Below are 57,671 nucleotides of genomic sequence, written 5' to 3'. Positions count from 1 at the left end.
GTCCTAAACTTGTAACTGACATTACAATTGCTCCTGAGCCAAGATTAAACACAAAATCCGTTGAACTAAACCGTGTTCTTGGCGGAGGTCTGGTTCCAGGTTCGGTAATATTAATAGGCGGTGAACCAGGCATTGGAAAATCAACACTAATGTTACAATTTTCACTTAGAGTCAGTTCATATAAAATAATGTATGTTTCGGGCGAAGAAAGTGAACAGCAGCTTAAATTACGTGCCGACAGAATTGGAGGTAAAGGTGAAAATTGTTATATTTATTGCGAAAGCATATTAGAAAATATTCTTCTTCAGTTTGACAAAGTAAATCCTGATATAATAATAATAGATTCCATTCAGACAATTCAATCAGAAAGAATAGAATCTTCACCTGGTACTGTTGTTCAGGTTCGCGAATGCACTGCCTCGTTACTCAAATACGCAAAGGAAAACAACAAACCTATATTTTTAATCGGACATATAAATAAAGAAGGAAATATTGCAGGTCCAAAAGTTTTAGAACATATGGTTGATACAGTTCTTGCTTTTGAAGGTGATTTAAATAATTTATACCGAATTCTTCGTTCAACCAAAAACCGTTTCGGTTCAACAAGCGAAATCGGAATTTTTGAAATGCAAAGTACAGGTTTAAAAGAAGTTCCTAATCCTTCTGATATTTTATTATCACATACTGACGAAATTTTAAGTGGAACCGTTGTTGCTGCTACTATTGAAGGAATAAGACCAATATTAATTGAAGTTCAGGCTTTGGTTAGCTCAGCCGCATATGGTAACCCGCAACGATCTTCAATGGGTTTTGACCTAAGAAGACTAGGCATGTTGTTAGCTGTTCTAGAAAAAAGAGCAGGTTTCCGACTTTCTGCAAAAGATGTATTTTTAAATATTGCTGGTGGATTAAAAGTAAGCGACCCTGCAATTGATTTAGCAGTTATTGCAGCAGTTCTTTCTTCTGATTTAGACAGACCGGTTTCAAAAGATATTTGTATTGCAGGCGAAATTGGCTTAACAGGTGAAGTACGTCCAGTATCTCGTGTTGAACAGCGAATAGGAGAAGCAGAAAAATTAGGATTTAAAAAAATGCTTATCTCAAAATATGGTTTAAAAGGAATAGACCTTTCAAAATACAAAATTCAAATTTTTACCGTTGCTAAAGTTGAAGAAGCATTTAAAATTCTTTTTCATTAAAAAATAAATCAGATGAAAACATTTTTCATATTTTTTGTAATGTTATTTAATTTTGCAGGTTATAGCCAGCTAATTGAAAAAAACCTATATGCTAAATCCTATATTGATAAAAAAGCACCTGAATTTCACGTAACAAAATGGTTAACAAATCAACCAGAAATGAAAGGTAAATTTTTATTAATTGATTTTTGGGCAACATGGTGTGGACCATGCCGTAAGGCAATTCCGGAATTAAATAAGTATAGTAAAACCTTTAAAAAAGATTTAATAGTAATTGGCATTTCTGGCGAAAAAGAAGAAGTAATTAAAAGAATGAAAACTCCTGAAATTGAATATTACTCGGCAATTGACTCAACGCGACAAATGGAAAGGACTTTGGAAGTAAAAGGTATTCCTCATGTAATTTTAGTTGACCCCGACGGGATTGTACGCTGGCAGGGCTTTCCATTACTAGAAGGGTTTGAATTAACAGAAAAAGTAATCGAAGATATTATTAATAAGTATGGTAAAAAATAAATCTTCGTAATTAATTTACATAAAAAATAAAACTTTTTAATTACCATCCACCCTAACTGCTAAAGCTTCCTAAAAACTTAATAACCCAAGAACTTTAAACTTTTTAACTTAAAGGTCCACCCCTTCTAAAATATCACCTCCGGGCTGTTCCTCGTCTTTTGATTTACTACAATCAGCGTTTACTTTCATGCTTTTAGGTTTTTCAAATTTATCGGAAGTAGAATAACCTAGTTTTTTATCAGCATAAACTTTTTCCATATAATATGCCCAAATAGGTAAAGACATACTTGCACCCTGTCCGTTCTCAGTACTGGCAAAGTGAATCCCCCTATCCTCGCCACCTGCCCAAACACCTGTTGCCAAACGAGGAGTTAAACCAATATACCAACCATCAGAGTTATTTTGTGTAGTACCGGTTTTTGCTGCTATATCACCTTCAACTTTATATTTTCCTTTTACGCGCCAACTGGTACCAAATGAAACAACTCCTCTTAATAATTCTATCATCAAATAAGAAGTTTCTTCACTAAAAGATTCGGTTCTTGTAGGTTTAAAAGTTGATAACACATTACCGTTTTTATCTGTAATTCTTGTCACAAATATTGGCTGAGTATAAATTCCTTTATTTGAAAAAGTAGTGAATGCGCCGACCATTTCTGCTAAACTAAGTTCGGGGGTACCAAGACAAATAGATGGAACTGCATCAATTCTACTTCTAACTCCCATTTTTCTTGCCACATTAATTACTGCATCTGGGCTATAACGTTTCATTAGCCATGCAGAAATCCAATTTACAGAATTTGCTAAAGCCCATTTTAAAGTTACCATTTGTCCATCGCGTTTTGTTTTTCCGCTATTTTTAGGCACCCAGATATTTCCATCTGGTAATTCAAAAGTTACCGGAATAAGAGGAACTTCATAGCAAGGAGAATAACCTTCCTGCATAGCCAATGCATAAAGAAATGGTTTAAAAGTTGAGCCAACCTGACGTTTACCGGATTCAACCATGTCATATTGAAAATGCTTATAATTAAAACCTCCAACATATGCTCTTACAAAACCAGTTTGTGGCTCCATTGACATTAAACTTGCACGTAAGTAATATTTATAATACTTTATTGAATCCCATGGAGTTAAAACTGTATCAATATCTCCTTTCCATGAAAAGACTGACATTTGTGTAGGCTCATGAAATGTTTTTTCAATTTCAGTTGAAGACAACCCTTGTGATTTTAAAACTCTATATCTCTCACTTCGCCTCATTGATAGGTTCATTGTTTCTTCAATCTGATCTTTACTCATATTCCATGCATATGGTGCTTTATCTCTCCCTTTTTGTTCTTTAAAAAACTTTGGTTGCATTTCGTCTTTTAAATGTCTTGCTACAGCATATTCAGCATATTTCTGCATTCTGGAATTTAATGTTGAATAAATTTTTAAACCATCTTTATAAATATCATAAGGAGTTCCATCAGGCTTTAAATTTTTATTGCACCAACCGTAAAGTGGATTAGTTTCCCAATTCAACGAATCTTCATAATATTTTTGTTTGTCAATATAATTTTCTTCGATAGGCTCTTTTGCATCCATAATGGTTCGTAAATATTCTCGGAAATAGGTTGCAATACCTTCCTTATGATCAGCTCTTTGAAAGTGAATATCCAATGGTAAAAGTTTAAGCGAATCAAACTGTGCTTCAGTAATGTAATCGTACTTCTTCATCTGACTTAAAACTACATTTCGTCTTTCTTTAGTTAAATCGGGGCGACGAATTGGGTTATATAAAGAAGGATTTTTTGCCATTCCAACAAGCATAGCTGCCTGTTCTAATCTAAGTGAGTCGGGATCTGAATTAAAATATATTTTTGATGCTGATTTTACTCCAACTGCTAAGTTTAAAAAATCGAACTTATTGAAATACATTGTTATAATTTCTTCTTTAGTATATCTTTTCTCAAGTTTAACTGCCATTACCCACTCACGTAGCTTTCTTATTATTTTTGAAAAGAAATTCGAGAAATTCTCGCGTGGAAAAAGCATTTTTGCTAACTGCTGAGAAATTGTACTCCCACCACCCTTGCTGCCTATTCCCGTTACAGCTCTTACAATTGCCTTTAAATCAACTCCTGAATGAGAGTAAAACCTGGCATCCTCAGTAGCTACCAATGCTTTAACTAAATATGGAGATAGATTTTCAAATTTTACACTCGATCTGTTTTCTAAAAAATAATTTCCCAAAACAACTCCATCACTCGAAATAACTTCTGAAGCCTGATTGTTTTTCGGATTTTCCATCTCAGGGAAGCTCGGCATATAGCCAAAATAACCTTCAGAAATAAAGAAGAATAATAAAAAAATAGAGATAATTGGAAAAATAAAAATAAACCATAAAATTTTTATATATTTCTTAAAAGCCTTCTGATCAGTATTATTGACTGTTTTTTTTTCCATGATTTAGTCCAATATTATATATATATTATTATTAAAAAAAGGATAAAAGTAATCCTAAAAAGAAAATATTTAAATTGCACCCCAAAATTACAAAAAATAGATGGAAGAAAATTTAGTCATCGTAGAATCTCCTGCAAAGGCCAAAACTATTGAGAAATTTCTAGGAAAAGGATACCTCGTTAAATCAAGTTTTGGACACATTCGCGACTTAGCAAAAAAAAATCTTGGCGTTGACATCGACGATAACTTTAAGCCAAATTATGAAGTTCCGGAAGATAAAGTTAAAACAGTTAATGAACTTAAGAAACTTGCAAAAGGCGCAAAATTCGTATGGCTTGCATCTGATGAAGACCGTGAAGGAGAAGCAATTTCGTGGCATCTTTTTGAAACATTAGATTTAAAAGAAGCTAATACAAAAAGAATAGTTTTTCATGAAATTACTAAAGAGGCTATAAATAATGCTATTAAAAATCCAAGAGGTATTGATTATAATTTAGTTAACGCACAACAAGCACGCAGAATTCTTGACAGATTAGTAGGTTTTGAACTCTCACCATTGTTATGGAAAAAAATTCGTCCAAGTTTATCAGCAGGTAGAGTTCAGTCAGTTGCAGTAAGATTAATAGTAGAAAGAGAGCGTGAAATATTTGCATTTACAGCTGTTTCACAGTATAAAGTTTCGGGAATATTTATTATTACTGATAAAGACGGAAAAAAATATGAATTAAAAGCAGACATTCAAAAAGGTTTTAATACTAAAAAGGAAGCTCATGCATTTCTTGAAAAATGTAAAAACTCAACCTTTACAATTACAGATATTCAAACAAAACCTTCAACAAAATCTCCTGCTCCACCATTTACTACTTCTACACTTCAACAGGAAGCAAGCAGAAAACTTAGTTTTTCAGTTGCCCAAACAATGACTTTAGCTCAAAAATTATATGAGGCAGGACATATTACATATATGAGAACCGACTCGGTTCATTTGTCAAACCTTGCAATAGCTGCATCAAAAAAAGAAATTGACGAAAAATACGGTAAAGAATATTCAAAAACCCGCCAATTTAATACAAAATCAAAAGGTGCTCAGGAAGCTCACGAAGCAATCAGACCTACATACTTTAATAATAGCACTATAGCTGTTGCTGGTAACGAAAAAAGATTGTATGAACTAATCTGGAAAAGGGCTATTGCTTCACAAATGAGTGAGGCTCAAATTGAAAAAACTATAGTAACGATCAATTCATCAAATGCATCAGAAAGCTTTATTGCAACAGGTGAAGTAATAAAATTTGACGGTTTTCTAACAGTTTATATGGAATCGACTGATGATGAAACTGAAGATGAAGTTGGGTCATTATTACCTCCTATGCAGAAGAATCAAAAAATTGAAATGAAAAACATTTCTGCTTTTGAGAAATTTAATCATCATCCTCCAAGATATTCTGAAGCCAGCTTAGTTAGAAAATTAGAAGAACTTGGAATAGGCCGTCCTTCTACATATGCCCCAACAATTTCTACAGTTCAAAACCGTGGATATGTTATTAAAGAAGACAGAGCAGGTAGTGAAAGAGAAGTTGTGGTTATTACATTAAGCAACAATAACATTTCAGAACAAATTAAAAAAGAGAACTTTAACTACGAAAAATCAAAATTATTTCCAACCGATACTGGTATAATTGTTAATGATTTTCTTTTAGAGAATTTTTCAGACATACTCGACTTTAATTTTACTGCTTCAGTAGAACTTCAGTTTGACGAAATTGCCGAAGGAAATAAAGATTGGGCAAAAATGATTAAAACTTTCTACAAAACTTTCCATAGTAAGATTGTTGAAAGTACAGGAAAAAATCAAAAAAATATAAGCGAAAGATTATTAGGTACAGATCCAGTTTCAGGAAAGCCTGTTTATGTTAAATTTGGCAAATACGGACCACTTGCTCAGCTAGGTGACAATAACGAAGACGATAAACCTCGTTTCTCAAGTTTACAAAAAAGCCAGTATTTAGAAACTATAACACTTGAAGAAGCTCTTTCATTGTTTATACTACCAAGAAAATTAGGATTATATAATGGAAAGGAAATTTCAGTAAATATTGGAAGATTTGGCCCTTACGTTTTACATGACAGTAAATTCTGCTCATTAAAAAAAGGTATTGATGACCCTTATACAATTAATTTAGAAAGAGCAATTGAAGTAATTATTGAAAAACAAAATCAGGCTGCAGCAGCTGCTTTACGCGATTTTAAAGAAGATCCTGATTTACATATTATAAAAGGTAGATACGGTGCATATATTAAATATAAGGATGAAAACTATAGAATTCCTTCAAAAACTGACTGGAATACTCTGACCTACAATGATTTTATCGAAATAATTAAACAAAGTCCCGAGAAAAAGCCAAAGCCCCAGAAAAAAGCAGCTGTGGTTAAAAAATCAACACCAATAAAGAAAACAGAAAAGACAAAAAAAGTTGCACCTGCAAAAAAGGCTAGCTCAAAAAAGAAAACAACAGTAAAAAAGAAAGCAAAGTAGAAAATAATGTATCAACTACAAGATTTTTTTAATCCTGTAAATATCTCAAATATCACTAACGAAAGTTTTAGCGAAAAATCGAGATTTGAAAATAAAATATTAATTAATTCTACTAAAAAACCTTTATCTGATTTAGGTAAAACTAAAGTTGCGATTTTTGGAGTCTGGTCAGATAAAAATCAGGAATCAAATGCAAGCAATCTGATCAGAAAATTTTTATATTCATTTTTCACACCTTATAATATAAGTGCAGCTGACTTAGGAAATCTAAAAATAGGGAAAACTAAAAATGATATTATTTATGGTGTTAGGGAAGTTATAAGTTATCTACATACAAAAAAGATAACATCCATTATTATTGGTGATAACAATAATCTACCTTTTGCTAATTATTTGTCTTTTGAGGAAACAAAAAATCCTGTGAACATTGTTTCAATCGATTCTGCAATTTCGTTAAAACAAAAAGAAACTAAAGATCAGGAAACACATTATCTGCCTAAAATTGTTATGAGAAATAACAATTGTCTGTTTAATTTTTCATTAATAGGGTATCAATCCTACTTTGTTTCTCCTGAAGATATTAATACTCTTAACAAATTATACTTTGATACTATCAGATTAGGAATTGTAAAATCAAACATTTCTGAGATTGAGCCATTAATAAGAGATGCAGATATTTTTGCTTTGCACTTAAATTCTATTCAAGGTTATTATAACTATAAAGAAAATATTAATTCACCCAACGGTTTAGATGGTCGTGAAGTATGTCAGTTATCCAGATATGCAGGTTCAGGTGATAGAACTTCTTCATTTGGAATATATGGGTTAAGTAATAATAATAATGAAGCAATGCTTGCAGCACAGGCAATATGGTATTTTTTAGAAGGATTTTCACAAAGAATACATGAATCTCCTTCAAAAAAAGTCAAATCACTATTAAAATTTCATGTTGAAGTTGGAAAAGATACCTCAATTACATTTTTTAAAAGTTCTAAAACCGAAAGATGGTGGATGGAAGTACCATATCCTAAATCTGGTTTTTCAAAAAGCTTAATAATATCATGCTCTTATTCAGACTATAACAAAGCTTGTAATGGTGAAGTTCCTGACAGATGGTGGAAATATTTTCAAAAAATATGTTGAAAAACAATACATAACACAACAATTTAAAACAATCCATCGTTAATAATTCTGAAAATATATTAAAGTTCTAAAAAAATAATATCAACAAGTAAAATAAAAATATAAAAAAAAATATCAGATAAATGCCAACAAATTAAAACCTTTCTAAAGTCTTATCGTACAAAGTTGAAAATTTTAGAGAGTTATTAACCGAAAAGTGTTGGTAATATTTGGATGTAAAGAATATTTTTATTTACTTTACCAAGTGATAAAGTGATGTTTAAACATAACAAACCGAGAAGTAAATATTTGAATATGAGGAAATTAATTTCTCTTTTTATCTTAGTTTTTGTGGGTTTTAGCCTGTTAGCACAGCAAGATCCTCAATTAAGTTTAAATAAATACAATATTTTACCAGTTAATCCTGGATTTGCTGGTAGTAATGAAGCTATTTGTGCTTCATTACTTTATCGTCAACAATGGATGGGTTTTGACGGAGCGCCTAAAACGATGATATTTAGTGGCGACATGTCAATTCCAAGCATTAGCAGTGGAGTTGGAATAAATGTAATGAGTGATAAACTTGGATTTGAGAAGAATACATTTCTTAATCTGAATTATGCTTATAAATTAAAAATAGGCGACGGCTCATTAGGAATAGGTTTAGGTTTTGGATTCTTAAATAAATCATTAGATGGAGAATGGAAAACTCCTGATCAGTTAAATAACCCAGGTACAAATCCATACCTAGACCCTTTGATTCCTCATTCAGAAAACAAATTCGTTTTTGATGCAAATCTTGGAGTTTTCTATAGAGCAAAAGGCGATAAAATTTATTGTGGAATATCGTCAACTCACTTAACTCAACCAGATTTGAAGTATGAAGCAGGAAAAATGCCTTTCGTTGCAAGACATTATTATGTTATAGTTGGATCTTTTATTCAGTTACCAGATAAAAACTGGGGTTTAATTCCTTCTGCATTTATTAAATCAGATGGTAAAACAAATCAATATGATTTAAATGCTATGATAGAATACCGCAAACAATTCAGAGGTGGAATTTCTTACAGATTTGGTGATGCAATTGTCGCAATGGTAGGATTCACAACTCAATCAAATATAACCTTTGCTTTAGCATATGATTTTACGATCTCAAAACTTAAATCATATGAAAGTGGCTCTGTTGAGTTTATGGCAAAATATTGCTTTAATCTTAAGAAAGCTGGTCCAAGAGGTACATCACGTAGTGTTAGATTTTTATAATTAATAATGAAAATTGGAAGTTCTCATATAAATAAATGTCCTATGAAAACTTTAGTGTTAATTTTGTTTCTTTTCCTTGCAATAGTTGGTCTAAACAGCTGCTCTAATACCGGTAACGGCGAATTAGTAGGAGTTCCCAATCGCGAGGCATGGTTTGAACCGCAACCTTATGGTATGCTTTTCTGCCAAGCAGGTAGTTACAATATGGGTCCTGATGATCAGGATGTTCCATGGGCTATGACTGCTGAAACCAAAACAGTTTCTATTGCTCCATTTTGGATGGACGAAACAGAAATTACAAACAACGAATATCGTCAGTTTGTGAACTGGGTTCGCGACTCCATAGCTTCAAAGCTACTTGGTGCGCAATTAGAACAGTTTCTAAGAACTGAAAATGATTTTGGTGAAGAAGTAAATCCTCCATTTATTAATTGGGAAGAACAAATTAAATGGAATGATCCTGAACAAAGAGAAATTCTTAACGAAATGTTCTTACCTGAACATGAACGTTTCTATCGCCGTAAGGAGTTAGATACAAGAAAGTTAAATTTCGAGTATTTCTGGCTAGACTTAAGACAGGCTGCAAAAAAATATGATTTCAATAATGAAGCACGCCGTGCTTGGAATGCAGACGAAAACAAATATGATGGTGAAGTTACTGACTATAATTATAAAAGTGCTACCAAAGGTCAGAGAATTGCAGTAAAAGATCGTTCATCATATATTGTTCGTGATGTTGTAAATATTTATCCTGATACACTTTGCTGGATTAGTGACTTTACATATTCATTTAACGAACCAATGGCAAGTTATTTCTGGCATCCTGCTTTTGATAATTACCCTGTTGTTGGTGTTTCATGGAGACAGGCACGTGCTTTCTGTGTATGGAGAACACAATTATTAAATAGCTACTTCCTTGAATCAATGGGTGAAACTTTTGTTCAGGATTACAGACTTCCTACAGAATCAGAATGGGAATATGCATCAAGAGGTGGGCTAAAAGGTTCAATGTATCCTTGGGGAGGTTACTATACTCAAAATTATAAAGGTTGTTATATTGCAAACTTTAAACCTATGCGTGGTAATTACACAGCTGATGGTGGAATATATCCATTAGTTGTTGCTAGTAACGATCCTAACGAATGGGGTTTATATGATATGGGAGGGAATGTATCAGAATGGACAAATAATGCATTTGATGAATCTGCATATAGTTGGACAGATGATTTAAACCCAGATTATCAATATGAAGCTTTACCTGATGACCCACCAGTACGTAAACGTAAAATTATTCGTGGTGGATCATGGAAAGATATTTCATATTATATGCAATGTGGTACACGTTCATTTGAATATCAGGATTCTGCAAAATCATATATCGGTTTCCGTTGCGTACGTCAGTACTTAGGACGCGACTTTAGCGATGGTGGTTCAGGATCACAAGTATATTAATTCATTATTGGCTGTAAAATAAATAATTAATTATTGTCTAAACTTTAAAAACTTTAACACAATGGGATTTAATTTTGGCGAACTTGTTCAAACTAGAGGTTGGAAAAACTTCATGTCAAAAGTATATGGCATTGGAGCAGCAGTAGTGCTCGTAGGTGCTATGTTTAAAATTATGCACTGGCCTGGTTCAGGTATTATGCTTGTAATTGGTCTTTCTGTGGAAGCATTTATCTTTTTCACATCTGCTTTTGAGCCCCTTCACCAAGAATGGGATTGGAGTTTAGCTTATCCAGAATTAGCAGGTATGCATGACGAAATTGAAGACCATGATGTAAAGAAAAAAGAAATTGATACAAAGAAAACCGCTCTTGAAAAATTTGATGCATTAATTAATAATGCAGAAATAACACCTGAGCTTTTTGAAAAATTAGGCAATGGTTTACGTTCTTTAAATGAAACTACTGAAAAACTTTCAGATGTTTCTGAGGCTTCTGTTGCAACAAATAACTATGTTGCAAGTTTTGAAAAAGCTTCAAATAAAGTAAATGAATTTGCTGATTTATATGGTAAATCAGCACAGGAATTAAATAATTCAGCAAGCGGACTAGCTAAATCATATGAAAAATCTGCTGAAATTGTAGCCGGATCAGTTGGAACATTTGCTGATACTATGTCACAAAGCGGAACAAAAGTAGCTGTGATGGTTACTGAATCAGGTCAAAAATTATCAGAATCTTATGGAAGATTGGCTGAAGCAATGAATGCAGAATTTGAAAACACAAAAACTGGTTCAAAAGGTTATGCAGAACAACTTCACCTTATGTCTAAAAACTTAACTGCATTAAATTCAGTATATGAACTACAACTTCAAGGTACAAACGAACATCTAGAATCCGCAAAAACATTATTTAGCGGTATGGAAGAAATTATGGTAAATATGAAAGAGTCTGCCGGCGATGTTAAAAAATATCGTGAGGAAATCTCTAAGTTAGGACAAAACCTAACAGCAATGAATACAATTTATGGCAATATGCTTTCTGCTATGAATTTTTCAAAATAATTTTTTCAAAACAGAGTTGTAATTGATATAAAAAGAATATTAGAATATGGGTGCAACCAATTGTCCCGAAACCCCGAGGCAGAAAATGATCGGAATGATGTATCTCTTTTTAACGGCGATGCTTGCATTGAACGTTTCAAAAGAAATACTTAATGCCTTCGTTGTTGTAAATAAAGGACTTCAGCAAACAAACGTCAATTTTACACAACGAAATGGATTTACTTATCAATCATTAGCTTTTGCAAAAGGTAACGATCCTAAAAAAGTAACTCCATACTACGATGCAGCAGAAAATGTAAAAAAACTTTCAAATGAACTTGATGCTTATATCAAAGATTTGAAAATTCAGATTATCAAAAAAGCTGACGGTGCAACTGATGCTGAAGCTGCTATTAGAGAGGAAGACATGATGAAATTTGAAGCAAAAGATAATCGTGATATTCCTCATTTATTTATGTTAGGTGAAGCTGGTGACGGTTCTCAAGGCGAAGCCAGAAATCTTAAAAATAAATTAATTGACTTTAAAAAGAAAGCTTTGGATTTATTAAGAGATCCTAAAATTATTCTTAATAAAAAGGATACTGTAATTAAAAAGTTAGGTGAATTAGGTATTAATACTGATGATGATAAGAACTTTGATCCTGACAAACCAGATGAAAAATATTGGGAAACTAAATTATTTGCCGAAATCCCTTGTGCTGCAACTTTAACTCTTTTAACTCAGATTCAAAATCAGGTTAAAAATGCTGAAGCAACAGTAATTCAAACACTATTAGGTGGTATTGGTTCTGAGGATATTAAATTTGACGTTGTAGCACCACGTGTAATTCCTAAAAGTAATTACATAATTCAAGGTGACTCTTATGAAGCAGAATTATTTATTGCTGCATATAGTTCTACTGATACAACTTCTCAGGTTGTTATTGGTGAAGCATATGATTCAGTTAAAAATGAAATTATTAATCCATCTCAAACTATTAATTTTAAAGATGGAATTGGTAAATATATAGTACCAAACGCCGGTGGTGGAAGTCATACTTATTCAGCATTAATCAGAGTTTTTAATGCAACAACCGGTGTAATGACAAGTTATCCTGTAAAATCAGGTGGAAAATATGGTATCGAGTATAATGTTGCACCTCCTATGGCAGTTGTATCTCCTACTAAAATGAATGTTTTATATATTGGTGTTGACAATCCTATTGAAATATCTGTTCCAGGTTTCAGAGATGACCAAATTTCTGCAAACTGTTCAGGTGGTTCATTAGTTAAATCCGGAAAAGGTTGGGTTGCCAGAGTTACAAAAGTAGGAAAATGCAATATTTCAGTATCTGCAAAAGATGATAAAGGTGGCTCTAAATCAATGGGATCAAAAGAGTTCCGTATTAAAAGAGTACCTTCTCCAGTTCCTACTTGTGGTGGTCAAAAAGGCGGTACAATTAGTAAAGGATTATTATCTGCACAAGCTGGTCCTGCTGCAACACTTGAAAACTTTGACTTTGAATTAAAATTCTCTGTTGTAAGTTTCAACGTTTCAGCAAGTATTGGAGGTTTTACTCAGGATGCTCCATCAAATGGTGGTAGATTTACACCTCAGCAAATTGACTTAATTAACAAAGTACCAAAGGGTAAAAAAGTTTATATTGAAAATGTAAAAGCTAAAGGACCAGATGGTACTGTAAGTGATATTGGTACAATTTCATTTAAATTAAATTAACCTAATAATTAAAGGTTATGAAAAAGATTATTTTAGTTCTGACAATTGCCGTTTTTATCGTTCCTTTTGCTAAAGCACAAGTAAGCGATGTATTAGACGGTGTTTATGTAAAGGAACATGTTCCTGCCCGTAAACCGGTTCCTTATCATCATTTGCGTGAAGCAGATATGATGTGGTCTAAAAAAATATGGAGAATGTTGGATCTACGTGAAAAAATTAATCATCCTATTTATTATCCCACTCAAAAAATGGATGATAGATATAGTTTAATTGACTTGTTGCTTTACGGGGTTGAATCAGAAGGACTTGTAGTTTATAATACAGGTGATGATGAATTCACAACTCCTATGACTGCTTTAGAATTAGATGATAAGTTTGGTGTAAAAAATGACACAGCTTATGTTGATGATCCTGAAACAGGAGAACAAGTGCAAAAAGTTTTTAAAGTTGAAAGAAACACTTCTGAAGTTACAAGGTTATTACTAAAAGAAGTTTGGTACTTTGATAAACAGAGAGCAATGTTAGAAGTAAGAATTGTAGGTATGTGTCCTATCAGAATGTATGAAAGAACTGCTACTGTTAATCAGGAAGTAACAGCTCCTACTGAAGGTGAAACTGAAGAAAAAGATCTTGAAATGAAACAAGTTTTCTGGGTTTATTTTCCAGCTGCACGTCCTTTATTAGCAAACCATGAAGTTTTCAATTCTAATACTGATTCAGAACGTCGTACATTTGATGATATCTTTTTTAAACGTCGTTTTAGTAGCTATATTTTTAAAGAAACCAATGTATACGACAACCGTCGTATTGGTGAATTTAAATATGGTTTAGATGCTTTAACAGAATCGGATAATATTAAAGATTTTATCTTCAAATTCGAACACGATTTGTGGGAATATTAATAGCATTAATAAAATAAAAAAACCGCTTATCAGCGGTTTTTTTATTTTATAGATTTTCTACTTTTAAATAAAAGTATCTCCTTTTTGAATTTTAATATCATTAACAATTTGTCTGATATGTTGCTCATCTTCTTTCTTACAAATTAGCAAGGTGTCATTTGTATCAACTAAAATATAACCTGATAATCCATTTATAACGACTAATTTATTTTCCGGAGTATTAATTATGCAATTCTTTGTATCATAAGTAACAGTATCGTTACCTTTTATTACATTTTGATTCTCATCTTTAGGTAAATTCTCGTAAAGCGAACCCCAGGTTCCAAGATCAGACCAACCAAAATCTGCAGAAATCACAAAAACATTTTTGGCTTTTTCCATTACCCCATAATCAATCGAAATATTTTTGCACTCGGAATATATTGAAGAAATTGCGTAATCCTCCTTATAAGTTGAAAAATGGTGAAGTGCTTCTTTAAATAAAATATCTACTTCATGAAGATGTTCCTCAAATGCACTCATTATTGATTTCAAGCTCCAGATAAATATTCCACTATTCCAGAAAAACTCCCCGCTTTCACAAAACACTTTTGCCATCTGAAGGTTTGGCTTTTCTGTAAAAGTTTTAACCTTTAATAATCCATCATCATATTTCTCTTCATTATTAACCTGAATATAACCATACCCTGTTTCAGGTCTTAAAGGTTTTATACCAATAGTTAGTAATGCATCATTTTTATTTGTAAAATCTAAAGCTTTTAAAATAGTTCTTTTAAACTCTTCAGTATTTATTATTAAATGATCAGACGGGGCAACAACAATATTTGCATTAGGATTGCGCTTTAAAATTGTATAATTAGCATATGCAATACATGGTGCAGTATTCTTTCTTTGAGGTTCTAATAAAACCTGTTCCTGTGTAAGCTCAGGAAGTTGTTCCAAAACTAAATCCTTATAATCTTTGTTAGTAACAATATAAATATTTTCAACAGGGCAAATATCTTTAAACCTATCAAAAGTTGATTGTAAAAATGTTCTGCCAGTATTTAAAATATCTAAAAATTGCTTGGGTTTATTAGTTCGGCTTAATGGCCAGAATCTACTTCCAATGCCACCTGCCATAATTATACAGAAATTATTAGTATTCATGTAATTATATATCAACTTGTTTTTATGGTAGGCAAAAGTAGGAAAATATAATAATAATACCGACCAATGTTAATTAAAAGATAAAGGAAATGATATAAACAATTGCAGTATAAGTCTTAAAATCTGAGAACTAGAAGTAGTCACTTTCAAATATTTGTTTCTTCAATTTCAGCTTCTTTATGTATTAAATACATTTTATTGTTAGATAAATCTTTACACAAATACCTTGATCTTCTTTTTTCAATAATTTTAACCGTCATACCCATTTTTAAACTCACACAAGAATTAATAGGAGTTCCATCTAATCGTTTTGGAATAGATATATTAAAATGATTATTAATTCTGTCAACAATCTTACTTCTGGAATTTAAAGAATAATCATATCTAATTACATAGTAATAGTGAATTGCTTCAGCTATTGGTTTTGGAAATAACTCATTCTGAATTGCCAAAACCAAATAATTCGAAAATGTTTTTTTCCATTCAATACCATGAGGTTTAATTTTTTTTCCAAAATCTTGAAAAGCTTTTAAATGAGCAAGCTCATGTAATAATGTTATCAAGAAAGAATAGATATCCAGGTTGCCATTAACTGTAATTCTTTGTTTTTTACCAGCAAAAGACTCCATGTAATCACCATATTTCGTTTCTCTAGCTTTTGTAACTTTTAAATGAAAAACAAGTCCGCGAGTTTCTCTTTCTATAAAAATTGCTGCACTTTCACCAATATATTTTGCTAAGTTTTTCTGGAAACTTAAACTCTCTTCTGTACCCATTAATATTTAGAAGTAAATTTTTGTAATTTAGCCATCAAATATACTAATTAATGCATTTATTTTTTCATCTTGGAAGGTACACTAAATTAATGGGAAAGGTGTTTTCGAGACCGACCAAGTCCCGTATTTTTTTTACTCAGATATTACGAGAAATAGATTCACTTGGTATAAACTCACTTGGAATAGTAATAATAATTGCATTTTTCATGGGTGTAGTTATTACTCTTCAAACTGCCTATAACATTGAAAATCCATTCATTCCACTTTATTTGATTGGTTTAGGCACAAGAGATTCAATGATACTGGAATTCTCTTCAACAATATGCGGATTAATATTAGCCGGAAAGGTAGGTTCTAATATTGCTTCAGAGATTGGTACCATGAGAGTTACCGAACAAATTGATGCATTGGAAGTAATGGGAATAAATTCTGCAAATCATCTAATTCTGCCTAAAATTATTGCTGCTGTTTTTATTAATCCGTTTCTTACTATCATAAGTATTTTCGTTGGAATTTTTGGTGGTTGGTTATCTGGTGTATTATCAGGAGCAGTATCAAGTGAAAATTACATTTATGGTGTTCAGTATGCATTTGAACCATTTTATGTTACATACTCATTAATTAAAACGCTATTTTTTGCTTTTATTATAACATCAGTTTCGTCATACGAAGGCTTCTTTTGTTCTGGTGGTGCATTAGAAGTTGGAAAAGCAAGTACAAAAGCTGTTGTATACAGTAGTCTCATTATTTTACTTTTCAATGTAATATTAACTCAATTATTATTAACTCATTAAAATATGATTGAAGTTAAAAATATTAGTAAACAATTTGAAGATGGTTATAAGGTTCTGGACGACATAAACATTGTTTTCGAAACCGGTAAAACAAATTTAGTAATAGGTCAAAGTGGATCAGGAAAAACTGTTTTACTTAAAACTCTTGTTGGGCTTCACGAAGTAGATGAGGGAAGTATAAATTTTGATGATAGAAATTTTACAACAATGAGTTTTAATGAAAGAAAACTTGTAAGACAAGAGTTTGGAATGGTTTTTCAAGGAGGTGCTTTATTCGACTCATTATCAGTTATTCAGAATGTAATGTTTCCTCTTCAGATGTTTTCTAAATTATCACAATCTGATAAATTAGAAAGAGCTAATTTCTGTTTAAAAAGAGTAGATATTATAAATAAAAACAAATTATTTCCATCTGAAATTAGTGGTGGAATGAAAAAACGTGTTGCAATAGCAAGGGCAATTGCCTTAAATCCTAAATACCTTTTCTGCGATGAACCAAACTCAGGTTTAGATCCTGTTACTTCAATACTTATTGATAACCTTATTAAAGAAATAACTGAAGAGTATCAGATAACAACTATTGTAAATACGCATGACATGAACTCAGTTATGGAGATAGGGGATAAAGTAGTTTACATTTATAAAGGGCACAAATGGTGGGAAGGTGACAAAACACAAATATTCGACACTGACAATAAAGAACTTAACGACTTTATTTTTGCAGCAGAATTAACAAAAATGATTAAACAAAAACGGGGTTAAAGTTTAATTAAAACTTGCAAGAATTGATTCAAAAATAATTTTGCCATCTGTATTTGAAAGTTCTTTATCAGAAGCTCTCTCAGGATGTGGCATCATGCCAAAAACATTTTTCTTTGCATTACAAATACCTGCGATATTTTCTATTGAACCATTAGGATTTGCCTCGCATCCGATATTTCCGGTTTCATCGCAATACCTGAAAAGAATCTGCTCATTTAATCTCATTGACTTCAGCGTTTCGCTATCTGCATAGTATCTCCCCTCCCCGTGTGCAATAGGTATTTTAAGCGCAGAATCTTTTTTAATTAATTTGGTAACAGCAGTATTATTGTTACTTGCTTTAATAAATGTGTTTTTACAAATAAATTTTTGATTTGTATTTGCTAATAAAGCACCTGGTAATAATTGTGTTTCACAAAGAATCTGAAATCCGTTACAAACACCAAAAACAAATCCTCCGTTTTCGGCAAATGTTATTACTTTTTCCATAATCGGAGAAAATCTGGCTATAGCACCTGAACGAAGATAATCGCCAAATGAAAAACCACCGGGAAAAATTACAGCGTCAACTTTCTTTAAACTTGTATCCTTGTGCCAAAGCTCAGTAACATCCTGCTTCATAATATCTTTAAGAACATAAATCATATCATGATCACAATTAGATCCCGGAAAAATAACAACTCCAAATTTCATGTAAAATATTTTTTTGCTTTGTTTCAAAGATAGAAATTTTTTTTCCTGAAAATTTTTAAGATTTTGAGTTTTTGAGTTTTTTTACAAAAAATATTTAACTGCTTAATTTGCTGATTTTGTTGAGAAAATATAAAATAGTAAAAAAGTTATTAATGTAATTGATTGGAGTTTATTTTTAAATAGTATTTTTGAACAGTTAAATGCTTTTCAATGGAAATTCGTGACGAGGAAATAAAAGAGTTTATAGAAATCTTTGCATCACTTTCTACTTATAATTTTTCTGATTACTCCGAGAAATCGTTTAGAAGAAGAATGGAAAAAATTGTAAATGATAACAATTGCACATTAACCGAAATAATTAAGAAAGCAAAAAACAACTCTACTTTCTTAGAAAAAATTGTTCGCGACATAACTGTTAATACTACTGAGCTTTTTAGAGACCCAAAAGTTTGGCTCGAAATTCAAAAAGAAATTATACCCAAACTAAAAACTCTTGATTCGATTAATTTATGGCATGCAGGATGTTCATCAGGACAAGAATTGTACTCGATGTTAATGTTTATGAACGAAAACGGATTACTTGAAAAAACTAACACTATTGGCACTGATATAAATACCGAAATATTAGAAGAAGCAGCAAAAGGCAATTACAAATACCGCTTTAATGTAGAATATCTGCCCAATTTTGATCAGGTGTTAAATACAATCTCCGAGAAAGAGAAAATTCCATATTCTAAATATATGGATATTGATCAGGCTAAAGATACTATTAGAATTAAACCATTTTTATTAAACAAAGCTTCATTCTTAAAACATGACTTAGTTAAAGACAAAAATATTTTTGGCAAAAAGTTCGATTTTATAATATGTAGAAACGTTTTAATTTATTTTAACAACAACTTGCAAAATAAAATATTTGATTTATTCTGGGAGAATCTGAATGATGATGGATTTTTAGTAATTGGTCTTCATGAAAGTATTATGGGACCAGCATCTTCTAAATTTACTAAAAAAGGACAATGTTACATTAAAAAGCCTTTAAACATGTAATCAATTATATGTTAAAGAAAAACTATAACACAACTCTCAATATTCTTAATGAAGATATAGTTCAGGCGATTAAAGAAATTATTTCAGACAAATTATATTTTGATCTAAATCAATTTGATAATTTTGTTTTAAGAAAAAGATTATCAGATGCATTTTCTTTTCTTAAATTATTACCTGAGCAAGTAATTGAGAAACCAGCATTATTAGATACTGAGAAAATAGATATTTTAACCGGATTCTTATTTCCGGGTGAAAACGAATTATTTCGTGATACAGACACTTGGATATATTTACGCGATAAAATTTTAAAAGAAATTTTAATTAAAGAAAATTCAAAAATATTAATTTATAATGCTACTACTGGGGAAGAACTTTATAGCATGTTAATTCTGCTTAACGAATATTTTCCTAATAATAATATTAATGTTCACATATCAAGTCCATCAAATTTTTCTATAAGTAAAATTAATGAAGGAATACTGGCTCAACCAAAAAACCGGTCTTCTTTATTAAATTTTAAGGTACTAACTTTAAATAAAGACGTTACAAAATATCTTGAATTAAATAACAACATATTATCATTTAAAAAGGATTATTTAACCAACAACGTGCATATATTAAACTACAAAGACCATATATCTAATAAAGTTGAATATGATTTAGTGATATGCAGAAATAAAACTTTAGTTTATTCCGATGTAAACACCTATTCTGTTTTTAAAGATATTATATCACTAATAAAACCAAAAGGCTATTTTGTTATTGGTACAAATGAAAATTTACCCAAAGAATTTTCTACTATGTTTAATGTTATTTCAAATAATGAAAAAATTTTTTGTAAAAAAAGCAAATGACAAATAAAACAATAATTATAGGTGGTTCGGCTGGAAGTTTTAAAATTGTAATGAAAATAATTTCAATACTTCCTAAGAAAATCGACATGCCCATATTTATTTGCTTACATAGACTACGTTCTGCAAGAAAAGGCTTTGCAGAAACACTGCAAATTAATTCCTCTTTAAAAATAATTGAACCTAATGATAAAGAAGTTATTGAAAACAATAACATTTACATTGCTCCAGCCAATTACCATATGTACATTTTAAAAAATGGAAGCATTGGGCTATCAGTAGAAGAAGAAATAAATCATTCAAGACCTTCAATTGATTTAGCTTTTTTTACAGCAGCAGAGTACTATAATAATAACTTACTTGGTATAATTTTATCGGGAGCCAATGATGACGGCGCAAATGGATTTCTTAAAATAAAAGAAAATAGAGGTTCAACTATAGCACAAGAACCAGATGAATGTGAAGTATCTGTAATGCCATTATCGTGTATTAATAATAAGAGTACAGATAAAATACTTACAGTAAAAGAAATTATTAAAGAAATACAAAATTTTATATCATATAACATTTGATTACCCTTATTTAAAAACTTTTCTATAACTTTAAGCCAAAATTATACGAAAGATGGCTGTTGAAACATCTAACCAACTTTCTTTTCTCTCATTGTTAAAGGAATTTGAACCTACAGTTCTTATTTCAAACACTATTTTATTTTACGAAGGTGAAGTTAACCATGAAATTACCAAGGCATTGACTTTCACAACAGAAAAGCATCTTATTGATAATGCAGAGAATCGAATGATTCAGAAAAAATTGTTTAATGTAATGATTGAGTGCCTTCAGAATATTGATAAACATGCTCTGGAATTTGCTGTAACAGAAAATTATTTAACAAAAAAAGGAGCCATTTTAGTTGCTGAATACCCAGACTCATATTGTATTTTAGCTGGTAATCCGGTTGATAAAAAACAAATGGAAGCCCTAACAGTTATAATAAATAATTTACAATCTAGGAAAAAAGAAGATCTTAGACATTTATATAAAAAACAACTTGAAAATGGAATGTTGTCAGAAAAAGGTGGTGCTGGTTTGGGTTTTATCGACATGTCAAGAAAAACCGGAAATCCACTGCACTTTGCTTTCTTTCCATTAGAAGGTGAACTTTCTTTTTTTGCATTAAAAATCACTATAACTAAATGATTATCCTATGGAAGCACTAAATATTAAATCAACAAATGATACTCCTCAGATTATTCTTAACAAAGACAATAATCAATTTGAGATATCAGGTAAAAGCTTACCAGAAGATGTAAACACTTTTTATGAACCAGTTTTTGAATGGTTCGACAAATATTTTCAAAACCCAAATCCAAAAACCATTCTGGTTTTTAACCTAGATTACTTAAATACAGCTTCATCCAAATCACTTCTTTCGCTATTCTTAGTTTTAGAAAATGCAGTAACAGCTGGTCACAAAGTTGAAGTAGTTTGGCAATACCTTGTAGATGATGAAGACATGTTTGATGTAGGCGAAGAATATTCAGAAATAATCAAAGTGCCTTTTACTTTTGTACCATTGGAAGTAGAAGACTAAAAGACTTCAGGTTTCTAGCCACATTTCATTTAAAAATTCTTTAATAACATTGTTATGTTACAAAAAACTTTAGAAATAGAATCTATGGAAAACATTGATTGGGGGAAATTACCATTTGGGTATCTGAAAACTGACTTTAATGTTAGAAGCGTTTACAAAAATGGATCTTGGAGCAAACTGGAAGTCTCAGATTCCGAATATATGCCTATTCACATATCAGCTACCGGTTTACATTACGGACAGGAAGCTTTTGAAGGCATGAAAGCATATATGGGAAAAGACGGCAAAGTGCGCATATTTAGGTGGATAGAAAATGCAAAAAGAATGCAACGTTCTGCTAAAGGTACATTTATGGCAGAAGTTCCTGATGAACTTTTTCATGAAGCTGTAGTTAAGGCTATTCAATTAAACAAAAAATTTATACCTCCATTTGGAACAGGCGCAGCACTATATATCAGACCATTGTTATTTGGCTCTGGTGGCGAAATTGGTGTAAAACCTTCTTCAGAGTATACATTTATAGTATTTGTTAGCCCGGTTGGACCATATTTTAAAGAAGGCTTTAATCCTGTAAAAATTGCGATAGTAAGAGACAGTGACAGAGCAGCTCCACTTGGCACAGGAACATTAAAGGTAGGCGGAAACTACGCAGCAAGCTTAAGAGGTATTGCAAAAGCACACGACTTAGGTTGCGGTTCTCCATTATATCTTGATTCTAAAGAAAAAAAATATATCGATGAAATTGGCGCTGCTAACTTTTTTGCTGTTAAGGATAACACTTATATAACAACAAAATCTGAATCAATTTTACCTTCAATAACAAATATGAGTTTAATTGATTTAGCAAATGATCTAGGATTAAAAACTATCAGAAGACCTATTGACATCGACGAATTAGATAGTTTTGAAGAAGTGGGAGCATGTGGAACGGCCGCTATTATTACCCCTATTGGTGAAATTATAGATCCTGATAAAAACAGAGTTTATAATTTTTGTAAAGATGGAAAACCGGGACCTATCTCGACTAAGCTTTATAACACTCTTGTTGATATTCAGTTTGGGAATATTTCCGATAATCATGGTTGGACAGAAGTAATAGAATTTAATTAATAATTTTTTAAACTTAAATTTTAGCAAATAATGCATTATTTGCTAAAATTTAAGTTTCTGATTTAATAATAAAAATCTGATTTTTTAGTTATTGGTAAATTAAATCAGTAAACATGCGTAACTTAATTTGTGCTTTTTTAATTTTATTTGCTTCTCAAGTCAATAGTCAGGTTGCTGTTGGTCATTGGAGAGCTCACTTACCTTATTCAACCGGAATAAATGTAGAACCTGCAAATGACAAAGTTTATTGCTTGTCAACCGGTGGCTTATTTGTATATTCATTAAATGATAATTCTACAACTACTCTTACTAAGATAAATGGATTATCAGATGTTGTAATTAGTGCATTACAATTTATACCGGAAAAAAATACACTTGTAATAGGATATGAAAATGGCAATATTGATTTAATTAAAGACAATACAGTTTATAACATATCCGACATTTTTAGAAAACATATAACAGGTAGCAAATCTATCAATAACATTAATTACATAAACGGAAAAACTTATTTATCCTGTGGATTTGGAATAATTGTACTTGATGTTGATAGAAATGAGATTAAAGATACATATTATATAGGCTCAAATGGGACCTACATTGATGTATTGGAAATGTGTTCAGATAATACATATTTATATGCTGCAACAACAACAGGAATTTATAAAGCCCTTGAAAGCAATCAAAATCTTGTAAATTTTGCAAACTGGTCTTTAATTGCAAACATTCCAAATCACGATAAAAAATTTGACCACATAGTTTATTTCGATAACCATATTTTAACAACATACAGTAACAATGGTTGGAACAAAGATACTACCTATATATACGATAATGTTTCATGGACAAAATTTGACACATCTATGAAAGAAATCACCAACATGGTTGTATCTGGGAATAAATTAATAATTTGTAGCTACTCTCATTTAAGAACCTATAATTCATTTAATGATTTAACAGGCACAAATTATTATGGTTTTTCACCTACAACAAACTCTTTACCTAGAGATGCAGAACTTTCAAATAATGGAACTCTTTGGATTGCAGATAATAATTTAGGATTAGTTTGGCAAAATGCTGGGATGTATAATTATGAATATACAACACCAAACGGTCCAAGCAAAAAAACAACTTTTTCTATAGTCGCCGGAAAAAATGAAGTTTATGCTGTACCAGGTGGGCACGATATTTCTTATAGAAATTTATGGAATAACGGTGAAATTTATAGTTTTAAAAACCAAAAATGGACAAACTATTCTGCGAATCAAATTCCTGAACTAAGTACAGCACCTGATATTACTGAGATTGCAATTAATTCAAATAATTCCAGTCAGGTGTTTTACGGATCATATGGAGGAGGTGTTTTCGAATTTAACAATGGAAATTTTGTAGCTAAATATGATTACACAAATAGTACTTTGCAACCTTACGATCCAAGCTTTCTTGTAACTATTATAGGGGGTATTGTTGTTGATGAAGATAATAATTTATGGGTTACAAATTCAGGTAGTCAGATTTATCCAAATTTATTAAGTGTAAAAAAGCCAAACGGACAATGGAAAAGTTTCTCATTATACAGTGAAGCAATTTCAAATGATATTAGTAAGATTGTTATAGATAAATACAAAACAAAATGGATGATTCTGCCACGTGGACGTGGTTTACTTGCCTTTAACGAAAATGGAACAATTGATAATATTAGTGACGATCAAAAAAAATACATAAGTGTTTCTGATGAAAATGGCGATGTGATATCAAATGCGGTTTATTCTATTGCTGTTGATAAGGATGGCATTATTTGGGTAGGAACAAATAAAGGGGTTCCATTTTATTATAATCCCGAAAATGTTTTCAATTCCAATTTTTATGCTCAGCAGGTAAAAATTCCGAATGAAAATCCAGGACAAGCAAATTATCTTTTGGAAGCCGAAACTGTTACAGCCATTGCCATTGACGGCGCAAATCAAAAATGGTTTGGTACCGAAAGTGGTGGCGCTTTTCTAATGTCGCCTGATGGAACTAAAGAAATTCTGCACTTTACTAAAGAAAATAGTCCGCTTTTAGCTAATTCCATAATAAGCATTGCTATAGAACCAGTATCAGGTGAAGTATTTTTTGCAACCGAAAACGGAATTATTTCTTACCGCTCAACTTCAACTGAGCCGGAAGAATATTTTCACGATGTTACAGTTTTTCCTAACCCTGTAAAACCAGGATATGATGGTATAATTGCAATAAACGGGTTAGTATCAAATGCCGATATAAAAATCTCTGATATTGTCGGAAATGTTGTATACCAAACAAAATCAGAAGGTGGTCAAGCAACATGGAACGGTAGAAAATTTAATGGTGAAAAAGTTCAGACTGGAGTTTATCTTGTTTTTTGCTCAAATGAAGATGGATCTAAAACCTTTATTACAAAGATTTTGTTTATCAATTAATTCAGTTTTCATTACTAAATATTAAATAAAACAGAAAATAATAGACTATAAATTTTCTGTCAATTTATTACAATCCAAACTTTTTATATATTTTTGAACTGAAACTAAGTTCAATTAATGTTTATACGGTGATAAACTCACCTTCTGTAACAATATGCTTTTTAATTCACTTCAATTTATATTATTTTTTCTTGCATTCTTCTTTATTCTTTTTAGCATACCCGCAAACACACGTAAATACTGGTTATTAATAGCAAGTTGCTATTTTTACATGGTCTTTAAACCTGTATATTTACTTATACTTTTAGCTGTAATATTAATTGATTTTTTTGCAGGCAAAAAAATTGAACACAGTAAGAAAAACAAGCTAATATGGCTAATTCTCAGCTTAGTCTCAAATATAGGTATTCTTGTTTTTTATAAATATTACAACTTCTTAAATGAAAATATTTCGATCTTATTAAACTTATTCGACACACAAAACCCAATTCCTGCTTTAGAAATTATATTACCAATTGGTTTATCCTTTCATACTTTTCAGGCAATGAGCTATACGATTGAGGTATATAGGGGAAAACAACCTGCTGAAAGAAATATTTTTACTTATGCCTTATATGTACTTTACTTTCCACAATTAGTTGCCGGACCAATTGAACGACCTCAAAACTTAATTCATCAGTTTAAAACCAGGATAGCCTTCAATTATGATAATATTACAAAAGGTCTATTTAGAATATCTTTAGGCTTATTTAAAAAAGTTGTTATTGCAGACAGACTTGCAATGTTTACAGATCCTGTTTTTAATGATTTATCAAGCTCAAACGGAATATCGGTTTTAGTTGCAACAATATTTTTCGCTTTTGAGATTTATTGCGACTTCTCAGGATACACAGACATTGCAATTGGGCTTTCTAATATGATGGGCATATCTCTAATTGAAAATTTTAAAAACCCTTATACATCTAAATCAATTAATGAATTCTGGTCACGTTGGCATATTTCATTGTCAACTTGGTTCAGAGATTATTTATACATTCCTTTAGGCGGGAACAGAACATCATATGCCAGATGGATGCTAAATATTTTCATTGTCTTTGCACTTAGCGGACTGTGGCATGGAGCCAGCTGGAATTTTATTATTTGGGGATTATTACACGGAAGCATGATTATTATTGAGAAATTGTTGGCAAAAATAAATTTCAAATTCAAAATTCCAACTGTAATAAAACTACTATTCACTTTTAGTTTTGCATGTTTTGCTTGGCTATTTTTCAGAATTAAAGAATTAGATGATGTATTTATTGCATTTAATCATTTATTAAATTTCGACTTTAGTGAAAGCTTACCAAAGGTTTTTAACAACATTGAACTAATATTCGCATTCCTATTAATTATTATTCTTTTAATTACAGAAAAATATATTAAAAGATATTTTATCAGAAGAAAAAGCATGTTAATATTAACAACTTTCAGTATATTTTTGTTGTGTTATTTGTTTGGAGAATTTTATTTTAAACAATTTATTTATTTCCAGTTTTAATGAAACTATTGATTAAAATATTAAGTTTTCTTTTGGGATGTTTTATAATTTGTATTATTACTATATCGAGCAATTCACAATGGTTTACAAAATTATGCTCTTACCTCCCTTCATATCCATATGGTGACTTGTATTTATTTTCAAGTATGCCCGGTTATCAAATACCCCTATATAAACATAACATAGTTACCGATGATACTACAAAAACAAATGTTGCACTTACCATACTTGGCGATAGCTACATGAGAACATATGACTCTTCAAGCTTTTGCGCCAAACAATTTCAGTTTGTTCACTGGGATAATGCACCCGACACAATACCTGAACTTGATAAATCAAAAATCAATGTATTAATAATTGAAACAACCGAAAGATATTGCCGTTTTAGATTTAAAATAAAAAATCCAATTTTTATTGGAGTAACAAATAGCAAGAAAGAAGACATTACTGAAATTAAATTAAGTGCCGAAGATAATTTACAAGCACTTATTACAAATAAAGATTTTATAATGCCATTAAAAGAATTAAAAGCATATATGTACTTAAAATGCTTTGACAGATTTGACGTAAGAGTTGCCAAACCAGATGGAAGCGGAAGATTATATTTAGATGAAACTGTTAATCCGGAATTAAGCTCATCATGTTATTATCCTGTCGGCGACTTTGAAGTAAGCGAACTTGTTGAAAATATTAACATACTACAAAACGATGCAAGAAAAATGGGTTTTGATAGAATATATTTCTCAATTATTCCGAACTCGGCAAGTATATATAAACAATCGGAACTACCATATAATAACATTATAGAAAAGATTCAGAATAATCCGAAATTAAAAGTTCCGTTTATTAATGCATACCACATATTAAAGAAACAAACAAATCCTGTTTTTTACTGTAACGATTCTCATTGGAACAGCTTTGGTCAAAGAATCTGGCTGACCTACACAAATGAATTATTAAAAGTTGCTAAAAAGTAGATACAGATTAGAACTTAAATTGCATACTCACTCTTATCCCCCACTTCGCAATATTTGGGTTATCTAAATATGAAAACCTCCATACCCCATCAACACGCAATATTTTAAATATATTCTCAATACCTATTCCACCTTCTACATAAGGCTTTAAGTGATTAAGATCTTGTTTGCCATCTAAAGTTCCTAAACCCTCAGGGAAAACCATAACATCAAGATTTTTTCTTTCTAAGCTGCCTATTAATCCTTTTCCCCAAACAACTTCGCGCCATTTTAGTTTTCGTAACAAAGGAAATTTATTTAAAAATAACCCGTCAAAATAATGAGTCCATGTTAGACTCAACCATTGGTCGCTTACAAATTCATAATAATTCATTAAATTAAATGAATACTCATCATAAAAATAAGTCTGGTTTCCTTCGTGCATTTTTAAAAGCGGATAAGGCAAAGTTCCCCATATTTTACCGCCTTCCAACACATATTTAGAATACCCGAAAGGATAAATATTAAACCAATGGTCAACCGTAAGAATGAGTTTGTGATATGGGAAAGTGTTATCCCACACCCCATCCAATCCATAAGAATAATTAACATTAAGCACAGGATATTTCGTACCCAGACTAATTCTGTCAAACTCGCCCATAACAAATTTCTCATTATATGCAAAGCGGGTATTTAAGATTAAATCAGAAGTATATAGAATTTTTTCATTAATAATTTCATTTCCGCTTTTAATATCAAATGCAATACCCGGCATTGGTGACATTTCGCGGTGTTTAAAAATTAAGTTATTAGAAAATCCTTGAAACCACTCATGTTCGTAATTAGCTTTATACTCTTGCACCATTGATAATTTATCACTTGAACCTCTTCTTAATGCCGACGCAAGAATGTTATCTTCTTTAAATGCATTTACCGATTGCCCTAATTGCTCCAAATCGTGTTTGTATGCTAACGTTACTCCGCGCCGAGGGTTTTTATCAAACATGTAAATAAATTTCCCTCCGTATTTAAATCTCTCATCCTTTGTTCCGTAAGCTGCATAAGTTTCAACCATAAATTTTTTACTCATGGCATTACTTGTTCTAAGTCCAAACCTAAAACGATTTCCTTCTATATTGTTAAAACTATATGTAGTAAAATAAGGTCCTAATTCAAATTTTCCCCATACATAGTAATAAGTAACAAAAGCATTTAAAATATCATAGTATGTTCTGAATGCACCAATAGTTTTAATGGTATCTACCATCCTGAAAATATCCTTTTCCTTTTGTGTAAGCTCATCATGTCTGGCTTCATTCCAATATGCAGTATCTTTCTTCCCTGCATCCGGATCAACTAATATGTCAGTTGTTGTTGCATAAAAAGCATCATCACGAGCAAAATTTATTTTATGATCTCTGAACGTTGTTGTTTTTCGTCCAAAAAATCCCATTGCACTATTTGGGTTTTCAAATAAATTAAAATCGATTACCAAACTTTCTTTATCTAACATCCAAACTGTAGTATCAATATGATTAAATTCCTGAGTTATATTAACACTATTGATAAAGTTTATATTTACCGATTTGTCTATTTTAATTTCAATTTTTTTAATTGCAAAACTTGTATCAGCTATCCAAAAGTCGCCATTAAATACATTCTCTTCTTTAATTCTTGGGTGAAAAACCATGTGGTAACACCAGTTATTATCTATAAAACCGCTATCAACTAAAAAATATTTATAATAAACTCTGCCTATTCCGGCAACTGGGCTAATAAATCCTTTTCCAAATAAATCTATATAGTTATCATACAAATTCATTTTAATAAACATATTTCCCATTAGCTGATTTATACTCTGGTTTTGAATACCAGAGGCATGTGATGCTTTTATAAATTCACGTTCGGCTTTAGGTTGCTTTCTGAAACAATAATTTGCAACTGATTCAATTATAAACACAGGTAAATACGGCTTACCGTTTACTGTAGAAGTATCAATATATTGAAAAACAAATTTAAAGGGTTTTAAAACTCTTTTATTTTTAAACTCTTCTGTAATATTATTTAAATCGAATTCAATTTTATTATATGTTTCATACTCGTAATAATCAAGTTTTTCTGTATTATTCTTATCCTTATATTCTAATATTTTATCTAATAGCATTAATGCTTGTTCATCTCTAGTTCTTGAACGTTTCTTAACAGCTACAACAACTTCCTCTAATTCTAATGATGAAGGCGTTAGTTCAAAATTCAAGGTTTGAAATTTATTTCTAATTACTTTTTTTGCATTTCTTTTGTAACCAATATACGAAGCTACTACTGAATCAACAGGTAAAGTAGTCTCTAATTTATAATTTCCATTAAAATCAGTAATTGCACCTGTTTTTGTACCTTTAAATGATATGCTCACAAATGGTAAAGCTTCTTTTGTCTTTGCATCGCTTACATGCCCCATAAGTTTAGTTATTTGAGCATTGGTAGATTGCAAGCTGAATATTGCAATAATTGCAATTGAGAATGTTTTAATAGATCTTATCATAATAATTTACCAAAGATAACTAAAGTCAGTTAAAAATTAAATTATAACAAAAAAGCTGCCTTAATTTAAGGCAGCTTTTTAATATCATTTATTTCAGTTAATTATTTTACAACTGATTTGAAAGTATCATCATTAAAATATTTTGCAAACTCCATATCAGTTTTTGCATCGTTAGCAAGTTTAGCATTTTTGCTGATTGCAGCACGTAAACTGTTATACATTAAATCTGTGTTAGCCTGACGAGCACCAATAACAGCTTTTAAATAATACATCATATCGCGGTCTTTATCTTCAGCACAATCAATAGCTTTTGAAGCAGCATCTGGGTTAGCAGCTAATAATTTTGCTAAAGCAGCGTTAAATGTACAGTATGAACCAAAATATGTTACAGCACCATTATAATCAGCTTTTTTAATAGCACAGATACCTAAGTTGTAATTAACTTCTGAACCAGCACCACCTGCAGATTTAAAATATTCTTCAGCTTTAACAAAATCACCTTCACGTAATGCACATGCTCCAAGGTTATTTAAAATAATAGTGTTACCTGCATCTAAAGATTTTGCTTTTTCAAATTGTGCTTTTGCATCAGCATTTTTATCTTGTTGTAAAAGAACCATACCAGCATTATTAAAACCTCTCCAATCGTTAGGATTTTGTGAAGCAGTTGTTTGATAAATCGATAACTGACGGTTAAGGTCTTTAGTTAAAGTTGCAGTAAAAAGCAACTCTTCTAATGAAAGAATTGAAGGATTAGCATTGAATGTTGAATCTAATTCTCTGTCTGAACGACCAATACTATCAACATTAACAGTTAAAACTGATCTTCTTAATTTTGGTAAAACTTTATCAGCAACTTGTGTATATGCTTTGCTAATATTTTTAATTTCTTTTTCACGTTGAATTGGATCTGAATACATAGAAAGTACGCGAATAATAAGATCTTTATCAGCGATATCAGATTCACCCATTAGCTTCTGGAAACCATCCCAGTCTTCAGCTGTAGCTTTCTCGTTAAAGAAACCCTGAGTTTTTGCTTTTTCGTATTTCTTAAATTCACCTTTAATAGCAGTTGTTCCACTTGTACCACGATTTGTAGAAAGTTTAGCATTTAATTCTTCTGTTCCGTCTGGTGAAGAATATGAAGAAACGTTTACACCTTTAATGTCTTTCCTTGGGTTAGTTTGAGCATTTGCCAAATATTTTTTCAAAGCTTTCATTTCGTCTTTTGACATTTCACCAGGACGTACGTTTGACTGGTTAATTACATACAAAATATTAGCTTCTCTTGTTTCTGGTATAATGCGAACAAATTTGTCTTTTCCAAGAATTGCTTTTGAATCTTTTTCTAATAATCCAGGAGTTGCAATAGTTCCTTTTCCAATAGTTACTGGATCAAAATCAACAAATTTTTTCTTAACAACTGCATGAATTTTTACATTCACATCGCACATACGCATATCTTGTGTATAAGCAACTTTATCTGTGTATGTAAAACTTCCACCTGCAAGCATATTAATTACAGAATTATTATCCTGTACTTTTTCACCCTGAACTTTTATTGTTTTTAAAGCAATTTCATTTCCACCAGCAGATTTAAGAACCGGGGTAATTTCACAGGTAACTTTTTTCTTGTAATATTTTTCAGGGAATTTTCCTGAAACATTTATTACTACGCTGTCAGCGTGCATTTCTGTTGGATTAGGACTTAGGGTGTATGTAATTACTCCCTGGGTTTTTTTCATCTTTTTTAATCCGGTGCAGCTGCTTAAGGCAAAAGCTACTACCATAATGGATGCAAGATAAATGAAACTGCTTCTTTTCATAAATATCTGATAGTTTAATTGTTTTATTTCAATTATATGAATTTAAAGGTACAAAATTATAAATGTTTTGTAAATAAAAAACAGTTTTTTTAACATCTGTTATTAATTAATGAATTATTGTTGTTGATCCCTGCTCGTATTCGGTATTGAATATAGCTTTAGTGATTTTTTGATAATGTTCGGGATTGTTCACAAAATTTAAATTATTGGCATCAATTATTAAAGTGGTAAGTTGCGATTGATGCTTTATAAATTCCAAATAGCTACCATGAATTTTTTCAAGATACTCAGCTGTAATACTTTGCTCATATTCCCGACCCCTTAAATTTATTTGATATAGAAGTCTTTCGGTTGACATACTTAAATAGACAAAAAGATCTGGTTTAGGCAACGATTTATGAATTATATCAAATAACTGACGATAAAGATTATATTCATCATCAGACAAAGTTTGCTTACTGAAAATTAATGATTTCATAAAGTAATAATCAGCAATTGTAATTGGCTGAAATAAATCAGGATTAGCAAGTTCATCTTTTAACTGATGGTATCTGTCTGCCAGAAAAGAAAGTTCAACCGGAAAAGCATACCTTTCTTGATTTTCATAAAACTTAGGAAGAAAAGGGTTTTCGGCAAAACGTTCCAAAATAAGTTTAGCATTATAATCGGCAGCAATTTTTTTTGATAAGGTTGTTTTTCCTACACCTATATTACCCTCAATAACAATAAATCTTAATTTAGACATTCCTTGCAACTTTAGACACTTTATGCACTTTAAGTACTTTAGGCACTCAAGGCACTTAAAGTACTTTTTTAATACTTAGGAGTTATTCCCATGTTTTTAAAGATAAAAGAATAAATATCCACAGCCTCATCAATTTGTTTTGATGTTGGCTTGCCTGCTCCATGACCGGCACTGGTTTCAATTCTGATTAATACCGGATTTGAGCCCTTGTATTTTTCCTGAAGTGTTGCTATATATTTAAATGAATGTGCAGGAACAACTCTGTCGTCATGATCCGCTGTAGTTACCATTATTGCAGGATATTCAACATTTTCTTTTATGTTGTGAATAGGAGAATATTTATAAATATATTCAAATTCTTCTTTATTATCACTGTTTCCATAATCTGTAACCCAACTCCACCCAATTGTAAATTTATGATAACGTAGCATATCCATAACTCCAACCGCAGGTAATGCTACTTTAAAAAGATCAGGACGTTGATTAGCAACAGCTCCAACTAATAATCCTCCATTAGAACCACCTTGTATAGCAAGATAATCAGGAGAAGTATAATTCTCCTTAATTAAATACTCAGCAGCAGCAATAAAATCGTCAAAAACATTTTGTTTTTTAAGTTTGGTTCCTGCAAGATGCCATTCTTCTCCATACTCTCCACCACCTCTAAGGTTTGCTACCGCATATACTCCACCATTTTCTAACCACAAAATTCTGCCTGTGCTAAATCCAGGTGTTAAACTAATATTAAAACCACCATAACCATATAATAAGGTTGGATTATTTCCATCAAGTTTAATTCCTTTCTTAGAAACAATAAACATTGAAATTTTTGTTTTGTCTTTACTTTCATAGAATACCTGCTTTACTTCATAAACACTTCCATCAAAATCAATAGCCGGTTTAAAAAACTCTTTACTTACTCCGGTTTTATAATCATATTGAAAAACTGTTGTAGGATAATTATAAGAAGTAAAATCATAAAAAGCTTCAGCATCTTTTTTCCCTGAATTAAAAGAATTTACAGTTCCCAAAGCAGGCAAATTAAGGTTATTTAAAAACTTACCAGAATATTCATAAATTTTAATTTCTGAATGTGCATCTTTCATATAATTAGCAATTATTGTATTTCCGCAGAAAGACACATTTGAAAGCACATCATTTGTTTCAGGAAGAATTTCAACTGCTTTATTTATATCAGGTTCGTTAACATTAACTTTAATTAGTTTATATTTTTTCGCATTAAGATTTGTGCGGATATACAATTCTGAATCAATATTATCCACTACTCCAAACTCACTATCAAAACCGGGAACGATTGTTATTATTTTAGAATTTGGTTTTAACAAATCATACACATGTAATGCATTTCCCATCGAACCTGCATTTTCTTCACTAATAATCAAATATTTCTGATCATCCGTAACAGAAGCATAAAAATTTCTTAAAGGTTCTTTTTTGTTTTCGATAATGATTTTATCTGCAATTTGTTCAGTTCCCAACTTATGGTAGTATAATTTATGGTATTCGTTTTTCTGCGAAAGTTCTTTACCCTTTGCCGGCGGCGTATAACCGCTATAATAAATTCCATCATTAAACCAACCTATACCTGAAAATTTTACCCAATTTAAATGATCGTCTAGTAATTTTCCGGTTTCAATATTTAAGAAATAAATTTCGTTCCAATCAGAACCGCCACGTGCAATTGCATATGCAAGAAGTTTTCCATCAGGCGAAATATCCATTGAAGCGAGTGAAACAGTACCATCATCAGACAGTGTATTTGGATCAAGCAGTACACGTGCACTATCAGTTAATGAATTCATTATATAAAGAATACTCTGGTTCTGCAATCCATTGTTTTTGTAACAAAAAAACTTATCCCCTTTTTTAAATGGAGCCGATTGCTTTGGGAAATTCCAAACAGCAGTTAACCTTTCTTTCATTTTTTCGCGGAAAGGAATTTGGTTCAGATAATCAAAAGTCACTTTATTTTCGGCTTTAACCCATTCTGCTACATCTGCAGCTGTATCATTCTCAAGCCATCTATAAGGATCGGGAACTTTAGTACCAAAATAATTATCAACTGTATCAACCTTCTTTGATAATGGATATTTTAAATTATTCTGTTTTTCATTACAACCCGAAATAAGCATAATACTACTGGCTATTAAAATGATATAATATTTCATAATAGTGTTTTTTGATAAAATCAAAAGTATAAAAATTAATCAACACAAAGCAACCTTTTGCAATAGAATTAAGTCAATATCTAAACCGATTTAAATTTTAAAAATAATCTTGATTTAAAGATAATTTCAGTAATTAATTCTTTAACTTTACATTTAAAATATAGACTGTTCTCAAATAAAACCTTTAATATGAGAAAATTAATTTTTACTATTCTTACGTTAGTATTTTTTACTACAAGTATTTTTGCTCAAAAAGTTCATACAATTTCATTAGTAAATTCAACAAATGAATTTAAAGTTTTAAAAAATGAACCCCTGAAATTTAATTTCAAAGCGTCATTTACAACTTTAAACACTAAAGAAGTTTTAACTAAGGAGGGCTTTTTTACTCAGTTAAATACAGACGGTTATGTTAACGATGGCGATAATGGCACACCATCATTACCAACCCTTAAAAAACTAATTGAAGTTCCTTACAATGCAACTGTTAAAGTAAATATTATAAGTTTTGACGAAGAGATAATAGATTTAAATGATTTGGGAATAACTTATAAAGTAATTCCACAACAACCATCTGTAAGAAAAGATCAGGATGTTGAAAAATTACCATTCCATTATAATCAGCAGATTTATTTAACAAATGATTTTATAGAAAATACAATTGCCGAATATCAGCAGGTTGGTATAATGCGCGGTATAAATATTGGGAGAATTGTTATAAGACCTATTCAATATAACCCTTCACAAAATACTCTAAGAGTTTTAAAAAATATTGTTGTTGAAGTAGTGTTTACAAATGCTGATTTAGCTAAAACTGAGAGCCTGAGAAATAAATACTACTCACCTTTATTTGAAAGTAGCTGCAAAATGTTAGCAAATTATAAAACCAATACAAATAAAGATGCAATTACAACATCACCTGTAAAATATTTAATTATTAGTGACAGAATGTTTGAAGCACAACTTTTACCTTTTATTCAATGGAAAACAAGAAAAGGCTTTAAAGTGGTTACAGCATATACTGATGTAATTGGAACAACAACAACGGCAATTAAAAATTATATTTTAGCTCAATATAATGGTGGATCAATTGCAGACCCAGCTCCTTCATACATTTTATTAGTTGGCGACGTTGCTCAGGTTCCTGCTTTTACCGGATCAGCAATTGCTTCAGCCAGCCCTACAGACTTGTATTACGGCGAAATGGATGGCGGTTCTGATGTAATTCCTGATATTTATTATGGTAGGTTTTCTGCACAAAACACTTCACAGCTTCAACCTCAGATTGAAAAAACTCTTCAATACGAAGAATATACAATGCCAGATCCAAGTTTTTTACAATATTCTGTATTAGTAGCAGGAGTTGATGGTTCAATGGCTCCAACTTATGGAAACGGACAAGTTAATTATGCTGCAAATAATTACAACAACGCTTCAAATGGTATTATTTCTAACACATATTTATACGGATCAGGCTCTCCTATAATTTCTAACAGTGCAGCTGCAGCTCCAGCCATCCATCAGAATGTAAGCACTGGTGCCGGGTTTGTTAACTACACTGCACATTGTGGATCATCCGGTTGGTCAGATCCTAGTTTTACCACTACAGATGTTGCTGCATTAACAAATATGGACAAATATTGTTTCATGATTGGAAACTGCTGTCAAAGCAATATGTTTAATGTTAGTGAATGTTTTGGAGAATCAATTCTACGTGCAACAAAAAAAGGAGCTATTGGATATATTGGCGCATCTGACTACTCGTACTGGAATGAAGATTACTATTTTTCTGTTGGTTTTAAAACTGTTATTGCAAATCCTGTTTACGATGCAACAAAATTAGGATTTTACGATAAACTTTTTCATACTCATGGTGAAACTGAAGCAAACTGGCATGTTACCGGAGGACAACTTATGCATGCAGGAAATTTAGCGGTAACCCAGGGCGGTACAAGTGTAACATACTACTGGGAAGAATATCATCTTATGGGCGACCCTTCACTTATGCCATATTTAGGAATTCCTACAACATTATCTGCAACTTATCAAAGTTCAGTTCCAATGGGCGTTACCTCTGTTGCAGTTGCAACTGAACCATATGCATATGTTGGGTTATCATTAAACAACACCTGGGTTGATGCAAAATACACAGGTGCATCAGGAAATATTACTCTTGACTTAACAACAATAGCTGCGCCATGTACATTGGACGTTGTTATCACAAAACAAAATCGTCAGCCTCATATAGGAACCATTATTATTGTACCTAATAGTGCCCCATATGTAGTTTATAATGCACATTTACTACATGACTCAGGAGTTTCTGTAAATGGAAATGTAGAATATTCGGAAAATGTAAATATGGATCTTACATTAAGAAATGTAGGAAGTGTTAATGCTACAGGAGTAAATGCTGTTTTATCAACAACAAACACAAATATCAATATTACTGATAACACACAGACATTTGGAAATATTAATGCTAATGCTACTGCAACACAAAATAATTCTTTTGCATTTAACGTTGCCAATGTTATCACCGATCAACAATCAGCCCAATTTACAGTTACGGCTTCTGATGGTGCATCTAATACATGGAACACTAACTTCAATGTAATATTAAATGCACCTGTTATGCAGGCTACAACAGTTGTGGTTGACGATGCTACCGGAAATAATAATGGCCGTTTAGATCCGGGAGAAAGTGCACTTATTAAAATTCTAACATTAAACAATGGTCATGCCGTTTCACCAATTGCAAACTCAACTTTAACACTTAACAGCGGATCTGTAACAATTCCTACAAACAATCAGAATATAGGTGCAATTGTAGCAAGCGGAAATACAATGGCTTCATTTACAGTTATTGTTGACGCAGGAGCAACAATTGGTTCAACTGCATCCTTTACATATGATGTGAATGCAGGAGGATACACTGCTACAAAATCATTTACATTAACAATTGGATTAATTGTTGAGGATTTTGAAACAAATACTTTCACTAATTACCCTTGGGACTTAACTCATACAGGTACAGTTCCATGGACAATAATTAATAGCGGTAATATATATGAAGGAAACTACACTGCTCGTTCCGGTGCTATTGGCAATATTGCAACATCTGAATTAACTATGCAAATTACAGTTACTTCTGCTGATAGCCTTTCATTTTACAAAAAAGTATCTAGTGAACAAGATTATGATTGGTTGAAATTTTATGTAGATGGTGTTATTTTAGGTCAGTGGAGCGGCGAGGATGATTGGAGTCGCCATGCATATATGATGACTACAGGATTACACACTATTAGTTGGATATATTCTAAAGATTATTCTGTTGAAAATGGTTTAGATGCAGCATGGGTAGATTTTGTTATATTCCCTCCCATTAATATGCCATTACTCCAACCAGAAACATTTAATAATTTGCAATATTTTAATTCATATCCTAATCCATTTAAATCTGAATCAATCATCTCATTCAGTTTATTAAAATCTGAAAACGTTTATATTAGTTTAATTAATACTTTAGGTGAAACTGTAAAAGTAATTTTACCTCATCAAAACATGTCACAAGGAAATCATCAAGTACAATTATCAAGTGAGGGCTTATCTTCCGGGATATATTTTTGTAAACTGAAAACAAGTTCTGAAAATAAAACTGTAAAAATTGTTATTACAAAATAATCATGCTATAATGAAAAATATAAATTTATTTATGGCGTGGCTGACAATCTCATTGTCAGCTACGGCTGTTTTTGGACAACAGCATTCCTGGATTTTAGTTGGAAATTCTTCAAAAACAGATTCAGAAATCAAACTTGTTTCATCTTCTGCTACTGAAACAGAGATAAGTTTTAAATTAAACGCTTACGAACTTAAAAAAATCTCAACAAACAATGGTGATGCCATTATTGTAAATGCACCGCAATCAGCAAGAATTTTAAAATCAGGTGCACCTGATTTACCTTGTTTTGCAACTTCTGTAATTATTCCCGATTATGATGAAATGGAAATTGAAATAATAAATTCCAATTATTTTGAAATTAATAATATTGACATTGCACCTTCTAAGGGTAATTTGTTAAGAACTGTTGATCCATCTTCAGTTCCATATACCTTAGGAACAGAATATCAACAGAATTCATTCTATCCATCCGAAGTTTCTTTTTTAAGAGAACCTTATATTTTCAGAGATTTCAGGGGTGAAGCAGTAGTAATTCAACCTTTTATTTATAATCCAGTAACAAAAGTCTTAAGAATATACACCAGCTTATCTTTAAAAGTAAAATCAACCGGAGTTCCGGGAGTAAATACTTTTGTAAGAACAAAAACTCTAAAAAGCATCGACAGAGAATTTAATAATTTATACAACTCACATTTTATTAATTATAATTCAAACTCTAAGTATACCCCTTTAAATGACATGCCGGGAAGAATACTAATTATTTCCGACCCTAATTTTATGGCTGCAATGCAACCATTTGTTGACTGGAAAATATTAGAAGGTATTCCTTGCGAAATGGTTAGTCTTGCAACAGCCGGAGGTAACTCAAATACAGCAATAAAGAATTATGTAACAAACTACTATAATACTAACGGATTAACATATCTGCTACTTGTAGGTGATGCTGCACAAATTCCTACTTTTACAAGTGCGGGTGGTGGCTCCGATCCTTCATATGGTTATATTGTAGGGTCAGATAATTATCAGGAAATTTTTGTAGGACGTTTCTCTGCCGAAACTATTACTCATGTTAATACTCAGGTTAACAGATCTGTAAGATATGAAAAATATCCAAGTTTAACACCTGGTAAATTTAATCATTGTGTGGGAATCGGCTCTAACGACCCCGGAACAGGTCATTTTGGAGAATATGACTGGCAGCACGAAAGGAATATACTTAACAATTTATTAACGTTAAACTATACTTCCCAATCAGAACTTTTTGATGGCGACAAAGGTGGATTAGACGCAGCTGGTGATGTTACCCCTTCTCAGGTAACTACTGAAATAAATAACGGAACAGGAATTATTACTTATACAGGACATGGTGGCGATGATGTATTTGTTACGAGTAATTTTTCAAATACCGACTGTGCAAATTTAACAAATATCACAATGTGGCCGTTTATTTGGTCGGTTGCATGTGTAAATGGAAATTTTACAGCAGGTACCTGCCTTGCAGAAGCACTATTAAGAGCAACAATAACAGATCAACCAACAGGTGCTGTTGCAACTTTAATGTCAACTATAAACCAGAGCTGGGAACCACCAATGTACGCACAGGACGAAATGGTTGACATATTAAGAGAAAGCTATACTGGTAATATTAAAAGAACTTTTGGAGGTCTATCAGTAAACGGTATTTTTAAAATGAATGATGTTTCTCCCGACCCTACCATGACTGACACATGGACAATTTTTGGTGACCCAAGTTTAATGGTAAGAACAGCCGACCCAATGAATATGATAGTTTCTCATCAACCAACTGCTGTAGTTGGCTCTTCAAGTTTTCAGGTTGATTGTAATGTTGAAGGAGCTTATATAGCATTAACTTATAACAATCAGATTCTTGGAACCGGATACGCAACAGGCGGTTCTGCAACAATAACAATTAACCCATCACTTTCAACTGTTGGGCAAATAATAAATGTTTGTGCTACTGCATATAATTATGTTCCTTACATTGGTACTTTTAACGTTGTTAATAACAACATACCTATTGATGCTCAACTTTCTTCAATAGTTCAACCAAACGGTACATATGCTTGTGCAAATATCTCAATTTCACCAATAGTTATTATTAAAAACTTAGGTACAGATCCTTTAACATCGGCAACTGTAAATTATCAGATAGATGGTGGAACTATTATTTCTCAACAATGGACAGGCAATCTTTCCACATTTGCAGGCGATACAATTACATTCCCGGCTATTACAATTACATCAGGAAGTCATACTATTCATTCTTTTACCACAAATCCAAATGGAAGTACTGACGGATATACAGCAAATGACGAACTAATCAGAACTTATACTGCTAATGTAGCATCAATAACATCTGATTTCTCGGCAAATCTAACTTCTTCATGCCAGACTCCGTTTGCTGTTCAATTTACAAATACCAGTACAAATGCAACAAATTACACATGGAACTTTGGAGATGGAAATACAAGTACAGACTTAAACCCATTACATAACTATACTAATTCCGGACAATATTCAGTATCGCTAATTGCCCATGCAGGTATTTGCGGTGATTTTAATCAAATTAAAACAAATTACATACAAATTGGTGCGACTCCTCCTACAGTATATGACAATATAGTTTGCTCGGGAAATAACACATCGTTAAGTGCATCCGGCACCGGTACTATAAACTGGTACACTAGTGCTAGTGGAGGAATACCTGTATTTACAGGCACCTCAATGAATGTAAATAATGTTACTTCAGACGTAACTTATTATGTTGAAAATTCAGTAGTTTCTGCTCCTCAATATGGTGGAAATTTGCAAAGTAATATTAATGGAAGTAATTATATTCAACCAATAGAGAGATATCTTATTTTTGACTGCTTTGAACCATGTACACTTATTTCAGTGGAAGTAAATGCAGCTACTGCAGGGAACAGAATAATCGAGCTTCGTAATTCGGCAGGAACAGTATTGCAAACTACTACTGTTAATATTCCTGTAGGAATATCAAGAATAACATTAAACTTTAATATTCCTATTGGAACTGATTTAAGACTTGTTGGACCCGTAACACCAAATTTATATAGAAATAACGCCGCAACAAATTATCCTTATTTAATTTCTAATTTAATCTCGATCAAATCTACAGATGCAGGTTCTGGTGTATACTACTATTTCTACAACTGGGAAGTAAAAGAACCTAACTGTATTTCTGCATTAATTCCTGTAACAGCTCACATAAGTCAACCTCAATTTTACATAACAACTAATGATGTTTCAAATTACGGCAATAATGATGGCTCGGCAACTGTAAACATAATGTCAGGTAATCCTCCTTTTACATATTTGTGGAGCAATGCAGTAACAACTCAAACTACAACAGGATTATCTACCGGATTATATCAGGTAACTGTAACCGATACTATAGGATGTATGGCTACCGGAGAATTTAATATATGGATAACCAATGTAAATTCATTAATTCAAAATAGTAATATTGCTGTATATCCTAACCCGGCTATAAATAATTTAAATATTATTTGCGACAAATATCCTATCTCAGAAATTAAAGTTTATGATTTATTAGGCAACATTGTTATGATTAAGAAACCTAATACAAAATCAATTGTAATGAATATCGAAGAAATATCATCAGGTATTTATAATGTCGAGTTAACGATTACCGGACAAAAAATTAATCGAAAAATTACTATAACAAAGTAAATAATAAAAAAGGCTATTGAAATGCAATAGCCTTTTTTATTGCTGAATAATATTGCTATTTATTAACCATAAATTTACTATAACTAACAACTCCTGTGCAATCTTTTACTTTTAAAAGATACATTCCATTGCTTAGGTTTTGAGTACTTATCTGACTATTATTTTTCACAGTTCTTATTTGCTTACCATCAACTGTTGTAATCATCAATTCAGAAATACATTTATTACTCACTTCAATAAAGTCGTTAGCAGGATTTGGAGTAATAAATATTTCAACTTCGTTACTCACACCATCTATATTCGTAAACAATTCACAGGTAGTTAATGGATTTAACTCTATTGGCAAACCGGAAACCATAATATGATTATTAAATCCTGAAAAAGTATCAGGGTAAAACGTACATCTAAAAACTGAGTTTCCAATTGGTGTGGTTCCCTGTGTTAAAGGTCCTGTTGTTCCAACCGGAACAAAATATTTCCAAACTGTAGCATTTGTTTCATCAAATTCAAACAGCTTTCCGGGATTTCCAAGACATGCCATTACATGTCCGTTTGGTAGCATCTGAGCACCTGAAACCTTAGAAGAAAAAAAGCTTGTTGGAACAGTTGCTGAATAAGTCCATGCAAGTGATGTAGGTAAATATGGAAGAGTTTGATTGTAGTTTCCATTTGAATCAACAGGAGTTGTTATAATGTCAACCGTTGAAAAACTTCCAGTAGGACGATTAGCACCATTATTAAATAACATTATACTTCCACCAAATGGAAACCCGGGCTCTATCCAATATGCAGAATGTTGTCCATAAAGCTTTTTATTAGCAACAACTCCATGACCATAAACCAATGGATTTCCCCACCTATACAACAAATCACCGCCCTTACCTGAATTACCACCGGTATGCCCAGCAGCCTCTGCTTTAGTTGTACTATGATCTATAATCCATATTTCATTCATATTATGTGCGCTCATAACAATTTGATCAAGATATGGATTATATGCTACAGAATTCATATGAACCCAATCGGCCTCTTTTGTAGCAAAAGGTCTGGTAAAATTAATGTTTATTAATTCTGGATGATCTGCAACTACACCATAGTTTGGCAAAACTGAATTATATTCCTGCACTAAATGATCCCATAATTTCCACTCCCACACAATTATTGCTGAATCGGTTCCAATAGGTTGTAGTTCTATTATTTTTTCTGACCAAATAGCAGTATCTATTTTTGCAGTATCTCGACCTGCTGCAATTGCTTCAACAGGATTTTTATAATCCCAAACAACAGCTAAAACATTACCATTTGGCATCGGATACACATCATGGTGCTGGCATTGTGTTGAATCAGAAATAAAATAACGCCACAATACATTACTATCCCAGTCAATTTTCTCAATTACACCGCCTCTGCCACCAGCAACAAAAACAGTATTCTGACAATTTCCAGGTCGTAACAAATTACCATCAGGTAACAATGAAACACAATTTCCAGGTAAATAATTGCTATGCCAACTATGCATAAGCCTGCCACATTTATCAATTAAATAAGTTTCAGTATATGAATTTGGCGCAAACAAAACATAACCATTGTCAGTACTTCCGGCTGTATGAGTCATTACACCCATTGTTTGAGCACTTGCAATTTTGACAAAAATTATTGCAACAATTAAAAGAATAATATTTACTTGTTTCATAAATAAATTTTTACATATTTTTTAATAAATTTTGCATAATATTATACTCCAGGACTCTCCTCGCCCATATATTTACGGGTAATATATCTTACAGGAAAACGGGAAGCAAGATAACCTATAACAAGTACAGTACAAAATGTTAGAACAAAGTCCAATAATCGCATTTCAACAGGATAAGCATTAACTACAAATGCTCCGGGATTACTACCCTGCATAGGAATAAGTCCAAACTTAATTTGCAGAAGACAAATAATTGCTCCGATAGCTAAACCTGCTAATGCTCCAATTATTGATATCAACCAACCCTCAAGAAGAAATAGTTTTCTAATTTCTGGCATGGTCATTCCCATACATTGTAAAGTTTTAATATCTTCTTTCTTTTCTATAATAAGCATTGTAAGTGAACCAATAATATTAAAAGAAGCAATTAATAAAATAAATGCCAGAATAAGAAATACAATCACTTTCTCTGACTTCATAATTTTATAAATAAGTTCATGTTGCTCGTACCTGTTTTTAACATTATACTTATCTCCAAAAAGTTTTTGTACTTCCCTTTCCACAGAATTTGCTTTTACACCATTTTTAAGCTTAATTTCAATTGCACTTACCTCTTTATTATATTCTAATAATTCTCTTGCGAAGCTTATCGGCACAATAATATATTGATCAATTTCAGGATCTATACCATATACACCAACCGGGTAAATTGTTTTTATTTTAAATGCTTTGTTTGGATCATCTGAAAACCCTGATGTTCTTTTAGGAATATAAACTTTTAATGGAGATATAAAGTTCATTGAAACAGACAAGTAAGCATTAACCCCCATACCTATAACTGCAACCGGATTATTCTGATATTCAAGCATAAAATGACCAGTAACTATCATAGAATCTATTCCTGTCATTTCTGCAAAAGAAGGGCTCACACCTTTCATTATAAAAGGGTGATAAACTTGTTCGTACTTAACCAGCGCATTTTCTTCTATTGATTCAGAATAAAGCTTAACACCAGGCATTGAATTAAGAATCTGTAACTTTAGACTGTCAGGTACAAATGTTTTTCCGTATACAGGCACTACCTTTAAATCAGGATCAAAAGAGTTAAATCGATCTACAATTAATGTTTCCAATCCATTAAAAACTGATAACACAACAACAAGAGCCATAGTACCTACAGCAATGCCCGTTGCCGTAATCGCAGAAATAACATTAATTACATTTGTTGATTTCTTTGAAAATAAATAACGCTTTGCTATGAAATACCTTAAATTCAATTCTTATTTCTTTAATAGTTCTTCTATTCTGTTCATATAATCAATGGAATCATCAATAAAAAAAGCAAGTTCTGGAATTAGCTTTACCTGATTTTTAATTTTCTGAGCCAGATTATGACGAATAACTTTTTTATTTTCATCAATTAGCGGAAATGCATTCTCTTTTCCATTTGGAGTAAAAATACTAAGATAAACTTTTGCAAGAGCTAAATCAGGACTCATTCTGACCATTGTTACAGATATCATATTCCCATTAAAAAGGCTTACACCCTCACGTTGAAATATTTCACTTAATTCCTTTTGAATTAACCTTGAAACCTTATTTTGTCTTATTGAATCCATAATAAACCGATTTAATTTAATTAAATTTAATAGCTCGAACAGGAGTTATTCTTGAAATTACAAATGAAGGTATAATAAGCATTAAAAATGTAACAACTAATGCACCAATATTTAGTAATAAAATTTGAGTTATATTTAAATACACTGGAACATATTCAATATAATACGAAGCCTGGTCTAAAGTAAAAACCCTAAAATAATATTGAATTAAACAAAGTCCTATTCCTAACAAATTGCCCCAAAACAAACCTTTTGTAATTAAAAATGCTCCATTATATAAAAATATTTTTCGAATACTTGCATCTTTTGAGCCCATAGCTTTTAAAATACCAATCATATTAGTTCGCTCAAGTATCATAATTAACAAGCCCGAAATCATATTAAAACCTGCAACTAAAACCATTAGAACAAGAATTACCCATAAATTTGTATTAAACAAACCTATCCAGTCAAAAATATAAGGATATTTCTCAATTATTGTCTGAACTCTTAATTTACTTCCATCAGGTTGAATTTTTGTACCTGCAATATCAAAAACATTTGCAGCGATTTCGTTAATATTATCAAAATCATTAATAGAAATTTCAAAACCAGAAATACTATCTTCACCCCAGTCATTTAATTTTTGAATATGCCTTAAATCTGCAATTACAAACATCTTATCAAACTCTTCCATATAAGTCTGATAAATTCCAACTATTTTAAATTTACGCATCCTTGGCGGATCTTGAATAAAATACATTGAAAGATTATTTCCAACATTTAAATTCAATAACTGAGAAAGTTTTTTTGAAATAACAACTTCATTTGATTTAACAGTATCAGGCAATACCAGATGCCTTCCATTTACCATATGCTCATCAAAAAAATTCCAATCAAAATCAGAACTAACGCCTTTTAAAATGACTCCCTGAATATTATCAGTAGTCTTTATTATACCAGGTTTTGTAGCATAATACTGAATATGAGTAACACCTTTAAGCTTTTTTAATTCAGGTAAAAACGACTGGTCTTTTCTTATAGGAGTTGTTTCATAAGAATAATTAGAATCGTAATTAATTATCTGAATGTGAGAGCCAAATCCAAATACCTTATTTCTAATTTCGGATTTGAATCCTGCAACCACAGCAACTGAAATTATCATTACAGCCAATCCAAGTGCAATTCCGGCAACTGCAATAGTTACAATAGGACGTGATATTCTGTTTCCTCCGCCCTTACCTGTAATTATTCGTCTGGCTATATAAAACTCAGTATTCAAATATTTTTTTTTGCAAAAGTAGTAAATTAGACTGGCTATAAATTCAAAATATTGATTTTTCAAATGTACATTTGTGATTAATTAAAAAATAAATTAGGTTTGATTAAAGTTTAAATATTCTATAATATGAGCGAAACCGAAGTATTTGCGATAGAAATAATAAGAGAGCTGGAAAAAAAATTTAAAACAGCCTGTTGCAATAAAGTTGCAGAAGCTTATTTAGATTGTGCACTTTTGGTTAAACACAAACTTAAAGAAAAACAATTAAAGAAATAATTTATAACTAACACGTTTGAGAATTTAGAACTAACAGATTGTACAAATCAGTTAAGTCAAAATTTAAAAAGGAGAAGATTAAATAATCTTCTCCTTTTTATTTAGTCAGAGTCCTTTTCAAGGACTCTGAGAAAAATCGGTTAATTGAATCCGTATTGTTGTTTTAAACTATCTAATAACTGACGTTCATTAGGATCAACAGTTCCGTCAATATTTGCAGCTTTTTCCATTAAACGGAAAACCTTTTCACGCTTCTTCTGATCCTCAGGCATTTTTAATGAAAGTTGTCCGTTTTGTGCCATTTGAAACATCGGTTCAACTTTATCAACATTATATCCGAATTTCTTAGCTAATTGTTCTGCATAATCACGTTCCTCCTGAGCAAATACGCCATCACAAGCCATTACAATAAGCGCATTATTAAATGCATAATCTCTAACATCGAGCACATTATCTATTGCATTTGGTTTAATGCCACCGGCAAATGCAGCACCATTCATTGCATAATATGTATAATAATCATTCAAGGTCATTAAATCTGTAACAATCCATTCATTAGCTGGGCTGTTAAGTTCATGTCCGCAATATTGGCATTTCAAATCAATAGTATCTCCTACTGGTCCGCCACAAGACGGACATCTGTGAGCATATAATGAACCTTTTGAAACTTCAGGATTGATGTTACGACTTAATAAAATAATTTTAGTATCTGTTACTACAACCGGATCAAGTTTAACTACAGATTTTTCTTTAGGAAGAACACGTTGATAAGAGTATTTAATTGATACAATCATTGTATTCATATTATCTTTCTGTAATGCTCCAATTAAAGTTACATCACTTAAGAATATACGGTTATATACAAATGGTTCTGCAGGATTAAATGTAGCTTTAATTTTTTCGAAAGCTTCATCTGAAGCAAAACGACGCAATATTGCCGGATCGTTAAGTACTCTTGCAGTTTCAACCTGTAAGAATGCATTGCTGGCTTTATCTTCTATCAGCTGAATAGAGAAGTCATCGTTATGTTGTTCTATTTCTAAAACTTTTTCCTGTAGATTAGTAGCCTTAATTACAAGTGGGTTAGATGAAATATAATCATCAGCCTGTGTAATTTCTGCAAGTACCCAATCGTATTCACCACTATTTGTTAGAGTTCCGCAGAATTCACATTTTGCAACTTCAGCTGTTTCTTTTGAAAGTGCAGCACCACAAGATGGGCAATTATCTGAAGAAAACATATCTTTTTCCTCAGCACCACGCTTTTTCAGATATGACCAATATTCAACAAATTCTTCACTGCCACCTGAGTTCAATTCAGAATATTTATCACTAATAAATCGATCAACAATTGAAGCATGAATAGCAACATGAACAACATCAAAAAATCCATCTGTATCTACTCTGTCAATATAAATATTTTTAACAGTCAGCTTGTCAATAGTGTTTTTCTGAGAAAGTTTATCCATCATTTTAAACTGAACATTCAAACGCTGATACATTCCATCACTAATGTACTTGCGAACTTTAGACATGTCTTTGTTTTGCCATGCTTCCTGAATCTGCATGAATGATGTTTTAACTTTTTCTTTAAACGATGCTTCATTGAAATTTGGATTATGCTGAATAAATTCGCTATATCCTTTAACTTTATCTACCGATTCACCTGAAGGCATTTGATTTAAAATAGTTCTTTGCTTTGCCTTTTTCATTCCAAAATATGCTAGAACAATTATGATTGCTATAACAATAAGATTATATGGGAATGGGATCAGCATAAGAATATAAAAAATTATTCCTATTAATCCATCTCCACCACCTCCGCCACTATGGCTAGAGCTACCACCAGCACCTCCAACTCTGGCATATGCATAATTTACCGCCAATAAAATCAGAAACGTAAATAGTACGTTTAATAAGGGTCGTTTAAAATTAATCATAGGGTTTTTAGTTATCATAGGTTAGAATTTTTTGAATAGTTAAAAGTATGAATTTTTTACAAATTTCAAAAAAAATAAAAAAGGATGTATAAAAATTATACACCCTTTTAAAATTTACTTAATTAAAAATTATTTCTTTTCTGTTCTCTTTTTAAATTCTGCCAATCCATTATCCAAAAATTCAATAAATGAATCTACATTTAAATCATATGCTTTTGGAGATACCAAAATTTCACCATCTGTATCTAATAAAACATAATATGGCTGGGCATTAACATTATATTTAGAAATTTGGATATCTGCATTTTTCTTTCCTATACTTGACTTCACCTTTCCATCATATTTTGAAGTAATCCATTCTTTTTCAGGCAATTCTGTTTTATCGTCAACATACATTGCAATTATAATAAAATCTTCTTTTAATTTTTTAAGAACCCGTGGATCTGACCATACATTGGCTTCCATTTCTCGGCAATTAACACAACCATGTCCAGTATAATCTACAAAAATTGGTTTATTTAATTTTTTAGAACAAGCTAATCCCTGTTCATATTCAAAATAACCCTCAAGACCATGAGGCAAATGAAGAAAATCACTATACTTAGGTTTTTCACAGAGTTTTGACTCTTCTGACTGAACTCCACCAGAACCTGCATTTTCTCTTACAATTCGCGAAATATCAAAATCAAGACTTGTTTGAGGCGGCATATATCCTGATAATAATTTTAATGGAGCACCAAACATACCAGGTATCATATACAAAACAAATGAAAAAGTAATAATGGATAACATTAAACGCGGAACTCCAATATGTTTTAAATCACTATCGTGAGCAAATTTTAATTTTCCTAACAAATAAAATCCCATTAATGCAAAAATTATTATCCATAAAGCCAGATAAACTTCTCTGTCTAATATTCCCCAATGGTAAGTCTGATCGGCAATACTTAAGAATTTTAAACCTAATGCAAGTTCTAAAAATCCTAAAACAACTTTTACAGAATTTAGCCAACCACCTGATTTTGGTAAGCTGTTTAACAATGAAGGAAAGAAAGCAAAAGTTGCAAATGGTAATGCAAATGCTAAAGAAAATCCAAACATTCCCACTATTGGTTCAAGAATCTGACCACCTGCCGACTTTACCAAAATTGCACCTACTATAGGACCGGTACATGAAAATGACACGAGTACCAATGTAAATGCCATAAAGAAAGATCCCAACACACCACCTTTTTCTGATTTACTATCTGCCTTATTTACCATCCATGAAGGCAAAGTAATTTCAAACATTCCAAAAAATGAAGCTGCAAAAATAACAAATATCAAAAAGAAAAATATATTGGGAATCCAATGTGTACTTAGGAAGTTAGCAAAATTAGCACCTAATGTTATCGCAACAACAGTCCCAATAACAGTATAAATAAGTATTATTGATAAACCATAAACCAATGCCTGAAACCTTGCTTTCCTTTTATTATCAGAATTATGCATAAAGAATGATACTGTCATTGGAATCATAGGGAAAACACATGGCGTAAGAATAGCTGCCAAACCTGCTAAAAACGAAAAGAAAAACAATACCCACAAAGAATCAGACATACCCGGAACTGTAGTATTTACCGGTGCATTAACAGAGTCAGTTTTTTGTTCAACTGTTTTACTGGAATCTGCATTTAATGTTGCAACATTGTGCAGAGTGTCAGTTGAGATTGTATCATTATTACTAACTTGCGAAATACTTGGTTCTATATTAAAAATAAAATCCTGATCTTCCATCACACACATTCCATCTAAAAGACAGGCTTGATATTCTTGCGTTCCTTTTATTTTGAATGGCTTATCAGTCAATATTTTTATTCTTTGAATAAATGAACCACCCTTTTCATAAAAGGATCTGTTGGCAGCCATTAAATCGTCATATTCTTTTTTAGGAGCAGGAGTTTCTGACATTGAAATCAACTTATAATCTTTAGATTTTTCAAAAGTGAAAATCATTGGATTTAACTCATCCTTAAGTGTATAAAAATGCCAATCTTTTTCAGATGTTCCTTTAAAAATTAAATCAGCTTCACTTTCAGTAACCTTTTTAACAGAGTATTTCCACGAAACATGCTTTTGAATATTCTGTGAAATAACCTGATTAGAAGTAACTGTTATAATTAATAACGATAAAATCGTAATTATTGAATAAAAATCTTTTCTCATATTTTACTAATTAAAATTTCACATATAGTTAAAAACTAAATCCTTTTACCTGAATCTACGCAAAGGTAAAATAAATAGTGCATTTAAAATCCAAAAAAAAATGAAAATCATATAAAAAACATTAAATAAATATTTTGCAGAACATCTTTTTTTTATTTTACATATAGAAATCATAATATGATATTTTTCAACACTATATTAACAATTTTAACATGTTATTACATTTTATGTATCGTAACACAGCTTTGAACTTATTCGATTTAGTTAATTTTAATATTTGTTTAAACAGCTATAACTACATGAAATTAAATCAATAAAACACTTGAATGTCACCTTAATTTGGTTTATTTTTGTAAAGTGTAAACCTAACCCTATGAAAACTAAACTAACAATTGCAATTATATTGCTCTATTGTTTTATTTCCCAAAATTCAAAAGCTCAAGTTTCAATAAATACTTCCGGACTTGCCCCGGTTGCATCATCAATGTTGGATATTACTTCAACTACTAGTGGGTTGCTTATTCCACGAATGACACTTGTACAAAAGACAGCTATTGCTGCACCTGCAACTGGATTACTGGTTTATCAAACTGACGGACAAAATGGTTTCTGGTATTTTAATGGCACTGCATGGATTAGATTATTTGGTGGAAATGCATGGGATATACTAGGAAATACCGGAACTTCTTCAGCAACAAATTTCTTAGGAACTACAGATGGTCAAGATCTTCAATTCAGAACAAATAATATAAATAAAATACTAATAAAAAGCAGTGTATATCCTACCGTTGGAATTGGAACTTCATTTCCTGTAACAAATTTAGATGGTAATGCATCTATATTACATTTACATGACGGTGGTAGTGCTATTCCATCTCAACTTATTTTAAGTACACACTCAACAACTGCAGGAGCAAAAACAGGAAATTTAATCTTTTCAGCAACTCAAGTAACAAATGACAGAAGAACCGGATCAATTGAAAGTAATTTAACCGCATACGCTGGAGGAAATGCCTCAGGTGATTTAAGATTCTTCACTAACAACATAAACAGTTATACCGAGAAAATGAGAATTATGCCCAATGGTTCAATTGGAATCGGAACAACATCCCCAGCAGTTACTTCAATTTTAGATTTAACCTCAACTACAAGTGGTATGCTTACACCAAGAATGACCCTTGCTCAGAAAACTGCAATAACTGCTCCTGCCACAGGATTATTAGTGTATCAGACTGATGGACTTACAGGTTTCTGGTACTTTAACGGAACAATTTGGGTTAGATTATATTCAGGAACAACAAGTGCATGGGATTTATTAGGAAATGCTGGAACTGTTGCTTCTACAAATTTTATTGGAACAACAGATGCAGTAGATTTTGTTATAAGAACAAATAATTCTGAAAATGCAAGAATTACAAGTGGTGGATTAGTTGGTATTGGAATAAATGCTCCTACACATAAATTAACAATTCAAAGCGGAACAATTAGCACTCTTAGATTAATAGGACCAGGTGGATTTGGTTCAACTGCCAGGCTAAATTTTGGCGATGGAAATTATGTATATCTGGATGAAGATATTGATGATAATCTAACAATTTATGGTTCTGGAAGAACTGCAATTATGGGAGGTAATGTTGGAATAGGACTTACAACTCCAGCTTATGATTTAGAAATAGATGGCAGTTTTGGATTCGGTGACGGTACAGCAGGTTCTTATCGATCAAGAACTGAAACCAGAAACGATGCCGGGCAAATGGCTACTCAATCAGGATTTTTTCAAACATCTGCTCCTGCACCTGCAACAAGTTGGCCAACTGGAGCAGGAAGCTGGTGGCATTTAATTGATTGCAGACATTCCAACAATGGAAATAATTATGCTCTACAACTAGCAGGCGGTTTTTTTGATCAAGAATTATATTTTCGAAAGACTAACAACAATGCTTCTCAGGCATGGAAATTAATTTTAGCGACAAGTACAGCAGGTAATGCAGGTCAAGCATTAATATCACAAGGAGCGGGATTAGAACCTACATGGAGCGGTGTAATTACTCCGTCTCAGATATACAGCGTTGAAAGTACATCTTCAGTTACTTTGAATGGTTCTTGGCAAATTATTCCTGGAGAAAGCCTTACTATTAACGGCTTAATTGCCGGTGATAGGGTATTAATTAATTATTCTGGTAATGCATTAATGACTTCAAGTGATCACGCAGATGTTAGTACAGCCGCATTCTCAAATGGTGTTATGATCGCTATTGGCGGATATTCTAGATTTAGTTTGGATTATTCTGGAACAAATTGGGTTGGTTGGCAAAATTTTTCTTCCGTTGCCAGATATACAATCCCTGCAAATGGCAACTACACATTTGACGTTCGTGCTTACATGTCAGGAAGTGGTACTATTTCAGTTGGAGGAAACTCTACTCAAGCAACTGAAGGGGTATTAATTATATATGTTCTAAAAAATTAATAATATGAAAACTTTTTTTTTATCTCTCTTGGTTATAATTACCATTACCGTAAAATCACAAGAAATTACAAGAGAAAAAATTGATATTGTTGAAATTGGTAATGGTATATTAGAAAATGGAAAAGCAGTTATTAAATGTCAAAAATGTGATAATCCCGAAAACTATGTTGTCTCTCTTACAGAGATAACTCAACCATTAGAATTATTTATTTCAGAAAAAAATAATTATTCATTTACTGTAGAATCCAAAATCAGTATGAATGGTAAGTTTGATTTTATAGTTTATAAAAAAACTACCGTAACTATTTCAAATTCTAAATAAAAAATCTTTATTATGAGAGCAACCATTAAACCCAAATTGTACTACTTTAAACCCAGTTTTATTTTCATTCATAAACAAGCAAAATATTCACATTTAATTTAATGCTATTAATTTACATATTTTTATCAATTGTCAATTTTAAATATAATTCAGGTATTTTCACCTAACTTATTTTTAATAAAAAACGTAAAATTACTTGACACGATATGCTAAATAACATAAATTTGCAACTGATAAAATATTAATTTATGAAAACAACACTTACAATCACGTTTTTAACTATTCTGCTTTTTTCAATTCAAGTATCTGAAGCACAAGTTTCAATTAACACTTCCGGTTTAGCTCCTGTTGCATCATCAATGCTTGATATAACTTCAACAACAAGAGGTTTACTTATTCCAAGAATGACTCAAGCTGAAAGACTGGCTATTGGTGCGCCTGCAACAGGTTTGTTAGTGTTTCAAACAAATTTATCAATTGGTTTTTGGTTTTATGATGGAACTGCCTGGACCCAACTTTCTTCAGCTCCAACTGGTACAGAATGGTGGATCAGACCAGCCGCAGCCAATTATATTCAACCAATATCTAATGCAAATATCAGAGCTTATGATGCAGGACAAACATATGGAGTTTGGTATGATGGTTCTACAAGTCAGTATGCAATTTATGCAAGAACACAATCAGCAACCTCACCAACTTCTGCTATAGTTGGATTTTCTGACGTTTCTGGTAATCAAACTTATGGTTATCTTGGATTTAATGGCAATTATACCTCTGGCACTTTGAGTGTTGATGGTTCTGCAGTATACGGTGTTGTAGATGATCCTAACAGAACTGGTGGTTTTTTTAGAACTACAGGAACAGCATCTGTTGCTGCAAATATAAATTTCTCTAATGTATGGATTGCAAGTTTTAATAAAGTTGACAATGCATCTGATACCTATAACCCATGTGCAAATTACGGAGAATTAAACGTTTCAAGCACAACCTTAAGTGGTTATCAATCAGCATTATTTGGATATTCAAATAGAACTGCAGCTTCTGGCAATTCGGGATATACCGTTGGTGTACAAGGTATTGCTGTTGGTCAAAGTCAGGACTCATATGGAATAATGGGTGTAGCTTCTTGTACAGGAACAGCATACGGTGTTGGATTATATGGAGAAAGTTCTGATAACGCAAATGGATCTGATTATTTTTCTGCAAACGTTGGTGCAGTTGAAGGGAATGGAGCTTGGCTAACAACAACTTACAATTATGGTGTTGTTGGCAGATATGCTGGTGCAGGTACAGGTAGAAGAAGTGGTGGAGTTTTAGGAACATACTGGACTTCAGATTGGGGATCTTTAGGCTATCTAAATAGCGCAGGAACTGCATACGGTTTATGCTATGTTGGAGGAGGTGTTACTGCAGGTAAAAGTGTGAATCACATAGCAACTGAGATAGGTATGGGTGGAAGTGGTGATTTAATGGGTGGTTGGATTAATGGTAACATTTATGGGTTAAATGTAAAAGGTGAAAGATATAGCATATATACTCATGGTCGCCAGTATTCTAATGATATAATTACATTATTAGCTGATGTTCCAAATTCAGATTCCAGAATACCTACTTATGTTCCTAGTTCAATGACTGTTGATGTTTACGCTCGTGGAACGGCTACCCTTGTTAACGGTGAAACCATTATTAATTTCTCTAAATCATTTAAAGATGTAACTTCTGATATAGACCCTGTTATAGTAACAGTTACACCAGTTGGCAGAAATGCTGGATTATATATTGATAATTGTACAAAAAACGGTTTTAAAGTAGTTGCTGGCGATCAATCATTTGATAAAACTACACCATTACAATTTACATGGATAGCAGTTGGAACAAGAAAAGGATATGAAAATCCTGTTACACCTGAAGAATTACTTCCAAAAAGTTATGAAACTAATATGAACGGTGTTATGTTTAACGAATCTGATTTAAATAATTCTGCTTTACCTATATGGTGGGATGGACAACAATTACGTTTTGACTCTGTACCATCACATTTAAATAAAAAAACTGCTCTTTCTAAAGAAACAATACACAAAAACAATAATATTATTGAAAATAAATCGACTAAAAAAAACATTATATCTTCAATTAACAAAAATTAAAAATGAAATCAATTTTATTAATATTTCTCTTTTTTCCTTTATGCCTATTCTCCCAAGGGCTTCTCATTAATGCCGGTCAACTTAGGATTGAAGGTGGAAATGTTGTAATTGCTGCCAATGGAAACTGGACAAATAACGGAACAGTAAATTGTGTTTCAGGAAGCACAGTAAACTTTGTTGGCAACACATTGCAAACTATTCAGGGAACAAACACAACATCATTTTCTAATTTAACAGTAAATAATTCTGGTGGAGGAATAATAATTGGAAGAAATATTAGCACATTGGGAACACTATTAATTACACAAGGAAGTATAGATTTAACAAATAACAATATAGATTTATCAACTACCGGTTCCATTTCTGGTGAAACTGAAACAAATAGAATAAAAGGAACTGATGGATTTGGAATTGATGGGTTGGGATCAGGAACTATTCAAACTACTCGTCTTAATCCAAGCGGTAATGTAGCAGGCTTAGGATTAAATATTACCCCAACTGTTGCTTTAGGTAATACAGTTATAACACGTGGTCATCTTAGACAAGCAGGCTCAGGAAGTTTTTCTGGAAGTTGGAGCGTTCTCCGTTATTATGATATTCAGCCAACCACAATGACTACAATTTCTGTAAACAATTTTAATTATTGGGGAGGTGTAGGAAACCCCGAATTAAACGGACATACTGAAGCAAATTTACAAATGTTTCAAAGAGTGAATTATGGAGGACCAACATTCTGGGAACCTAGGACTAGCACTCCCAACGCTGGAGCAGATTTCGTTTCATCCACTTCGGTAAATAATTCAGTGGGCGGAATTATTCGCATTACGCTTGGAAGCACAACAACACCATTACCTGTAGAATTAATTAATTTTAAAGCAGAATGTGATAACAATGTAAATAATATAATCTGGCAAACAGCCAGTGAATTTAATAACAATTATTTTTCTGTTGAGAAAAGCCCAGATGGAGAAAATTTTTCGTCTTTTACTCAAGTTTATTCACAAGGCAATAGCTCTATAATTCAAAACTATAACGCTGTTGATTTTAATCCTTTTATAGGCACTAGTTATTATCGATTACAT

Annotated in this window: 41 protein-coding genes (2 of these 41 running past the window's edge); 27 read left to right on the top strand and 14 right to left on the bottom strand. The window is 31.8% G+C overall.

Annotated features, from left to right (window positions below; translation table 11 throughout):
• Together radA and HY951_05650 are read left to right on the top strand one after the other, a co-directional pair.
• Positions 1–1,199 carry the 3' portion of a DNA repair protein RadA gene (radA, locus tag HY951_05655; protein ID MBI5539524.1) on the top strand. Its footprint begins 160 nt before the window's first position, so only the last 1,199 of its 1,359 coding nucleotides appear in the window; its start codon lies beyond the left edge, outside the window; its stop codon occupies positions 1,197–1,199.
• Positions 1,200–1,211: 12 nt separating this feature from the next.
• Entirely contained in the window at positions 1,212–1,715 is a 504-nt protein-coding gene (locus tag HY951_05650) for a TlpA family protein disulfide reductase (GenBank protein ID MBI5539523.1), read from the top strand.
• Positions 1,716–1,823: 108 nt separating this feature from the next.
• On the opposite strand, the gene HY951_05645 is transcribed toward HY951_05650, so the two are convergent.
• Positions 1,824–4,166: a transglycosylase domain-containing protein gene (locus HY951_05645; GenBank protein MBI5539522.1), complete on the bottom strand. Its 2,343-nt coding sequence runs from the start codon at positions 4,164–4,166 to the stop codon at positions 1,824–1,826.
• A gap of 100 nt (positions 4,167–4,266) precedes the next feature.
• Here HY951_05645 and topA point away from each other — a divergent pair, with 100 nt between their 5' ends.
• The 7 genes from topA (at position 4,267) to gldN (ending at position 14,218) form a co-directional block, all read left to right on the top strand.
• Positions 4,267–6,702, top strand: coding sequence for a type I DNA topoisomerase (gene topA / locus HY951_05640; protein ID MBI5539521.1), 2,436 nt, complete (start codon positions 4,267–4,269; stop codon positions 6,700–6,702).
• Between the two features lie 6 nt (positions 6,703–6,708).
• Positions 6,709–7,845 carry a hypothetical protein gene (locus HY951_05635; protein ID MBI5539520.1) on the top strand — a complete coding sequence of 379 codons (1,137 nt, stop codon included), beginning with the start codon at positions 6,709–6,711 and terminating at the stop codon, positions 7,843–7,845.
• 294 nt (positions 7,846–8,139) lie between these two features.
• A complete protein-coding gene (locus tag HY951_05630; GenBank protein ID MBI5539519.1) occupies positions 8,140–9,087 on the top strand; it encodes a type IX secretion system membrane protein PorP/SprF in 948 nt (315 codons plus the stop codon).
• 42 nt (positions 9,088–9,129) lie between these two features.
• Positions 9,130–10,539: an SUMF1/EgtB/PvdO family nonheme iron enzyme gene (locus HY951_05625; protein ID MBI5539518.1), complete on the top strand. Its 1,410-nt coding sequence runs from the start codon at positions 9,130–9,132 to the stop codon at positions 10,537–10,539.
• 61 nt (positions 10,540–10,600) lie between these two features.
• The gene (gene gldL, locus HY951_05620; protein ID MBI5539517.1) at positions 10,601–11,599 is read left to right on the top strand and encodes a gliding motility protein GldL; all 999 of its coding nucleotides are present in this window, start codon (positions 10,601–10,603) and stop codon (positions 11,597–11,599) included.
• 94 nt (positions 11,600–11,693) lie between these two features.
• Entirely contained in the window at positions 11,694–13,316 is a 1,623-nt protein-coding gene (gene gldM, locus HY951_05615; protein ID MBI5539516.1) for a gliding motility protein GldM, read from the top strand.
• Positions 13,317–13,333: 17 nt separating this feature from the next.
• Positions 13,334–14,218 carry a gliding motility protein GldN gene (gene gldN / locus HY951_05610; GenBank protein ID MBI5539515.1) on the top strand — a complete coding sequence of 295 codons (885 nt, stop codon included), beginning with the start codon at positions 13,334–13,336 and terminating at the stop codon, positions 14,216–14,218.
• Positions 14,219–14,281: 63 nt separating this feature from the next.
• On the opposite strand, the gene HY951_05605 is transcribed toward gldN, so the two are convergent.
• Together HY951_05605 and HY951_05600 are read right to left on the bottom strand one after the other, a co-directional pair.
• A complete protein-coding gene (locus HY951_05605; GenBank protein ID MBI5539514.1) occupies positions 14,282–15,367 on the bottom strand; it encodes a mannose-1-phosphate guanylyltransferase in 1,086 nt (361 codons plus the stop codon).
• Positions 15,368–15,513: 146 nt separating this feature from the next.
• Positions 15,514–16,143, bottom strand: a complete 630-nt coding sequence (locus HY951_05600) for a hypothetical protein (GenBank protein ID MBI5539513.1) — start codon at positions 16,141–16,143, stop codon at positions 15,514–15,516.
• Positions 16,144–16,193: 50 nt separating this feature from the next.
• On the opposite strand from HY951_05600, the gene HY951_05595 reads away from it, so the two are divergent.
• On the top strand, positions 16,194–16,937 hold the full coding sequence (locus HY951_05595; protein ID MBI5539512.1) for an ABC transporter permease: 744 nt from the start codon (positions 16,194–16,196) through the stop codon (positions 16,935–16,937).
• 3 nt (positions 16,938–16,940) lie between these two features.
• Complete coding sequence (locus HY951_05590; protein MBI5539511.1) at positions 16,941–17,699, top strand: ATP-binding cassette domain-containing protein; 759 nt, start codon at positions 16,941–16,943, stop codon at positions 17,697–17,699.
• Between the two features lie 3 nt (positions 17,700–17,702).
• Here HY951_05590 and purQ read toward each other — a convergent pair whose 3' ends face one another.
• On the bottom strand, positions 17,703–18,392 hold the full coding sequence (gene purQ / locus HY951_05585) for a phosphoribosylformylglycinamidine synthase subunit PurQ (protein MBI5539510.1): 690 nt from the start codon (positions 18,390–18,392) through the stop codon (positions 17,703–17,705).
• 210 nt (positions 18,393–18,602) lie between these two features.
• Between purQ and HY951_05580 the strand changes: the two genes are divergently transcribed.
• From HY951_05580 to HY951_05540, 9 genes are all read left to right on the top strand, one after another.
• Positions 18,603–19,442 (top strand): protein-glutamate O-methyltransferase CheR, encoded by an 840-nt coding sequence (locus tag HY951_05580; GenBank protein MBI5539509.1) that lies wholly within the window; start codon positions 18,603–18,605, stop codon positions 19,440–19,442.
• An 8-nt stretch (positions 19,443–19,450) separates the two neighbouring features.
• Positions 19,451–20,296: a hypothetical protein gene (locus HY951_05575; GenBank protein MBI5539508.1), complete on the top strand. Its 846-nt coding sequence runs from the start codon at positions 19,451–19,453 to the stop codon at positions 20,294–20,296.
• On the top strand, positions 20,293–20,865 hold the full coding sequence (locus HY951_05570) for a chemotaxis protein CheB (GenBank protein MBI5539507.1): 573 nt from the start codon (positions 20,293–20,295) through the stop codon (positions 20,863–20,865). The genes HY951_05575 and HY951_05570 overlap by 4 nt, the downstream gene beginning before the upstream one ends.
• 52 nt (positions 20,866–20,917) lie before the next feature.
• Positions 20,918–21,493, top strand: coding sequence for a hypothetical protein (locus HY951_05565; protein ID MBI5539506.1), 576 nt, complete (start codon positions 20,918–20,920; stop codon positions 21,491–21,493).
• Between the two features lie 7 nt (positions 21,494–21,500).
• Entirely contained in the window at positions 21,501–21,887 is a 387-nt protein-coding gene (locus HY951_05560) for a DUF1987 domain-containing protein (protein MBI5539505.1), read from the top strand.
• 54 nt (positions 21,888–21,941) lie between these two features.
• A complete protein-coding gene (locus HY951_05555) occupies positions 21,942–22,997 on the top strand; it encodes a branched-chain amino acid aminotransferase (protein MBI5539504.1) in 1,056 nt (351 codons plus the stop codon).
• Positions 22,998–23,110: 113 nt separating this feature from the next.
• On the top strand, positions 23,111–25,438 hold the full coding sequence (locus HY951_05550; protein ID MBI5539503.1) for a T9SS type A sorting domain-containing protein: 2,328 nt from the start codon (positions 23,111–23,113) through the stop codon (positions 25,436–25,438).
• A gap of 154 nt (positions 25,439–25,592) precedes the next feature.
• Positions 25,593–26,978 carry an MBOAT family protein gene (locus tag HY951_05545; GenBank protein MBI5539502.1) on the top strand — a complete coding sequence of 462 codons (1,386 nt, stop codon included), beginning with the start codon at positions 25,593–25,595 and terminating at the stop codon, positions 26,976–26,978.
• Entirely contained in the window at positions 26,978–27,955 is a 978-nt protein-coding gene (locus tag HY951_05540) for a hypothetical protein (GenBank protein MBI5539501.1), read from the top strand. The genes HY951_05545 and HY951_05540 overlap by 1 nt, the downstream gene beginning before the upstream one ends.
• A gap of 7 nt (positions 27,956–27,962) precedes the next feature.
• Here the strand turns inward: HY951_05540 and HY951_05535 are convergent, their stop codons facing one another.
• From HY951_05535 to HY951_05520, 4 genes are all read right to left on the bottom strand, one after another.
• Positions 27,963–30,476 carry a carboxypeptidase-like regulatory domain-containing protein gene (locus HY951_05535; protein MBI5539500.1) on the bottom strand — a complete coding sequence of 838 codons (2,514 nt, stop codon included), beginning with the start codon at positions 30,474–30,476 and terminating at the stop codon, positions 27,963–27,965.
• A 101-nt stretch (positions 30,477–30,577) separates the two neighbouring features.
• Positions 30,578–32,302, bottom strand: a complete 1,725-nt coding sequence (locus tag HY951_05530; protein MBI5539499.1) for a hypothetical protein — start codon at positions 32,300–32,302, stop codon at positions 30,578–30,580.
• A gap of 106 nt (positions 32,303–32,408) precedes the next feature.
• Positions 32,409–33,047 (bottom strand): deoxynucleoside kinase, encoded by a 639-nt coding sequence (locus tag HY951_05525; protein MBI5539498.1) that lies wholly within the window; start codon positions 33,045–33,047, stop codon positions 32,409–32,411.
• Positions 33,048–33,115: 68 nt separating this feature from the next.
• The gene (locus HY951_05520; protein ID MBI5539497.1) at positions 33,116–35,236 is read right to left on the bottom strand and encodes a S9 family peptidase; all 2,121 of its coding nucleotides are present in this window, start codon (positions 35,234–35,236) and stop codon (positions 33,116–33,118) included.
• A 189-nt stretch (positions 35,237–35,425) separates the two neighbouring features.
• On the opposite strand from HY951_05520, the gene HY951_05515 reads away from it, so the two are divergent.
• Together HY951_05515 and HY951_05510 are read left to right on the top strand one after the other, a co-directional pair.
• Positions 35,426–38,920, top strand: a complete 3,495-nt coding sequence (locus HY951_05515) for a T9SS type A sorting domain-containing protein (GenBank protein ID MBI5539496.1) — start codon at positions 35,426–35,428, stop codon at positions 38,918–38,920.
• A 10-nt stretch (positions 38,921–38,930) separates the two neighbouring features.
• Positions 38,931–42,656, top strand: a complete 3,726-nt coding sequence (locus tag HY951_05510) for a T9SS type A sorting domain-containing protein (GenBank protein MBI5539495.1) — start codon at positions 38,931–38,933, stop codon at positions 42,654–42,656.
• Between the two features lie 55 nt (positions 42,657–42,711).
• Here the strand turns inward: HY951_05510 and HY951_05505 are convergent, their stop codons facing one another.
• The 4 genes from HY951_05505 to HY951_05490 are packed head-to-tail and all read right to left on the bottom strand — an operon-like array spanning position 42,712 to position 47,229.
• On the bottom strand, positions 42,712–44,349 hold the full coding sequence (locus HY951_05505) for an aryl-sulfate sulfotransferase (protein ID MBI5539494.1): 1,638 nt from the start codon (positions 44,347–44,349) through the stop codon (positions 42,712–42,714).
• A gap of 41 nt (positions 44,350–44,390) precedes the next feature.
• Positions 44,391–45,626, bottom strand: a complete 1,236-nt coding sequence (locus HY951_05500) for an ABC transporter permease (GenBank protein ID MBI5539493.1) — start codon at positions 45,624–45,626, stop codon at positions 44,391–44,393.
• A gap of 3 nt (positions 45,627–45,629) precedes the next feature.
• Positions 45,630–45,968, bottom strand: a complete 339-nt coding sequence (gene rbfA, locus HY951_05495; GenBank protein ID MBI5539492.1) for a 30S ribosome-binding factor RbfA — start codon at positions 45,966–45,968, stop codon at positions 45,630–45,632.
• A 16-nt stretch (positions 45,969–45,984) separates the two neighbouring features.
• On the bottom strand, positions 45,985–47,229 hold the full coding sequence (locus HY951_05490; protein ID MBI5539491.1) for an ABC transporter permease: 1,245 nt from the start codon (positions 47,227–47,229) through the stop codon (positions 45,985–45,987).
• Between the two features lie 126 nt (positions 47,230–47,355).
• Between HY951_05490 and HY951_05485 the strand changes: the two genes are divergently transcribed.
• Positions 47,356–47,505, top strand: a complete 150-nt coding sequence (locus HY951_05485; GenBank protein MBI5539490.1) for a hypothetical protein — start codon at positions 47,356–47,358, stop codon at positions 47,503–47,505.
• 140 nt (positions 47,506–47,645) lie between these two features.
• Here HY951_05485 and HY951_05480 read toward each other — a convergent pair whose 3' ends face one another.
• Together HY951_05480 and HY951_05475 are read right to left on the bottom strand one after the other, a co-directional pair.
• Entirely contained in the window at positions 47,646–49,463 is a 1,818-nt protein-coding gene (locus HY951_05480; protein MBI5539489.1) for a TIM44-like domain-containing protein, read from the bottom strand.
• Between the two features lie 111 nt (positions 49,464–49,574).
• The gene (locus HY951_05475; GenBank protein ID MBI5539488.1) at positions 49,575–51,650 is read right to left on the bottom strand and encodes a thioredoxin family protein; all 2,076 of its coding nucleotides are present in this window, start codon (positions 51,648–51,650) and stop codon (positions 49,575–49,577) included.
• Between the two features lie 373 nt (positions 51,651–52,023).
• Between HY951_05475 and HY951_05470 the strand changes: the two genes are divergently transcribed.
• The 4 genes from HY951_05470 to HY951_05455 all read left to right on the top strand — a co-directional run.
• Entirely contained in the window at positions 52,024–54,120 is a 2,097-nt protein-coding gene (locus HY951_05470) for a hypothetical protein (GenBank protein ID MBI5539487.1), read from the top strand.
• Positions 54,121–54,124: 4 nt separating this feature from the next.
• On the top strand, positions 54,125–54,442 hold the full coding sequence (locus HY951_05465) for a hypothetical protein (GenBank protein ID MBI5539486.1): 318 nt from the start codon (positions 54,125–54,127) through the stop codon (positions 54,440–54,442).
• 248 nt (positions 54,443–54,690) lie between these two features.
• Positions 54,691–56,589: a hypothetical protein gene (locus tag HY951_05460; protein MBI5539485.1), complete on the top strand. Its 1,899-nt coding sequence runs from the start codon at positions 54,691–54,693 to the stop codon at positions 56,587–56,589.
• Between the two features lie 2 nt (positions 56,590–56,591).
• Positions 56,592–57,671: the 5' portion of a T9SS type A sorting domain-containing protein gene (locus HY951_05455; GenBank protein ID MBI5539484.1), read on the top strand. Its footprint extends 321 nt past the window's final position; 1,080 of the gene's 1,401 nt are visible here — the first part of the coding sequence; its start codon is at positions 56,592–56,594; its stop codon lies beyond the right edge, outside the window.

Source organism: Bacteroidia bacterium (assembly GCA_016218155.1).
Taxonomy (GTDB): Bacteria; Bacteroidota; Bacteroidia; order Bacteroidales; family GWA2-32-17; genus GWA2-32-17.
Note: the sequence above shows the minus strand (reverse complement) of the source record. Positions and strands in the feature narration are given on the sequence as shown.

Excerpts from the sequence above, each read along its gene's own strand:
- HY951_05555 (MBI5539504.1), top strand. The coding sequence starts at position 21,942 with ATGTTACAAAAAACTTTAGAAATAGAATCTATGGAAAACATTGATTGG.
- HY951_05560 (MBI5539505.1), top strand. The coding sequence starts at position 21,501 with ATGGAAGCACTAAATATTAAATCAACAAATGATACTCCTCAGATTATT.
- HY951_05565 (MBI5539506.1), top strand. The coding sequence starts at position 20,918 with ATGGCTGTTGAAACATCTAACCAACTTTCTTTTCTCTCATTGTTAAAG.
- HY951_05460 (MBI5539485.1), top strand. The coding sequence starts at position 54,691 with ATGAAAACAACACTTACAATCACGTTTTTAACTATTCTGCTTTTTTCA.
- HY951_05630 (MBI5539519.1), top strand. The coding sequence starts at position 8,140 with ATGAGGAAATTAATTTCTCTTTTTATCTTAGTTTTTGTGGGTTTTAGC.
- HY951_05485 (MBI5539490.1), top strand. The coding sequence starts at position 47,356 with ATGAGCGAAACCGAAGTATTTGCGATAGAAATAATAAGAGAGCTGGAA.
- topA (MBI5539521.1), top strand. The coding sequence starts at position 4,267 with ATGGAAGAAAATTTAGTCATCGTAGAATCTCCTGCAAAGGCCAAAACT.
- HY951_05600 (MBI5539513.1), bottom strand. The coding sequence starts at position 16,143 with ATGGGTACAGAAGAGAGTTTAAGTTTCCAGAAAAACTTAGCAAAATAT.
- rbfA (MBI5539492.1), bottom strand. The coding sequence starts at position 45,968 with ATGGATTCAATAAGACAAAATAAGGTTTCAAGGTTAATTCAAAAGGAA.
- HY951_05480 (MBI5539489.1), bottom strand. The coding sequence starts at position 49,463 with ATGATAACTAAAAACCCTATGATTAATTTTAAACGACCCTTATTAAAC.
- HY951_05525 (MBI5539498.1), bottom strand. The coding sequence starts at position 33,047 with ATGTCTAAATTAAGATTTATTGTTATTGAGGGTAATATAGGTGTAGGA.
- gldL (MBI5539517.1), top strand. The coding sequence starts at position 10,601 with ATGGGATTTAATTTTGGCGAACTTGTTCAAACTAGAGGTTGGAAAAAC.
- HY951_05595 (MBI5539512.1), top strand. The coding sequence starts at position 16,194 with ATGCATTTATTTTTTCATCTTGGAAGGTACACTAAATTAATGGGAAAG.
- HY951_05650 (MBI5539523.1), top strand. The coding sequence starts at position 1,212 with ATGAAAACATTTTTCATATTTTTTGTAATGTTATTTAATTTTGCAGGT.
- HY951_05530 (MBI5539499.1), bottom strand. The coding sequence starts at position 32,302 with ATGAAAAGAAGCAGTTTCATTTATCTTGCATCCATTATGGTAGTAGCT.
- HY951_05510 (MBI5539495.1), top strand. The coding sequence starts at position 38,931 with ATGAAAAATATAAATTTATTTATGGCGTGGCTGACAATCTCATTGTCA.
- HY951_05605 (MBI5539514.1), bottom strand. The coding sequence starts at position 15,367 with ATGAATACTAATAATTTCTGTATAATTATGGCAGGTGGCATTGGAAGT.
- HY951_05520 (MBI5539497.1), bottom strand. The coding sequence starts at position 35,236 with ATGAAATATTATATCATTTTAATAGCCAGTAGTATTATGCTTATTTCG.
- HY951_05470 (MBI5539487.1), top strand. The coding sequence starts at position 52,024 with ATGAAAACTAAACTAACAATTGCAATTATATTGCTCTATTGTTTTATT.
- purQ (MBI5539510.1), bottom strand. The coding sequence starts at position 18,392 with ATGAAATTTGGAGTTGTTATTTTTCCGGGATCTAATTGTGATCATGAT.
- HY951_05590 (MBI5539511.1), top strand. The coding sequence starts at position 16,941 with ATGATTGAAGTTAAAAATATTAGTAAACAATTTGAAGATGGTTATAAG.
- HY951_05580 (MBI5539509.1), top strand. The coding sequence starts at position 18,603 with ATGGAAATTCGTGACGAGGAAATAAAAGAGTTTATAGAAATCTTTGCA.
- HY951_05625 (MBI5539518.1), top strand. The coding sequence starts at position 9,130 with ATGAAAACTTTAGTGTTAATTTTGTTTCTTTTCCTTGCAATAGTTGGT.
- HY951_05535 (MBI5539500.1), bottom strand. The coding sequence starts at position 30,476 with ATGATAAGATCTATTAAAACATTCTCAATTGCAATTATTGCAATATTC.
- HY951_05540 (MBI5539501.1), top strand. The coding sequence starts at position 26,978 with ATGAAACTATTGATTAAAATATTAAGTTTTCTTTTGGGATGTTTTATA.
- HY951_05505 (MBI5539494.1), bottom strand. The coding sequence starts at position 44,349 with ATGAAACAAGTAAATATTATTCTTTTAATTGTTGCAATAATTTTTGTC.
- HY951_05570 (MBI5539507.1), top strand. The coding sequence starts at position 20,293 with ATGACAAATAAAACAATAATTATAGGTGGTTCGGCTGGAAGTTTTAAA.
- HY951_05550 (MBI5539503.1), top strand. The coding sequence starts at position 23,111 with ATGCGTAACTTAATTTGTGCTTTTTTAATTTTATTTGCTTCTCAAGTC.
- HY951_05575 (MBI5539508.1), top strand. The coding sequence starts at position 19,451 with ATGTTAAAGAAAAACTATAACACAACTCTCAATATTCTTAATGAAGAT.
- HY951_05515 (MBI5539496.1), top strand. The coding sequence starts at position 35,426 with ATGAGAAAATTAATTTTTACTATTCTTACGTTAGTATTTTTTACTACA.
- gldN (MBI5539515.1), top strand. The coding sequence starts at position 13,334 with ATGAAAAAGATTATTTTAGTTCTGACAATTGCCGTTTTTATCGTTCCT.
- HY951_05635 (MBI5539520.1), top strand. The coding sequence starts at position 6,709 with ATGTATCAACTACAAGATTTTTTTAATCCTGTAAATATCTCAAATATC.
- HY951_05475 (MBI5539488.1), bottom strand. The coding sequence starts at position 51,650 with ATGAGAAAAGATTTTTATTCAATAATTACGATTTTATCGTTATTAATT.
- HY951_05545 (MBI5539502.1), top strand. The coding sequence starts at position 25,593 with ATGCTTTTTAATTCACTTCAATTTATATTATTTTTTCTTGCATTCTTC.
- HY951_05645 (MBI5539522.1), bottom strand. The coding sequence starts at position 4,166 with ATGGAAAAAAAAACAGTCAATAATACTGATCAGAAGGCTTTTAAGAAA.
- HY951_05465 (MBI5539486.1), top strand. The coding sequence starts at position 54,125 with ATGAAAACTTTTTTTTTATCTCTCTTGGTTATAATTACCATTACCGTA.
- gldM (MBI5539516.1), top strand. The coding sequence starts at position 11,694 with ATGATGTATCTCTTTTTAACGGCGATGCTTGCATTGAACGTTTCAAAA.